The organism is Synechococcus sp. R65.1, from assembly GCF_047461755.1.
GTDB lineage: Bacteria > Cyanobacteriota > Cyanobacteriia > Thermostichales > Thermostichaceae > Thermostichus.
This window is the reverse complement of record NZ_JANSHU010000005.1, coordinates 55,088-109,374: the sequence shown is the minus strand read 5'-3', so window position 1 is coordinate 109,374 and position 54,287 is coordinate 55,088. Positions and strand designations below refer to the sequence as shown.

56 protein-coding genes and 2 tRNA genes (1 of these 58 cut by a window edge) are annotated in these 54,287 nt (G+C 59.3%); 26 read left to right on the top strand and 32 right to left on the bottom strand.

Features of this window, described 5'->3' with window-relative positions; all coding sequences use genetic code 11:
- Nucleotides 1–330, top strand: partial view of a hypothetical protein gene (locus NW814_RS04090; protein WP_414394851.1) — the 3' portion only. Its footprint begins 42 nt before the window's first position; 330 of the gene's 372 nt are visible here — the last part of the coding sequence; its start codon lies off the left edge, out of view; the stop codon is at nt 328–330.
- Between the two features lie 23 nt (nt 331–353).
- Here the strand turns inward: NW814_RS04090 and NW814_RS04085 are convergent, their stop codons facing one another.
- Nucleotides 354–2,276: an ABC1 kinase family protein gene (locus NW814_RS04085; RefSeq protein WP_414405301.1), complete on the bottom strand. Its 1,923-nt coding sequence runs from the start codon at nt 2,274–2,276 to the stop codon at nt 354–356.
- Between the two features lie 297 nt (nt 2,277–2,573).
- Here NW814_RS04085 and NW814_RS04080 point away from each other — a divergent pair, with 297 nt between their 5' ends.
- Entirely contained in the window at nt 2,574–4,571 is a 1,998-nt protein-coding gene (locus NW814_RS04080; protein WP_414405300.1) for a caspase family protein, read from the top strand.
- On the opposite strand, the gene NW814_RS04075 is transcribed toward NW814_RS04080, so the two are convergent.
- From NW814_RS04075 to NW814_RS04065, 3 genes are all read right to left on the bottom strand, one after another.
- The gene (locus NW814_RS04075; protein WP_414394855.1) at nt 4,568–5,239 is read right to left on the bottom strand and encodes a DUF1614 domain-containing protein; all 672 of its coding nucleotides are present in this window, start codon (nt 5,237–5,239) and stop codon (nt 4,568–4,570) included. The genes NW814_RS04080 and NW814_RS04075 overlap by 4 nt on opposite strands.
- A 94-nt stretch (nt 5,240–5,333) precedes the next feature.
- The gene (locus NW814_RS04070) at nt 5,334–6,254 is read right to left on the bottom strand and encodes a hypothetical protein (RefSeq protein WP_414405299.1); all 921 of its coding nucleotides are present in this window, start codon (nt 6,252–6,254) and stop codon (nt 5,334–5,336) included.
- Nucleotides 6,255–6,436: 182 nt separating this feature from the next.
- Nucleotides 6,437–7,831: a malic enzyme-like NAD(P)-binding protein gene (locus NW814_RS04065; RefSeq protein ID WP_414405298.1), complete on the bottom strand. Its 1,395-nt coding sequence runs from the start codon at nt 7,829–7,831 to the stop codon at nt 6,437–6,439.
- Between the two features lie 96 nt (nt 7,832–7,927).
- On the opposite strand from NW814_RS04065, the gene NW814_RS04060 reads away from it, so the two are divergent.
- Complete coding sequence (locus NW814_RS04060) at nt 7,928–8,500, top strand: chromophore lyase CpcT/CpeT (RefSeq protein WP_414405297.1); 573 nt, start codon at nt 7,928–7,930, stop codon at nt 8,498–8,500.
- Nucleotides 8,501–8,523: 23 nt separating this feature from the next.
- On the opposite strand, the gene NW814_RS04055 is transcribed toward NW814_RS04060, so the two are convergent.
- From NW814_RS04055 to argC, 7 genes are all read right to left on the bottom strand, one after another.
- The gene (locus tag NW814_RS04055) at nt 8,524–8,823 is read right to left on the bottom strand and encodes a hypothetical protein (protein ID WP_414405296.1); all 300 of its coding nucleotides are present in this window, start codon (nt 8,821–8,823) and stop codon (nt 8,524–8,526) included.
- A 20-nt stretch (nt 8,824–8,843) separates the two neighbouring features.
- A complete protein-coding gene (locus NW814_RS04050) occupies nt 8,844–9,455 on the bottom strand; it encodes an ATP-dependent Clp protease proteolytic subunit (protein ID WP_414394862.1) in 612 nt (203 codons plus the stop codon).
- 117 nt (nt 9,456–9,572) lie between these two features.
- Nucleotides 9,573–10,208 carry an ATP-dependent Clp protease proteolytic subunit gene (locus tag NW814_RS04045; protein ID WP_414405295.1) on the bottom strand — a complete coding sequence of 212 codons (636 nt, stop codon included), beginning with the start codon at nt 10,206–10,208 and terminating at the stop codon, nt 9,573–9,575.
- A gap of 108 nt (nt 10,209–10,316) precedes the next feature.
- Nucleotides 10,317–12,791, bottom strand: coding sequence for an ATP-dependent Clp protease ATP-binding subunit (locus tag NW814_RS04040; protein ID WP_414394865.1), 2,475 nt, complete (start codon nt 12,789–12,791; stop codon nt 10,317–10,319).
- Nucleotides 12,792–12,910: 119 nt separating this feature from the next.
- Nucleotides 12,911–12,984, bottom strand: a tRNA-Arg gene (locus NW814_RS04035).
- A 145-nt stretch (nt 12,985–13,129) separates the two neighbouring features.
- Entirely contained in the window at nt 13,130–14,593 is a 1,464-nt protein-coding gene (locus tag NW814_RS04030) for a hypothetical protein (protein ID WP_414405294.1), read from the bottom strand.
- A 5-nt stretch (nt 14,594–14,598) separates the two neighbouring features.
- Nucleotides 14,599–15,705, bottom strand: a complete 1,107-nt coding sequence (argC, locus tag NW814_RS04025; protein WP_414394868.1) for an N-acetyl-gamma-glutamyl-phosphate reductase — start codon at nt 15,703–15,705, stop codon at nt 14,599–14,601.
- A 214-nt stretch (nt 15,706–15,919) separates the two neighbouring features.
- Here argC and NW814_RS04020 point away from each other — a divergent pair, with 214 nt between their 5' ends.
- Complete coding sequence (locus NW814_RS04020; RefSeq protein WP_414405293.1) at nt 15,920–16,204, top strand: hypothetical protein; 285 nt, start codon at nt 15,920–15,922, stop codon at nt 16,202–16,204.
- Here the strand turns inward: NW814_RS04020 and NW814_RS04015 are convergent.
- Together NW814_RS04015 and NW814_RS04010 are read right to left on the bottom strand one after the other, a co-directional pair.
- Nucleotides 16,201–16,929, bottom strand: coding sequence for a 2-phosphosulfolactate phosphatase family protein (locus tag NW814_RS04015; protein ID WP_414405292.1), 729 nt, complete (start codon nt 16,927–16,929; stop codon nt 16,201–16,203). The genes NW814_RS04020 and NW814_RS04015 overlap by 4 nt on opposite strands.
- A gap of 25 nt (nt 16,930–16,954) precedes the next feature.
- Nucleotides 16,955–17,728 carry an ABC transporter permease gene (locus NW814_RS04010; RefSeq protein ID WP_414394872.1) on the bottom strand — a complete coding sequence of 258 codons (774 nt, stop codon included), beginning with the start codon at nt 17,726–17,728 and terminating at the stop codon, nt 16,955–16,957.
- 59 nt (nt 17,729–17,787) lie between these two features.
- On the opposite strand from NW814_RS04010, the gene purS reads away from it, so the two are divergent.
- Together purS and purQ are read left to right on the top strand one after the other, a co-directional pair.
- The gene (gene purS / locus NW814_RS04005; protein ID WP_414405291.1) at nt 17,788–18,045 is read left to right on the top strand and encodes a phosphoribosylformylglycinamidine synthase subunit PurS; all 258 of its coding nucleotides are present in this window, start codon (nt 17,788–17,790) and stop codon (nt 18,043–18,045) included.
- Nucleotides 18,046–18,110: 65 nt separating this feature from the next.
- On the top strand, nt 18,111–18,788 hold the full coding sequence (purQ, locus tag NW814_RS04000) for a phosphoribosylformylglycinamidine synthase subunit PurQ (protein ID WP_414405290.1): 678 nt from the start codon (nt 18,111–18,113) through the stop codon (nt 18,786–18,788).
- Here the strand turns inward: purQ and NW814_RS03995 are convergent.
- From NW814_RS03995 to psbB, 3 genes are all read right to left on the bottom strand, one after another.
- The gene (locus NW814_RS03995) at nt 18,785–19,192 is read right to left on the bottom strand and encodes a response regulator (RefSeq protein ID WP_414405289.1); all 408 of its coding nucleotides are present in this window, start codon (nt 19,190–19,192) and stop codon (nt 18,785–18,787) included. The genes purQ and NW814_RS03995 overlap by 4 nt on opposite strands.
- 163 nt (nt 19,193–19,355) lie before the next feature.
- The gene (locus NW814_RS03990; protein ID WP_414405288.1) at nt 19,356–19,454 is read right to left on the bottom strand and encodes a photosystem II reaction center protein T; all 99 of its coding nucleotides are present in this window, start codon (nt 19,452–19,454) and stop codon (nt 19,356–19,358) included.
- A gap of 85 nt (nt 19,455–19,539) precedes the next feature.
- Complete coding sequence (gene psbB, locus NW814_RS03985) at nt 19,540–21,072, bottom strand: photosystem II chlorophyll-binding protein CP47 (protein WP_414394881.1); 1,533 nt, start codon at nt 21,070–21,072, stop codon at nt 19,540–19,542.
- Nucleotides 21,073–21,427: 355 nt separating this feature from the next.
- On the opposite strand from psbB, the gene NW814_RS03980 reads away from it, so the two are divergent.
- From NW814_RS03980 to cobS, 8 genes are all read left to right on the top strand, one after another.
- The gene (locus NW814_RS03980; RefSeq protein WP_414405287.1) at nt 21,428–21,724 is read left to right on the top strand and encodes a 2Fe-2S iron-sulfur cluster-binding protein; all 297 of its coding nucleotides are present in this window, start codon (nt 21,428–21,430) and stop codon (nt 21,722–21,724) included.
- Between the two features lie 78 nt (nt 21,725–21,802).
- Entirely contained in the window at nt 21,803–21,910 is a 108-nt protein-coding gene (gene psbM, locus NW814_RS03975; protein ID WP_414394884.1) for a photosystem II reaction center protein PsbM, read from the top strand.
- A gap of 342 nt (nt 21,911–22,252) precedes the next feature.
- The gene (locus NW814_RS03970; RefSeq protein ID WP_414405286.1) at nt 22,253–24,097 is read left to right on the top strand and encodes an NAD(P)H-quinone oxidoreductase subunit F; all 1,845 of its coding nucleotides are present in this window, start codon (nt 22,253–22,255) and stop codon (nt 24,095–24,097) included.
- A gap of 18 nt (nt 24,098–24,115) precedes the next feature.
- Nucleotides 24,116–25,609, top strand: coding sequence for an NADH-quinone oxidoreductase subunit M (locus NW814_RS03965; protein WP_414405285.1), 1,494 nt, complete (start codon nt 24,116–24,118; stop codon nt 25,607–25,609).
- A gap of 58 nt (nt 25,610–25,667) precedes the next feature.
- Complete coding sequence (locus NW814_RS03960; RefSeq protein ID WP_414405284.1) at nt 25,668–26,978, top strand: CO2 hydration protein; 1,311 nt, start codon at nt 25,668–25,670, stop codon at nt 26,976–26,978.
- A gap of 125 nt (nt 26,979–27,103) precedes the next feature.
- Entirely contained in the window at nt 27,104–27,568 is a 465-nt protein-coding gene (locus tag NW814_RS03955) for a fasciclin domain-containing protein (protein ID WP_414405283.1), read from the top strand.
- Nucleotides 27,569–28,255: 687 nt separating this feature from the next.
- Nucleotides 28,256–29,461, top strand: coding sequence for an RNA polymerase sigma factor RpoD (rpoD, locus tag NW814_RS03950; protein ID WP_414405282.1), 1,206 nt, complete (start codon nt 28,256–28,258; stop codon nt 29,459–29,461).
- Between the two features lie 86 nt (nt 29,462–29,547).
- Complete coding sequence (gene cobS / locus NW814_RS03945) at nt 29,548–30,312, top strand: adenosylcobinamide-GDP ribazoletransferase (protein WP_414394896.1); 765 nt, start codon at nt 29,548–29,550, stop codon at nt 30,310–30,312.
- Here cobS and NW814_RS03940 read toward each other — a convergent pair.
- Nucleotides 30,243–31,256, bottom strand: coding sequence for a bifunctional riboflavin kinase/FAD synthetase (locus tag NW814_RS03940; RefSeq protein ID WP_414405281.1), 1,014 nt, complete (start codon nt 31,254–31,256; stop codon nt 30,243–30,245). The two genes, cobS and NW814_RS03940, sit on opposite strands and share 70 nt — an antisense overlap.
- 24 nt (nt 31,257–31,280) lie before the next feature.
- Nucleotides 31,281–31,766 carry a CGLD27 family protein gene (locus tag NW814_RS03935; protein ID WP_414405280.1) on the bottom strand — a complete coding sequence of 162 codons (486 nt, stop codon included), beginning with the start codon at nt 31,764–31,766 and terminating at the stop codon, nt 31,281–31,283.
- 131 nt (nt 31,767–31,897) lie between these two features.
- On the opposite strand from NW814_RS03935, the gene NW814_RS03930 reads away from it, so the two are divergent.
- Nucleotides 31,898–32,917, top strand: coding sequence for an FHA domain-containing protein (locus NW814_RS03930; RefSeq protein ID WP_414394900.1), 1,020 nt, complete (start codon nt 31,898–31,900; stop codon nt 32,915–32,917).
- 58 nt (nt 32,918–32,975) lie between these two features.
- Here the strand turns inward: NW814_RS03930 and NW814_RS03925 are convergent, their stop codons facing one another.
- Together NW814_RS03925 and NW814_RS03920 are read right to left on the bottom strand one after the other, a co-directional pair.
- Complete coding sequence (locus NW814_RS03925) at nt 32,976–33,197, bottom strand: hypothetical protein (RefSeq protein ID WP_414394901.1); 222 nt, start codon at nt 33,195–33,197, stop codon at nt 32,976–32,978.
- On the bottom strand, nt 33,197–35,053 hold the full coding sequence (locus tag NW814_RS03920; RefSeq protein WP_414405279.1) for a DUF5942 domain-containing protein: 1,857 nt from the start codon (nt 35,051–35,053) through the stop codon (nt 33,197–33,199). Before NW814_RS03920 ends, NW814_RS03925 begins: the two co-directional genes overlap by 1 nt.
- 337 nt (nt 35,054–35,390) lie before the next feature.
- On the opposite strand from NW814_RS03920, the gene NW814_RS03915 reads away from it, so the two are divergent.
- The 3 genes from NW814_RS03915 (at nt 35,391) to NW814_RS03905 (ending at nt 38,032) form a co-directional block, all read left to right on the top strand.
- Nucleotides 35,391–36,086, top strand: coding sequence for a TPM domain-containing protein (locus NW814_RS03915; RefSeq protein ID WP_414395147.1), 696 nt, complete (start codon nt 35,391–35,393; stop codon nt 36,084–36,086).
- 114 nt (nt 36,087–36,200) lie between these two features.
- Nucleotides 36,201–36,273 (top strand) — tRNA-Thr (locus NW814_RS03910).
- A gap of 169 nt (nt 36,274–36,442) precedes the next feature.
- On the top strand, nt 36,443–38,032 hold the full coding sequence (locus NW814_RS03905) for a DUF6930 domain-containing protein (RefSeq protein WP_414405278.1): 1,590 nt from the start codon (nt 36,443–36,445) through the stop codon (nt 38,030–38,032).
- A gap of 5 nt (nt 38,033–38,037) precedes the next feature.
- Here NW814_RS03905 and thiL read toward each other — a convergent pair whose 3' ends face one another.
- Complete coding sequence (thiL, locus tag NW814_RS03900) at nt 38,038–39,036, bottom strand: thiamine-phosphate kinase (protein WP_414405277.1); 999 nt, start codon at nt 39,034–39,036, stop codon at nt 38,038–38,040.
- Between the two features lie 100 nt (nt 39,037–39,136).
- Nucleotides 39,137–39,544 carry an ATP synthase F1 subunit epsilon gene (atpC, locus tag NW814_RS03895; protein WP_414394905.1) on the bottom strand — a complete coding sequence of 136 codons (408 nt, stop codon included), beginning with the start codon at nt 39,542–39,544 and terminating at the stop codon, nt 39,137–39,139.
- 250 nt (nt 39,545–39,794) lie between these two features.
- Here atpC and NW814_RS03890 point away from each other — a divergent pair, with 250 nt between their 5' ends.
- Nucleotides 39,795–40,427 carry a Crp/Fnr family transcriptional regulator gene (locus tag NW814_RS03890; RefSeq protein ID WP_414405276.1) on the top strand — a complete coding sequence of 211 codons (633 nt, stop codon included), beginning with the start codon at nt 39,795–39,797 and terminating at the stop codon, nt 40,425–40,427.
- A gap of 371 nt (nt 40,428–40,798) precedes the next feature.
- Here NW814_RS03890 and NW814_RS03885 read toward each other — a convergent pair whose 3' ends face one another.
- The gene (locus NW814_RS03885) at nt 40,799–41,461 is read right to left on the bottom strand and encodes a Uma2 family endonuclease (RefSeq protein ID WP_414405275.1); all 663 of its coding nucleotides are present in this window, start codon (nt 41,459–41,461) and stop codon (nt 40,799–40,801) included.
- Between the two features lie 94 nt (nt 41,462–41,555).
- On the bottom strand, nt 41,556–42,380 hold the full coding sequence (locus tag NW814_RS03880) for a creatininase family protein (RefSeq protein ID WP_414405308.1): 825 nt from the start codon (nt 42,378–42,380) through the stop codon (nt 41,556–41,558).
- A gap of 133 nt (nt 42,381–42,513) precedes the next feature.
- Between NW814_RS03880 and NW814_RS03875 the strand changes: the two genes are divergently transcribed.
- Nucleotides 42,514–42,933, top strand: a complete 420-nt coding sequence (locus NW814_RS03875) for a hypothetical protein (protein ID WP_414405274.1) — start codon at nt 42,514–42,516, stop codon at nt 42,931–42,933.
- Between the two features lie 5 nt (nt 42,934–42,938).
- Here NW814_RS03875 and NW814_RS03870 read toward each other — a convergent pair whose 3' ends face one another.
- Entirely contained in the window at nt 42,939–44,201 is a 1,263-nt protein-coding gene (locus NW814_RS03870; protein ID WP_414405273.1) for an aspartate aminotransferase family protein, read from the bottom strand.
- 96 nt (nt 44,202–44,297) lie between these two features.
- On the opposite strand from NW814_RS03870, the gene cysC reads away from it, so the two are divergent.
- The 3 genes from cysC to lspA all read left to right on the top strand — a co-directional run bounded on the left by cysC (nt 44,298) and on the right by lspA (nt 45,765).
- The gene (gene cysC / locus NW814_RS03865; protein ID WP_414405272.1) at nt 44,298–44,825 is read left to right on the top strand and encodes an adenylyl-sulfate kinase; all 528 of its coding nucleotides are present in this window, start codon (nt 44,298–44,300) and stop codon (nt 44,823–44,825) included.
- A 90-nt stretch (nt 44,826–44,915) separates the two neighbouring features.
- Nucleotides 44,916–45,140: a hypothetical protein gene (locus tag NW814_RS03860; protein ID WP_414405271.1), complete on the top strand. Its 225-nt coding sequence runs from the start codon at nt 44,916–44,918 to the stop codon at nt 45,138–45,140.
- A 139-nt stretch (nt 45,141–45,279) separates the two neighbouring features.
- Nucleotides 45,280–45,765, top strand: a complete 486-nt coding sequence (lspA, locus tag NW814_RS03855; RefSeq protein WP_414405270.1) for a signal peptidase II — start codon at nt 45,280–45,282, stop codon at nt 45,763–45,765.
- A gap of 10 nt (nt 45,766–45,775) precedes the next feature.
- On the opposite strand, the gene NW814_RS03850 is transcribed toward lspA, so the two are convergent.
- Nucleotides 45,776–46,621: a carotenoid biosynthesis protein gene (locus NW814_RS03850; RefSeq protein WP_414405269.1), complete on the bottom strand. Its 846-nt coding sequence runs from the start codon at nt 46,619–46,621 to the stop codon at nt 45,776–45,778.
- Between the two features lie 328 nt (nt 46,622–46,949).
- Here NW814_RS03850 and NW814_RS03845 point away from each other — a divergent pair, with 328 nt between their 5' ends.
- Nucleotides 46,950–47,810: a M23 family metallopeptidase gene (locus NW814_RS03845; protein ID WP_414405268.1), complete on the top strand. Its 861-nt coding sequence runs from the start codon at nt 46,950–46,952 to the stop codon at nt 47,808–47,810.
- A gap of 8 nt (nt 47,811–47,818) precedes the next feature.
- Here the strand turns inward: NW814_RS03845 and NW814_RS03840 are convergent, their stop codons facing one another.
- From NW814_RS03840 to NW814_RS03830, 3 genes are all read right to left on the bottom strand, one after another.
- Nucleotides 47,819–48,466 carry a hypothetical protein gene (locus NW814_RS03840; RefSeq protein WP_414394924.1) on the bottom strand — a complete coding sequence of 216 codons (648 nt, stop codon included), beginning with the start codon at nt 48,464–48,466 and terminating at the stop codon, nt 47,819–47,821.
- Nucleotides 48,467–48,526: 60 nt separating this feature from the next.
- Nucleotides 48,527–49,615: a polysaccharide deacetylase family protein gene (locus tag NW814_RS03835; RefSeq protein WP_414405267.1), complete on the bottom strand. Its 1,089-nt coding sequence runs from the start codon at nt 49,613–49,615 to the stop codon at nt 48,527–48,529.
- Nucleotides 49,616–49,688: 73 nt separating this feature from the next.
- The gene (locus tag NW814_RS03830) at nt 49,689–50,684 is read right to left on the bottom strand and encodes an NAD(P)/FAD-dependent oxidoreductase (protein ID WP_414405266.1); all 996 of its coding nucleotides are present in this window, start codon (nt 50,682–50,684) and stop codon (nt 49,689–49,691) included.
- A 119-nt stretch (nt 50,685–50,803) separates the two neighbouring features.
- Between NW814_RS03830 and NW814_RS03825 the strand changes: the two genes are divergently transcribed.
- The gene (locus tag NW814_RS03825; RefSeq protein WP_414394927.1) at nt 50,804–51,778 is read left to right on the top strand and encodes an SPFH domain-containing protein; all 975 of its coding nucleotides are present in this window, start codon (nt 50,804–50,806) and stop codon (nt 51,776–51,778) included.
- A gap of 132 nt (nt 51,779–51,910) precedes the next feature.
- On the opposite strand, the gene NW814_RS03820 is transcribed toward NW814_RS03825, so the two are convergent.
- Nucleotides 51,911–52,345, bottom strand: coding sequence for a tetratricopeptide repeat protein (locus tag NW814_RS03820; protein ID WP_414405265.1), 435 nt, complete (start codon nt 52,343–52,345; stop codon nt 51,911–51,913).
- Nucleotides 52,346–52,567: 222 nt separating this feature from the next.
- Between NW814_RS03820 and NW814_RS03815 the strand changes: the two genes are divergently transcribed.
- Nucleotides 52,568–53,197 (top strand): DUF4384 domain-containing protein, encoded by a 630-nt coding sequence (locus NW814_RS03815; RefSeq protein ID WP_414394931.1) that lies wholly within the window; start codon nt 52,568–52,570, stop codon nt 53,195–53,197.
- 152 nt (nt 53,198–53,349) lie between these two features.
- On the opposite strand, the gene NW814_RS03810 is transcribed toward NW814_RS03815, so the two are convergent.
- On the bottom strand, nt 53,350–53,685 hold the full coding sequence (locus NW814_RS03810; protein WP_414394932.1) for a TMEM14 family protein: 336 nt from the start codon (nt 53,683–53,685) through the stop codon (nt 53,350–53,352).
- A gap of 27 nt (nt 53,686–53,712) precedes the next feature.
- Entirely contained in the window at nt 53,713–53,919 is a 207-nt protein-coding gene (locus NW814_RS03805; RefSeq protein ID WP_414405264.1) for a hypothetical protein, read from the bottom strand.
- Nucleotides 53,920–54,287: the final 368 nt, after the last annotated feature.

Below are 54,287 nucleotides of genomic sequence, written 5' to 3'. Positions count from 1 at the left end.
AAATCCCGTTCCCGCAGCCGTCGTCGAGAGTCAACCAAAGCCAGCAATTTGGACGCTAACCTCTCCCTGCCCAAGTTGATCCAAGAGAATGCAGTGCTCCAGTCGCGCAGTCAGTTGTTGCTGATGTACAGTGACTTTCAAACCGAAATGCCCAACGATGGCAAGACAGGCGTTGGCACCTGGCTGCGAGCCCGCCTCAAAGAGCACGGCATGCCTAGCTTACTGCGTTTTGGCCCGCGTTCCTGCCCCCAGGTCTTCCGCCGCGATGAATTCTCCGAGTGGATGATGCTGGCTCTCAACAGTCCCAGTTCCAAAAACGAGAACGGCTAGTAGAAGAAGCCAAGGCAGCAAACCTAGACTGCACTAGCGGGTTGGGCTGGGGAAGCATAGACGGTTTGAATTTCTCCAGCTTGCCCGCTATTCCTGTTGCGCCCATTGAGGGAAGCGGGTGACCTAGGCTCCTTCTCCTCCTCTGCAAGCAGCAGCTCCCGGATCAGACGGGCTGCCAAGCGTTGCAGCCAGCGGGAGGCCAACTGCCGCCCTAGCTGTTGGGCTTCTGGCTTGGTGGCTACCTTGGCTACTAGAGGCAAAAGCTGCAGCGGCTGAAAGGCGGGGTTGCTGCTGAGAATTGACCACAGACGTTGCAGATGGGTTAGACCATCTGTAGAGCCGTTGCCTGAGCTGGAAAAGAGGATATCCACCAGCTGCTCTCGCAGGAAGGCTCCCCGTTCCGAAAAGAGGAAATCAACGGCTTTTTCTAGGGATCCCTGCAAGTCAAAGTCTTCGCTGTTGACGGCATTGCGCAGCAGATTTTCCAAGCGGTTCCAGCGAAATTGTCCCTGGTTAAACAGCAGCTCCCGCAGAGCTTCCCGCAGCTCTGGAGCGGGATCAGTTAGGAGCCGCTGGGCCACATAGGGATAGGCTACGCTCAAGACCTTGAAGTTGGGATCTAGACCGATGGCAATCCCCTCGAGGGTGAGCAGCGAGCGGATGATCAGGGCGTAGTAGGCAGGTACGCGAAAGGGAAAGTTGTACATCACCCCCGAGAGGCGATCGGTAATGCTTTTGAAATTCAGCTCGGCCACGGGCTTGCCTAGGGCCTCGGCGAAGACATCCTCCAAGGCGGGGATGATGGGGGTGAGATCGGTGTCGGGATCTAGGAACTGCAGATCCACGTAGTCCTGGGCCAAGGCGGCAAAATCCCGGTTGACCAAGTGGACGATTGCCTTGATGAGGCCGTAGCGCTGGTGCGGCTGGATGGTGCTCATCATCCCAAAGTCAATGTAGGCCAGCCGCCCGTCGTACATAGCCAAGAGGTTGCCCGGATGGGGATCGGCATGGAAAAAGCCGTGCTCCAAGAGCTGCTTCAGAGAGCAGTTGACCCCGATCTCGATGAGGTGCTGCCCGTTTAGCCCGGCGGCGGCGATTTTGTCAAGCTGGGTCAGCTTGATGCCGTCGATCCACTCCATTGTCAGCACCTTGGTGCGGGTGTACTCCCAATAGATTTTGGGAGCGTAGATGGAGGGGTGGCGGTACAGCTCTAGAAAGCGCTCGGCGTTGCGGCCTTCCTGGGTGTAGTCCATCTCTTCGTACAGCCGCCCCGCAAATTCATCGACAATGCCCACCAGGTCGCTGCGGATGCGGCGGAAGGTGCGCTTGGCCCAGGCGGCTAGGCTGCGGATGATGTACATGTCCAGGGAAATGCGCCCGATCAAATCGGGCCGCTGCACCTTGACGGCAACTCTCTCTCCCGTGTGCAGATACGCCTGGTAAACCTGCCCCAGGCTGGCCGCGGCAACCGGTTCCGGGCCGATCTCGCGAAAGATCTGCTCTATTGGCTGGCCGATTTGCGCCTCGATGAGAGCAAAGGCAGTGGCATTGTCGAAGGGGGGCAGCTCATCCTGCAACTTGGCCAGCTCTTCCAGAAAAAGGGGCGAGACCAGGTCGGGACGGGTGGAGAGGGCCTGGCCAATTTTGATGGCTGTCGGCCCCAATTCCGTGAGGATCTCCCGCAGCCGCGCCGCATGCTTGCGTCGGTTCTTCAGCTCTACCCCCCGCCAGCGATCCCACAAGACCCAGATCAACAGCCCCAAAAAGGGGGCAATCAACTGAAAAAGACGCCCCAGCACCAGATCCCAGCGCCCCCGATATTGCCTAGCCAACTCCTCTGGGTCATAACGCAGAGCCGGCTGCAAGGGCTGCTGCCCCGATCCAGGCAAAGGCTGCTCTGCCACCGCTGGCTGGGCTGCGGCCGCTGTCGACAGTGTTGCGCCCATAGAAGTCCCGACGGATCTCGTAACACATCTTAACTTGCTGGGTTGGCAAGCGGCTTGTGGGCTGGGGGGTTGATCTGGGGCGGACAAAGATATCCTGAAATAGGCCCAGACTGGGCACAAAGTTTAAGCCGATGGGTTAGCCGCTAAGCCCGCGGGGCAGCCCACCAGGTCAGCATGGAAAGGCGGTCTTTTCTCCAAAAACTACTCCTAGCTGCTGCTGGCCTTGGTTTGTCTCCCGGCTGGCTAACCAGGCAGGCTAGGCGCTATCGACAGGCTCTAGCAGCCACCTCCCGCAAGTTGGCTCTTCTCATTGGCATTAACCGCTACCCTGGCGAGGGATCCCCGCTGCAGGGCTGTGTAACCGACGTAGAGCTGCAACGGGAGCTGCTGCTGTACCGCTTTGGCTTTGAACCGGCAGGCATTCTCGCCCTCACCGATGGAGCGGCTACGCCAAGCGCAGTCCAAGCGGCCTTTGCCGAGCACTTGGGGGGCCCAAGTCAGCCGGCGGAAATCGTGGTCGTGCAGTTTAGTGGCTACGGCCAGTGGCGGGCGGGATCGGCCCCGGATCAGTGGCAGCCGGCTTTGCTGTTGTCGGGCTCCGAAAGCTCGGCGGCCATGGAGCTGGAGCGCTTTTTCCAGCTTGTGCAAAACTTGGGCACAGCCCAGGTCACAACCATACTCGATTGCGGCTTTACCCACATCCCACCTGCTCTACGGGGCAACCTCCAACTGCGCTCCCGCCCACCTGTCCCGCCAGCAGCCTCCAAGGTGCTGGATCCCGGTCAGCCATCCTCTGCAGAAGGGCAGCAAGTTTGGCCCCCTCGGCCCAAAGGCTTGTTGATTGCTGCCACCACTCCCCAAGACTTGGCAGCGGAAGCTGCTTGGCCGGGATTTCATGCAGGAGTGCTCACCTACCTGCTGACCCAGTACCTGTGGGAGACCACGCCCCCTGCCCGCCTGCTGATTGCTTTCAACCAGGTGGTCAGTCGGCGGGAGCTGGGCCTCTTTTCTTGTCAGCACCCTACCCTGGAGGGCAAAGAAATAGCTCGACGAGTCCCCCCCTACTTCCTCACTCCCCCCCAGACAGCGGCTAGCGGGGTCATCCAGGAGGTGAGGGGGAGCCGTGCTCAGGTGTGGCTAGGGGGGATCCCAGCGGCAGTCCTGGGTAGTCTACAGCCGGGCACCCTTCTGGCTCCCTTTGTTGCTGATCCTGCTGCTCCAGCAACACCACTCCTGATTCGTTCCCGCAGTGGGCTGTTGGCGCAGGTCCAAGCGGTCGGCGGGGAAGATCAGTTTCCCCCCGTAGGCACGCTGGTGCGAGAGCAGTTGCGCGCTCTCTCGAGCAGCCTCAAGCTCTTGGTGGGGTTAGAAGACAGCCTGGGCCGTGTTGAAAGAGTGGATCTAACCAACGCCATCGCCGGCTATAGCTGGATGGAGACGGCCAACCCACGCGAGCGCCAGGTGGATTGCCTGCTGGGCCGCATCACCCCAGAGATGGCTGCTGCCTTTCAAGGGGACGCTCTGCCCAAGCCCTTGGAGGTCGGCAGCTACAGCCTCTTTTGGCCGGGGCGAGAGCTGCTTCTCAATTCCTGTGGCCCAGCGGGCGAAGCGGCAACTACGGCAGTGCAGCGGCTGGCCTCCCGTCTGGCCCATCTGCTGGCGGCCAAGCGCCTGCGGACCACCCTCAACGCTGCCATCTCGTCCCTGGGGGTGGTGGGGGAACTGTCCACCCGAGGTAAAACCCCCTCGTGGGCAGTGCGGCCTCCTCAAGGGGCCTCTGCTCCTGCTGAGCTGGGCATGCCTCGCTTCCTGCGCGGGGATCCCCTCTATCTCACGCTGCGCAACGAGGGCGAGCAGGATCTGTTCGGCTATCTGTTGATGGTCGATTCCAGCGGGCAACTGCACCTGCTGGCTCCGGTGCCCCAGGACAACCTTGCCCTGCCGCTGCGCCTAGAGGCTAAGGGCAGCCTGACCATACCACCCCCGCCTGAGATGGCCGTCCGTGAGCCGCGCTCCGTCCTCAACCCCGATTTGCTTACCTGCCACGCCCAGGGACTGACCGAGTTACTGTTTGTGGCCAGCACCCGTCCCCTCTCTGCTAGCCTGGAGGCCCTCAAGGCCATGGCCCGCCAGCAGGGGGTAACCCGTTCGCCGATGTTGCTGAGCAAGCCGCTGGAGTGGACGCAAATCCTTTTCGAGGAGTTGACTTACCGCGCTGAGGAGGGGGCCCCTGACTTGCGTTGGCTGGATCCGGCTCAATCGGTCACGCTTTCCCTTACTTATCTCTTGGTTTAGCTCAGCAGTAGAGCAAATAGGCCACAGAGAGCAATACCATCGAAAACCCCAGCCCCGCCAATGCTGAGGATGCCTGAGCAACTGCGCCGCAACACCTCTGGTAGGTGCAGCAGATCCGCTCCAATCACCGTGCCCAAAACCCCTCCGGCAAAAGCCACCGCCGGCGCCTGATCTCCAGCCCAGAACAGAGCGGCCAAAGCCGCTGTAGCCGGAGCCACCAGGGGATTCATCTGAATGCCGATCCCGGGCACTACGTGGGAAGCGTAGTAGCTGACCAAAGTTACCAGCGCCGTTACGGCTAGGATCAACAGCCCACTGGCCCGGCCAAATTGATACAGGGCCAAGAGCAGCGGGATCAGGCCCCCGCCCACGTTTAGGGCAACCACCGTCTCCTGAGAGATCTTGGCCAACGGGATCCCCCAAAATTGCCGCATCCACAGGCTGGCCAGGTCTTCCACCAGAGTTACCTCGCACCTGACGCGGTAGAGGGGAATATTGACCGAGCTGCCCACCAGGATAGCCAGCAGCAGCAACAGTGCCCCATCTCGGGAAAAGCCCAACTTCCCTGCCGCCAGCGCTACCACATCCACTGCTAGCCCCAGCCAGAGGAAGGGCAATAGCAGTAGAAGCATTAAAAACAACAACAGTGAGACTGGCAGGTAGAACATGGCGGAGATTCCCTTTCCCCTATCCTATCAGGGCCCAAGCTGACTTCCCCAACCTTGGCCAGAAAAAAAGATCCCCACCTTTCACAAGTAAGCCTCAAGTAGGCTCTGTTAGACCGAAGATTTTATTGCGAATATTTTGAGCAATCTCGTAACCAGCACGCTGATCGCTGGGAGTCTTAGCTAGGGAAATTTGATAGCGGTTATCCCCGCGAAATCTAATCACAACATAATTTTTCTCTGAAACAACCTCAAAACCAAGCTTATGCAACTCTACTTCATAACTATTATCGCACCATTTGCGGTAGTCTCTGAACAAATGATTTATACCTTCCCTAAGCTTTTGACGATAACTCTTACCTTCGTTTGCATGGTTATTCTGAATTAGGTCTTGGAGTATATGCTGGACTCTACTTCCCTTATGCACCTGATCGGCTGCTCTACTCAAGATCTCTAAGATAAAACTCTTGGCTTCTTCTCGATAAAAATCTCTTTCGCTTCTTGCTAAGACTATAGTATTAGTGTCGGCTTGCGCGAGATCCTCAATTCTCCGCCGAAGCTGTGCCCGCAGATGATCCAGTTCCGCTTGCTGACCTTGTAGCTGCTGCTCTTGTTTCTGAACTTGCTCAGACAAGTTCATGGCATTCTGCCGCCATTCTTGCCGCTCAGTTTCGAGCTGTTCTAGGAGCTTCTGATACTCTGCTAGATCAGCCTCAAGTCTCTGGAGCTTCTCTTCCCGCTGTTGGAGCTGGGCTCGAAGCTCATCCAGTTGATTTTCATAGCTGCGTAGCTGCTGCTCCTTTTCTTCTATTTGCCGGGAGAGCTCCTCAATCTGGCTTCTCAAAGCTCGAGCCCGACTGCCGTGACGTTGGGCAACTTCCGCGGCTACCGCACTCCCAATTCCAGCGGCTAGACCCACTCCCCCGGCCTTACTGAGTCGATCCAGGGGCGCGGCAGCTATACCAGCAGCGGCGAGGGCAGTAACGAGGTGAACATAGAAGGGCTTGCGTAAGTCCATTGAGAACCCCAGCTAGGCAGGAAGCTAGAGCTCAAGATATAAAGAACTCCACTTCCAGAAGAGGCGCTCTGAAGAATTGTTAAATTACGAAAAATTACGAAAAAGAGGCCCGCTGCTGCCTCTCCCCGAGGAGTTGCAAGCCGTGATGCTCGTGTGCTGAATTAGCCTGTTTATTGAACAAGTTATGGGATCCCGGCCACTCCCGTTTGGCGGGCCGCTTGGATCACGGCGGCAGCTACCTGAGGAACCACCCGCCCATCGAAGACTGAGGGGATGATCCACTGGGGATCCAAGTCTTCAGGTGAAATCAAATTGGCGATGGCGTGGGCGGCAGCCAGGCACATCTCGGTGTTGATCTGCTTGGCGCGGCAGTCAAGAGCGCCGCGAAACACGCCCGGAAAGGCCAGCACGTTGTTGATCTGGTTGGGGTAGTCGCTCCGACCCGTAGCCATCACGGCGACTCGATCCGCCACCAGCTCCGGCTGGATCTCGGGCACCGGGTTGGCCAGGGCAAAGACGATGGGATCTGGCGCCATTGTCTCCACCATCTCCGGCGTCAGGGCATTGGCCACGCTTACCCCAATGAACACATCCGCTCCCACCAAAGCCTCTGCCAGGGATCCGCTCTCCTCAACGGCGATAGCTGCCTTTTCCGGGGTGAGGTCAGAGCGGGAGCGGCTGAGGATCCCTTGGCGGTCGCAGACCAGGATGTGGGCTGCCCCGGCCCGCCGCAGCAGTTGCGTCACGGCAATGCCGGCTGCCCCGGCCCCGTTGAGGACAATGCGCACCTCGTCTAGGCTCTTTTTCACCACTTTCAGGGCATTCAGCAGCGCCGCCAGCACCACAATGGCGGTGCCGTGCTGATCGTCGTGAAACACGGGCAGGTTGAGGCGGGCTTTGAGCTGGGATTCAATAGCAAAGCAGCGGGGGGCGCTGATGTCTTCCAGGTTGAAGCCGCCAAACCCCGGCGCCAGGCGCACCACGGTCTCCACGATTTCTGCCACCTCCTGCGTGGCCAGGCAGAGCGGGAAAGCATCGATATCGGCAAAGCGCTTAAACAGGGCTGCTTTCCCCTCCATCACGGGCAAAGCGGCCTCCGGGCCGATGTTTCCCAGGCCCAGCACGGCACTGCCGTCGGTAACGATGCCCACACAGTTCCCCTTGATGGTGTACTCATAGACAGCGCTGGGATCGGCGGCAATCTCCAGCGCCACCCGGCCCACGCCCGGGGTATAGGCCATGGCCAGGTCAGCGGTGCTCTCCAGGGGGCTTTTGGCCACCACCTGCAACTTTCCCCCTCGATGCAGCTCAAAGGTGCGATCCACCACCCGCTCCACCTTCACATTGGCCAAGGAGGCAACGGCGGCCTGAATTTGCTGGGCGTGCTCGCTGCTAACGGCATCGACACAGATCTCCCGCACGGTTTCAGCAGCCGATTGGTGGATGAGGTCGATCCGGCTGAGGCTGCCGCCCACCTCGGCAATGGCTTGAGTGACGCGGGCCAGGGCTCCGGGCCGGTTGGGCAGACGTAGGCGTAGGGCAATACTGTAGCTGGCGCTGGGAGTGAGCTGGGTCATAGTCAAACTGCCCTTAGCAGAGTCAAGAGGCTACCCCGCCGCAGCACCCGCGGGGGAGTAGAATTGAGAAGCGCAAGAGACTCTTTCGCGTTAGCCTTGACAACTTTCGATCCCGACCTCAACACCTTAGCCAATTGGTTGGAAGGCTACTACAGCAACCGCGCTCAGGCAATGGCGGAGCCGGTGTGGTTTGTGCCAGTAAGCCTTTGGTACGTGCGTCTGCCTCACCTGTTTCCCGAGGGAATTGGCTTTTTTACCGAGCAGTTCAATGAACACACACCGGGCCGATTCTACCGCAGCCGAGTGCTACAGTTGCTGGCGGATCCCTTGCGGATAGAAAACTACAAGTTGCGAGATCAAGCGGCTTGTGCAGGCGCCTCGCAGGATCCGCAGCGTTTAGCGCAGCTGTCACTCTCAGACCTCGAGCATTTGCCAGGCTGCCGTATTTTGGTCGAAAAACGCCCAGGCCGTTTTCACGGCGAGATGCTGCCAGGGGGAGCTTGCCGCCTCAACCCCGGCGACAGTACCTATATCCACATTGAGTTCGACCTCACAGCCCAAGAATTCATCACCTGGGATCGCGGCTTCGACGCCACCACTGGTCAGCAAACTTGGGGATCCCGCGCTGGCCCCTACCGCTACCAGAAAGGGATCCCTCCCCGCCCTTAGAAATAGATAGAGGGTAGGCTGGATTAGGGGAGCAAGAAAGGAAACAGGTCGCGAACTCCTTTGCGCAGCTTGAGTAGAAAGATCAGCCGTTCCACCTTTGGCGAAACTGATCCCGTGGCAGGACGGGCTGCTAGCTCTGCCTGCAGCTTCTGCGCTTCGCTAGCAGTGAGGAGCTGGTTATCAACCGGCGAACGGGCACGCAGCTCAGGTTGAGCCCGCAACACCTCCTCGGGAATCTCGGAAGCTGGCGGCAATGACCAGGCTTGGCTACCCCAAAGCAGCAACAAGCCGCTGCAGCCACCCAGTCCCAGCCTCCAGAACATCCGACCGCTTCTCCTCGCGTTTAGCTGGCCATAGCTTCCGAGCGCTCCTGGATTACCCGGTCGACAATTCCATAGGCCTGGGCTTCTGTAGCCGAGAGGTAAAAGTCTCGCTCCACGTCCCGCTCAATTTTCTCCAGCGGCTGGCCGGTCATTTGCGACAGCAGCTCGTTCATGCGCCGTTTAACCCGCAGCGTTTCGCGGGCTCGAATTTCAATGTCACTGGCTTGGCCTTGGATCATTCCCAGCGAAGGTTGGTGCAGCATGATGCGAGCGTGGGGCAGGGCAAAGCGTTTTCCCTTGGTGCCGGCAGCCAGCAAAAAGGCTGCCATTGAGGCCGCTTGGCCCACGCAAACCGTAACGATGTCCGGCTTGACGTGGTTCATGGTGTCATAAATGGCCATCCCTGCCGTCACAGAGCCGCCGGGGGAATTGATGTACATCACGATATCTTTTTGGGGGTCCTGGGAATTGAGGTAGAGCATTACCCCCACAATGGTATTGGCCAAGTTGTCGTCAATCGGCTCGCCAATAAACAAAATCCGCTCTTGGTAGAGGCGGTCATCGAGGCTAATCCATTGGGTGTAAGGATCGCCGGGCAAACGGTAGGGGACGCGAGGCACTCCAATTGGCATAAGTTTCTCCTGGCAAAGTTTGAACCAGAATAGGGCGCTTGCCAAATTGCTCCCGCACTCAGGCTCAGCCAAGACAAAACCCGCCACAGCCCAGTGCGGGTGTTTCAAGGTTGACCCTTAGGTTTTGGCTGCTGCCAACTTTGGCAAGCCTTTGGAGCTGGTCAGCACCTGGTCAATAAGGCCATAGGCCTTAGCCTCTTCCGGGGTCATGAAAAACAGCCGCTCCGTGTCCTTCTTGATGCGCTCCACGGGCTGACCCGTGCTGCGGGAGAGTTCCTCCAGCATCATGTTGCGCAAAGTCAGAATCTCGCGGGTGCGAATTTCAATGTCGCTGGCCTGTCCTCGGGCACCCCCATAGGGCTGATGCAGCACAATCGTGGCATTGGGCAGACTGGCCCGAAATCCTTTGGCTCCTGCTGCCAATAACATGGCCGCCATGCCGATGGCACTGCCAATGCAGATAGTGTGCACTGGCGGCTTGATGTAGTTCATGGTGTCCAGAATGGCAAAGGCTGCCGTGTCGTAGTTATAGGTGCCCGTCGAGTTGATGTACATCTTGATCGGCTTTTCCCGATCCTCGTACTGCAAATACAGCAGTTGCTCGATGATCAGCTTGGTGACGTTGGCATTTGACTCTTCCGCCAGAGGTAAACCCAGGTAAACAATGCGCTCCTGGAGCAGCAGGGAAGCTAAATCCGGGGGAGGCGTCCGAACCGGAGCACCACCGTAGTAGTAATAGGTAGATTGCACCATGCCAGAGTTCTCCTACAGCCAATCCCTTGTTAGTCAAGAACAAGGGATCCGGAAATAGCAGCGGATCCCTTGTCCAGTAACCAGCAACAGAAGAGCGTCCTGGCGACCTTACTCAGCTCCCTGCGGCAAGAGCACCCGATCTGACTGCGTGACTAGGACTTTGGGCTTGCGCTCCTCGTCCACGTCGATGAGCACCTCAGATCCCTCTTTGACGCGGCCAGTCAAGATCTCCTCTGCCAGCAGGTCTTCCAACAGGCGCTGGATGGCCCGGCGCAGGGGACGTGCCCCGTAGCTGGGGTTGTAGCCCTCCTCCACCAGCAGGTCTTTGAAGCGATCGCTGACCGTGAGGTGAATTTTCTTCTCCTTCATGCGGTCGAAGACTTCCTTGAGCAGGATGTCGGCGATCTGCTTCACCTCGTCCTTGGTCAGTTGCCGGAAGACGATGATCTCGTCCACCCGGTTGAGGAACTCGGGCCGGAAATACTGCTTCAGCTCTTCGTGCACCAGGTTGCGGATGCGGTTGTAGTTGGCCTCTTCCTCATTGGTGTTGAACTCAAAGCCAAGGCTGCCGCCGCCCTTCTCGATGACCTTGGAGCCAATGTTAGAGGTCATCACGATCAACGTGTTCTTGAAGTCCACCGTGCGACCTTTGGCATCGGTCAGGCGGCCATCTTCGAGAATCTGCAGCAGCAGGTTAAACACATCCGGGTGGGCTTTCTCAACCTCGTCAAAAAGCACCACCGTGTAGGGGCGGCGCCGCACCGCTTCGGTCAGCTGACCCCCCTCGTTGTAGCCGACGTAGCCGGGCGGGGATCCAATAAGCTTGCTGACCGTGTGCCGCTCCATGTACTCCGACATGTCAAGGCGGATCATGGCTGACTCGGAGCCGAAGAAGTAGGCGGCTAAGGCCTTGGTCAGCTCCGTTTTGCCCACCCCAGTTGGGCCGCAGAAGATGAAGCTGGCGATGGGGCGATTGGGATTTTTCAATCCCACGCGCGCGCGACGAATGGCGCGAGAGATAGCCCGCACAGCCTCATCTTGACCGACAATGCGCTGGTGCAGGGTCTCCTCCATGTGGAGCAGCTTCTCCGACTCACTTTCGGTGAGCTTGGCTACCGGCACCCCTGTCCAAGCGCTCACCACCTGGGCCACATCTTCCTCCGTTACCTCTGGCAGCTCCGTGCGGCTGCTGTCCTCGGCTTTCTTGGCCGCTGCAATGGCGCGGATCTGCTGCCTAATCTCCATCTCCCGGTCCCGCAGCTCACCAGCCCTGTCGAAGTCCTGGGCTCGCACTGCGGCATCCTTCTCCCTGAGAACCCGCCGCAGCTCCTGATCCAGCTCCCGCGCCGCTGGCGGCAGTTGGGAGTTGATCAAGCGCACTCGCGAAGCCGCTTCGTCGATGAGGTCAATGGCCTTGTCGGGCAAGAAGCGGTCGGAGATGTACTGGTCGGCCAGCTTGGCTGCCGCCTCCAGAGCCGCATCGGAGATCCTCAGCTTGTGGTGCTGCTCATAGCGCTCCCGCAGGCCATAGAGAATCTCAATGGTCTCAGCCACGCTCGGCTCGCCCACCATGATGGGCTGGAAGCGGCGCTCCAGAGCCGGATCTCGCTCAATGTGCTTGCGGTACTCATCCAGAGTGGTGGCCCCGATGCACTGTAGCTCGCCGCGAGCCAAAGCCGGCTTGAGGATGTTGGCAGCATCGATAGCACCCTCCGCCGCCCCCGCCCCAATCAGGGTATGCACCTCGTCGATGACCAGGATGATGTTGCCGGCGTTGCGGATCTCATCCATGATTTTCTTGAGGCGCTCTTCAAACTCGCCGCGGTACTTGGTGCCAGCCACCAACAGGCCGATGTCCAAGCTGATCACTCGCTTGTCGGCCAAGATGTCGGGCACATCGCCTTGCACAATGCGCTGGGCCAAACCTTCGGCAATGGCGGTTTTGCCAACCCCCGGCTCGCCGATGAGGACGGGGTTGTTCTTGGTGCGGCGGCCCAAGATTTGGATCACCCGCTCGATCTCCCGCGTCCGGCCTACCACTGGATCCAGCTTGCCTTCCTGAGCCAGTTGAGTCAGGTTGGTGCCAAATTCATCCAGCGTGGGCGTCTTGGTACGGCTAGAGGAGCCACCGCCTGCCGTTACTTCGGCGGTTTCGCCCAGCATGCGGATGACTTGGGTACGCACCTTGGAGAGATCCACCCCCAGGTTTTCCAGAACGCGGGCGGCTACTCCCTCCCCTTCTCGGATCAGGCCCAGGAGTAGGTGCTCCGTGCCAATGTAGTTGTGGCCAAGCTGGCGCGCCTCTTCCAAGGAGAGCTCCAGCACTCGCTTGGCGCGAGGAGTAAAGGGGATCTCAACCGCCACAAAGCCGGATCCCCGACCGATAATTTTCTCAACCTCAATTCTGGCGTCTTTTAAGTTGACCCCCATAGATTTGAGGACTTTGGCGGCGATCCCCGTGCCCTCGCCAATGAGCCCCAGCAAAATTTGCTCAGTGCCAACGAAATTGTGACCTAACCGCCTGGCCTCCTCCTGGGCCAGCATGATCACCTTGATGGCCTTTTCTGTAAAGCGTTCAAACATGATCCTCGAGCTCCCTACGCCTGCATCAAGGCGGACCTGATAGGCCTGATCCTAACACAGGATTCAGGCCAGCTAAGGGACAGCAGACACCCCAGACGAAAAATCATCTGGGACTGGAACGCGCCTGGAGAGATTTGAACTCCCGACCGCGTGGTCCGTAGCCACGTGCTCTAGTCCACTGAGCTACAGGCGCAAGAGGGGTAGACTAGACTATCTGGCTGTCATCTACTGATGGACATCCCTAAACATGGCTTACACATTGTAGCACAAGAGCATCTCTTGATATCCGCCACCATTCAAGAAGGCCCTGCCCAGGAGGGGGGGTACCCTTGAATGGCTCAGTCGTCCGAGGGTTCTATCTCGGGATCCAAGCTCTTGGCGGTAAGGCGCAGGGCCTCTGCCTGCTCCATCACCCGAGGGGCTTGCACTGCTGTCTCAACCCCTTGCCGATAGCTCTCCCACAGGGGCATTTCCGGGTAGGTCTGCTGCAATTCCTTGATCTGATCCAGCAGAGCCTCTAGCCAGCCAGACGTACCCCAGGTGAGCAAAAACTGCAGGGGATTCCAGAGGTTGAGCTGCCGCCCCAACTCGTTGAGGCTTTCGTTGCGAAGGGGCGGGTCGAAGATGTCGGCCACCGTCATCAACTGGCGCCCCAGTAGTGGCCTGAGGGTTGTCTCAGCAGCCTCCACAACGGCGGGAAGGGCGGCTTGGATGCGCTCGGGACTGGGAATGTGCCGGGCCTGGGGCAAAGCTTGCAGCAGCAGCTCCAGGCGTCGTTCAGCTTCTGCCGACTCTAAAGCCGCTTCTAGGGTTGTGCCCACACTGAGAAACACTTCCCCCGTCAACAGCCGCACAGCGTCGATAACCAGGTGATACAGGGGAGGGATCACCAGCTTGATCCATTCGCTTTGGAAAAACTCCCGCAGCCGCCGCGCCAGATAGTCCCCCACCTGCGTGGTTTGGATCCCCAGTTGGGTGAGGGAGAGGTACCAGTCGGGGGGGGATCCTTTGGGATCGAGCCACTGGCGCAGGGTTTGCCACTCCTCTTCGGTGAGGGCAGTTCGCCCCTGCTTTAAGACGCTGCGCCGCAGCTTGCCCTCGGCATTCAAGAGCTTGCGCAGCTCCGGCGTGCCCAGCAGAGAGAGGGCCCCTGCCGATCCCACGCTGCCGATCTCGACGGCAATGAGGGCGGCCAAGAGGGCGGCTGAGGCTTTCACCTGGATCTCGCCGCTTTTGTCCACCACCAGAGGTAGGCGGCTATTGCCATAGGCCCGCAGGCTCATCGCCTCCAAGGTGGAGCGTTGCTCAGCGGTTAAGGCCCCTGCCCAAGAAGGGATGCCGTTGGTTTCTGCCCCAGAATAGGCCTGGTCCTGCAGGCTGTGATACAGCAGGCTGGCCACCCAGGCGCGATCGGCGGCCCGTTCCAGAGAGCCAATGACCACCTCCCATTGGCGGGGGCTGAGCAGAGGCAAAAGCGCTTGCAGGTCTTGCTGGAGCGGCTCTGGAGAGCTGGTGGCTCTAGCTTTGTCTAAAGTTGCCTGCAGCCGATCCCTCGCCTCGCGGCACAGGCCGCCCCACTCCAGTTGCAAACGAGCTAGGGTTTGCTGCAGGGTTTCTTCAGAGCGCCGGGGCAGCTCCTGCCAGCCCGCTTCCAGTTGCCGCCACAGCCCCTCCCAGTTCAGGTCCCCCGCCCTACCGGATGAAGGTGGAGAGTTCGCCGGCGCGGCGGGCCTGTTGGGATCAAGATTGGGGGAGAAGAGGTTAGGCATGGGCAAACTGGGCTGCAGGGGAATTACCGGCATTATAGCTAGGGGTAAAAGGCAAGCTGCGGTAAGCCCAAGGTTTCCGGCCACCCCATCATTAGGTTGAGGCATTGCACCGCCTGCCCGGCCTGTCCCTTCATGAGGTTGTCGATTACCGACAGGACAATGACTCGGTTGGTGCGGGTATCCACTTCCACCCCGATCATGCAGGTGTTGGTGCCGGCAACCCACTTGGTTTGCGGGTAAACGCCGCGGGGCAGCACCTTGACCCAGGGGGATTGGCGATAGAAGGCGTTGTAAATGGTGATGAGATCTTCGCCCACGAGGCCGGGATCCCGCAGGTTGGCGTACAAGGTGACGTGGATACCCCGCACCATCGGCACGAGGTGGGGCGTAAATTGTACAGTGATGGGAGTGTGGGTGAGGTCACTGCAGGCCTGCTCGATCTCGGGCGTGTGCCGGTGTTGGGCCACGCCATAGGCCCCCAGAGAGCCATCTACCTCGGCAAATAGGGATCCCAGCTTGGGGGTGCGGCCCGCGCCAGAGACGCCGGATTTGGCATCGAAAATAAGGCTGTCCAGCTCCACCAACCCCTGCCGCAGCAGGGGGGCAACCGCCAACAGGGAGGCGGTGGGGTAGCAGCCGGGGCAGGCTACCAGTTGGGCTTGGGCAATGGCCTCCCGGTAGAGTTCTGGCAGCCCGTAGACCGCTTGCTCGTTGGCCTGGCGATAGGCAGGGCTGGGCCAGTTGGGATCCGTCTGCCCCAGGCGATACCAGGATTGGTAGGTGGCCAGGTTGCGAAAGCGATAGTCTGCCGAGAGATCTAGAACTTTGCACCCTTTGGCTAGCAAAGGCGGCGCCAAGTCTGCTGCCAGGCCATTGGGCAGAGAGAGGAAGACAACGTCGCTGCTGGCGGCAATGGCCTCCACATCTACCGGCTGGATGGTCAAATCCACCGCTTGGGCCAGGTGAGGGTAGAGATCCCCGTAGCGTTTGCCGGCGCTGTCTTGACCGGCCAGGTAGGTGATCTGCACGCCGGGATGCTCGCTGAGCAGCCGCACCAACTGCACCCCTCCATAGCCGGAGGCCCCGACGATGGCGACGCGGACAGGATTGGTGGGAGGAAGAGAGTGAGGCGCCGTAGTGGCCATGGGGGCTGCCTGTGCAGAATTGCAAAACTGACGGTTTGCCTTACTATTTATCGCATTTGCCGCTGCCTTGGTTGAACTCACCTGCTCTGTTGGGCTCAGTGTTGCCTGAGCCGGGAGTTATACTGGGCTCACGCGAGCCGCCCAAGCCTCGGCAGCCGCCTTGGCTGTTGAGGTCGTGCCCAGGGATGTTCCCTACCTCGTCGGGAAGGGTTGTATGTACTACGAACAATTGATCAACATGATCCTGCGAGCCCGCGGCCAAAGCAGCCGCCACGGCCTGGATCAGGAAACGTTGACCCTCTACTCCGAAGGCCCCTACACCCTCTACAAGCTCACCTCCCATTTCGACCGCCGCTCCATTTTTGTTTTGGCCCAAAACCAGCAGGAGGTGTTTGTCTCCGGAGATGCGTTTCACAGCAAGTTGATCCCGGGAGAATGGCAGGAGTGGCTGCACCAGAAGGCTTTGGCTGTTGCCGCCGAGACACCCCAGGCCAGCTAGCCGGCGAGGGCCAAAACGCCGGGCTGAACCTGCCGGGGCACCACTGAGAGCCGATCCAACTCCGCACAATAGGCCAGGTCGCTGTCGCTTTCAGGGCTAATGGCCAGTAGCCGCTGCCCATGGCTGGAGCGCCGCAACAGGCTCAGGAGATTGTCTTGCCAAGTTTGGTAGAGGGCCAGGGCGGCCACTGCCTCGTCGTTGCCCAACTGCTCCTCCGAACAGCCCAGGCGATGCAGAATGGCTCCGGCACAGGCGGTGTCTTCCAAAGCAAAAGCCCCCTCCCAGCCAGCTCCCACCAGCCACACCTCGGCAAAAGCTCCTTGCCTGAGAAACTCCACCACTGCTCCCAAGTTCACCAGGGCTGCTGTGATCAACACTGGGATCCCTTCTAAGCGCTGAAGGGTGCGGGTGCCGTTGGTGGTGCTCATGAAGATGCGCTTGTCCCGCACACGCTCCGGCGTATACTCGCGGGGGGAGTTGCCTAGGTCAAAGCCCGCCACTGTTTTGCCGCCTCGCTCCCCAGCTAAGAGCCGTTTGGAGGCCGGCCAGCTCTGGCTGGTCGTTTGCAAGGGTTGTAAATCGGCAAACACCTGCACGGCCTCTGCCCCTGCGGCCAGGGCTGTGGCAATGGTGGTGGTGGCCCGCAGCACATCAATGGCCACCGCGCAGGCCGGGATCCCTGACGAGGGGACTTGCTCAGGGGTGTGGAAGTGGAAAAATCGCATGAGAGAAGGATCCACCGAGAGCTTATTAGAACTCGCGCCGGGCAAACACCAGCGCCGTCAAAATGAGCAGCAAAACGGTGTAGATCAGGCCGTAAAGCGCATCGCCAAGAAGCTGGGTGGGCGGGGGAATTTGTCCGTAAACGGCAGCATCTCTTAGGTTAAAGCGCTCCAGATCTGGCAGGACTAAGTAGATTACCTCGAACACCTTGCCGAAGCCTGTGTCTTCCACTAGCTTGCTTAACTGCAGCAGGGCACGGCTCGTGTGGCCCATAATGAACAGGGCAATGGTGTAGAGGGTAGCCAAAATCGGGGAGGTAAAAACCCCAAACAGCAGCGCTGCTGCCACAATCAGCACCAGTTCCAAAAAGGTAAAAACTGTTGCCCAGAGAACGGCCCAGGGGGAAATGGGGGCCTGCACCACCCGCAGGCTGAGCAAAAAGACAGCCGTCATCATTGCTAGCAGCACCGACAGCAAAGCCGACAGGCCCAGATGCTTGCCGACAATAAACTCCGCCCGGCTCATGGGTTTGGCAATCAGCACGTAGACCGTGCGCCTCTCGATCTCTTTATTGACCAGCCCCGTGCCGACGAAAATGGCCACCACCAGCAACAGGAAGTGGATGGCGGCCAGACCCAAATCGGCAATGATCTTGTTGTGGGCCTGGTTGGCTACCTGGGGAATCAAAACGATGGCCCCCAGCATGGCCACCGCAAACACCATCACCAGATAAAGAACGCGATCCCGAATGGTTTCCCGAAAAACATTCTGGGCAATGGCCACGACGCGCCCTGCATCCATAGGCTGGCCTCAAGCGAGCGACAACCGGCTATACACTTGTAGAAGCCCAGCTTCATTCTATGCAGTTCCAGGCCCAAATTCAGATCCACCTGCGCCCCTCGGTACTGGATCCTGCCGGGGCTGCTCTCCAGGCTAGCTTGCATCAGCTAGGGCATACCCAGGTGCAGGGAGTGCGCATTGGCAAACACATCCAGCTGCAGCTAGAGGCCCCTGACGCCGAAACTGCCCGAGAGCAGGTGAGCAAGCTGTGCGAGCAACTGCTGGCCAATCCAGTAATCGAGACCTATCAAATCCAAGTGGAGCCTCAAGAGGGCTGATCTCTCACCAAGAAGCTCTCTCGCTCCAGCCCTCACCGCTTTTGCCTTCGCCCCAAGGGATCCCCATGGCCAAGGTAAGGTTTGGCATTGTCGTTTTTCCTGGCTCCAATTGTGACCGCGACGTAGCCTGGGTAACCCGCGGCCTCTTAGGCTGTCCGACGCGACTCATCTGGCACCGGGAAACCGATTTGTCAGGGCTGGATGTGGTGGTGCTGCCGGGGGGATTCAGCTACGGAGATTACCTGCGGGCGGGCGCGTTGGCCCGTTTTGCGCCGGTAATGGGGTCTCTAGCCGAGCACGTAGCCCGGGGGGGCTATGTCTTGGGCATTTGCAATGGCTTCCAGATCCTGACAGAGGCGGGCTTGCTGCCAGGGGCGCTGCTGCGCAACGCTAATCTGCACTTTATCTGCGACCGAGTGAGGATCCGCGTGGAGCGGCCAGATCTGCCCTGGACAAGCGCCTACCCCCCGTCCGCCCTTGTAACCCTGCCGATTGCCCATGGAGAAGGACGCTACGTCTGCGAGGCCGACACCCTGAAGCAGCTGCAAGATGGGGGTCAGATTGTCTTCCGCTACGATCCCGTTGCCCCCAACGGCTCGGTGGATAACATCGCCGGCATTTGCGATCCCAGCGGTCGCATCCTCGGCTTGATGCCTCACCCAGAACGCGCTGCCGACCCCGATTTGCCAGGCCAGGATGGGATCCCTTTTTGGCAGTCGATTGTGCAAAGCCTGTCCAGTTAGCCCTGCTGAGCCTGAGCCAACACCTGGCGCACTTGGTTCACCATCTCCTCGTGATCCACGACTGGCTTGGCAATGTAGCCATCGGCCCCACTCTGGGCCAAAAAAGTCTCCCGGTCGCCCCGCATGGCGTGGGCCGTTACCAAGAGGATAGGAATGGAGCTGGTGCGGGGATCCCCCTTAAGCAGCTGGGCAATGCGGATCCCGTCCACTGCCTCGCCGCGAAAGGTGCTCTGGGAGAGGGAGACATCTAGCAAAATGACGTCTACTTCACGGGCTTGGGCCAGCTGTAGAATCTGCTCCACATCCTGGCTGTGAAGAACCTCAAACCCACCCCGTCGCTGCAGCACCTTCTCGAATACGCGGGCATTGGCCGGATCATCCTCTACCAGTAGCACCTTTGCCATCGTTCCCCTGGGCTCTAGAGCCCAGCTAGCACCAACCCAAGGCAATTGTAGCGATCCCCAGGCTAGTCTCGGGGCAACTGCCCTTGCCCAGGGATCCAGGCAATTGTTTGCGCGGCCTCCTAGCCTCAGACCCTACTAGCGTGGCGGACCCAACTGGTGGGGCTTACTTCTTAGGGATCTTGGGAGTTTCGCGAAAAGCAACAGCAAAAAACAGAAGGCCCAACGTCAAAAACAGGATAAAGGTGTAGGTGATGGTTTCCATAGCAACCTCCCATGGACTCTCTAGAGCCGCCAGCACCCCATTCCCAAAGAGAACCGAGTGCCGACGGCTAGGAACCAAGAAAGCTCTAGGCTTCTTGCACCTTGCGAGTGGTGGGATCCCCCACTTTTTGGAAGACGCCGAATTCCACCATCTCCTCACTCATGTTCGGGTCAATGCCAGCGAACACGTCGCGGAAGAGGGTACGGGCGCCGTGCCAAATGTGGCCGAAGAAAAATAGCAGGGCAAAGACAGCGTGGGCAAAGGTAAACCACCCGCGGGGGCTGGTGTGGAAGGTGCCGTCAGCCTTGGGCGTTTCACGGTCAAACTCGAAGAGCCGACCCAACTGGGCCATGCGGGCATACTTCTTAACCGTTGGCGGGTCCGTGAACACCTGCCCGTCCAACTTGCCGCCGTAAAACTCCACCGTCACGCCCACTTGCTCAAAGCTGTAGCGCGACTCGGCCTGGCGGAAGGGAATGTCAGCCCGCACTACGCCATCGGCATCTCGCAGGATGACGGGAAACGTCTCAAAGAAGGTGGGCATGCGCTGCACCGTCAGCTCCCGCCCCTCGCGATCCCGGAACACTGGGTGGCCCAGCCACGCGATGGCAATGCCATCCCCTTTGTTCATGGGGCCAGCCCGGAACAGGCCACCCTTGGCTGGGTTGTTGCCCACGTAATCGTAGAAGAGTAAGGACTTAGGCAGAGAGTTGTAGGCTTCGCTGAGGGTCATCCCAGCTTCCACGGCAGCATTGACGCGCCGGTTAATTTCCTGGTTGAAGTAACCGGAATCCCATTGGTAGCGGGTGGGGCCAAACAGCTCGACAGGTGTGGTGGCGCTGCCATACCACATTGTCCCGGCTACCACAAAGCCAGCAAAGAACACTGCTGCCAGCGAGCTGGAGAGCACGCTCTCTATGTTCCCCATGCGCAGAGCCTTGTAGAGGCGTTGGGGCGGACGAACCGTAATGTGGAACAAGCCGGCAATGATGCCGACGATGCCCGCGGCAATGTGGTGGGCCACCACCCCGCCAGCATTGTAGGGGTTAAACCCGGCTGGCCCCCACTCCGGCGCCACCGGCTGCACATGCCCTGTTGTGGCATAGGGATCGCTCACCCACATCCCTGGGCCAAAGACGCCCGTCAGGTGAAACGCGCCAAAGCCAAAGCAGAGAATCCCCGCCAGGAGCAGGTGGATCCCAAAGATTTTCGGCAAGTCCAAGGCTGGCTCACCGGTACGGGGGTCCCGGAACAGCTCCAGATCCCAGTACACCCAGTGCCAGCAGGCAGCCAAAAAGAGCAACCCCGATAGAACGATGTGGGCAGCGGCTACCCCCTCAAACGTCCAGAAGCCTGGGTTGGCAACGCTCTCGCCATAGATGTTCCATCCACCCCATGAGTTGACCACTCCCAGGCGCACCATAAACGGCATGACAAACATGCCCTGGCGCCACATTGGATTCAAGACCGGATCCGATGGGTCGAAGATGGCTGCTTCGTACAGGGCCATCGATCCGGCCCAACCCGCCACCAGGGCAGTGTGCATTAGGTGTACCGCAATGAGGCGGCCTGGATCGTTGAGTACAACAGTGTGGACCCGATACCACGGTAGTCCCATAAAGCTCGATCCTCCACGTTTTCAACACTTGGGCAATATCCAGTCAAAAAGCGAAGTCGACATCCCCCTAGGTTCTGACCTGAGCAGTCCCTTCTAGCTTGAGGGGTGCCGTGCCTACCTAACCTAAGGGCACACCCACTGACTGAAAGTATTGCCGGCAGAATTTCCCTCCCAGAGATCAGACAGTATAACGAAGCGCAACCGACCTGAGTGGCTTCAGGCGGGATGCCCCTCATATTTGGCACCATCTTCCCCGATCTCTGGCCAAAGATTAAAAACATGACTTAAAATGTAACAATACTTAGCAACATCGCTCTTTCTTGGCTCAGTTCGAGCGAGGTTCTTTGGCAGAGCTATGGCAACGATTCGGTTTGTGAACGAGAACCGGGAGGTCGTCGTCGCAGAGGGGTCGAACCTGCGCCTGAAGGCGCTGGAGAACCAGATTGACCTCTATAAGATGGTGGCCAAGCTGCTAAACTGCGGCGGCAACGGCCAGTGTGGCACCTGTGTGGTGGAGATTGTCGAGGGGGCTGAAAACCTCTCGCCACGCACAGAGGCAGAAAACCGCAAACTCAGGCGCAAGCCTGAGACCTATCGCCTCGCCTGCCAGACTAAGGTGCTGGGGGATGTTGCGGTGAGAACCAAGCCCTAGGGCTGGCTGGGTCGTTTGGGCAAGGCGCACCTGAGAATGGTATGCTAGCTGCCAGTTGGATTTGCCGCGTGCGGAGCGATGGAGACAAACTACCTGGGCATCTTGGCCACTCTTTTGCTTATCTTGGTACCTTCCATCTTTCTAGTAATCCTATACGTGCAGACTTCTAGCAAGTCGGAAAGCTAGTCGAGCAAGCTCTGGTTGCTCAGGGCAGGCAAAGGCCCTAGTAGGGCTGGCGGAAACCTAACTGGCAGTAGCCCCCAAAACTCGGCAGGGACTTCTGCAGGGGGCTCTTTACTTTTTGCAACAGAATGCAGCTGCGGCTGAAGTGGCCTGCAGGCGGGATCCCTTAGGTGGGTCTTCCTGACTTCCCAGTGTTTTTTTGGCGGATAGACTTAAGTCTACGGTCTTCATCGGAAAACTTGACTTCTGTCTATCCTAGTTTGCCACTAGGATGCCTCTTAAGATTTTTTACAGAATCTCAGCCAGCGATGGGGTCAGGCGAGATCCCGGGTCGGAAGGAGGACTATGAGCTTGAACGGGCTGGTTACAACCGCATGGTTAATTCCCCTCTATGCGCTGGTGGGGTGGGGGGGAGCGCTGATCTGGTCCCCAGGAATCACCCGCCGCACTGGCCCTCGACCGGCGGGCTACCTAAATGCGCTGCTGACTTTGGTAGCGTTTCTGCACAGTGTGGGGGCGCTGGTGGCGATTTGGGATCAGCCGGCGCAGGTGATTCGGCTGCCCTGGCTGCAGGTGGGGGATCTGGTGTTGGAGCTGCCGCTAGAGGTCTCTTCGGTAACGCTGGGGGCCTGCGCTGTGGTGACGGGGCTGAACCTGGTGGCCCAGATCTACAGCTTTGGCTACATGGAAATGGACTGGGGCTGGGCGCGCTTCTTCTCCCTGCTGGGCCTGTTTGAGGGGGGAATGTGCGCCCTGGCCATGTGTGGCTCTCTGTTTTTTAGCTACGTCATCTTGGAGATTTTGACCCTGGGCACCTACCTATTGGTGGGCTTTTGGTATAACCAGCCGCTGGTGGTCACCGGGGCGCGAGATGCTTTCTTAACCAAGCGCATCGGCGACCTCTTGCTCTTGATGGGGGTTATTGCCATTTATCCCCTGACGGGATCTTGGGAGTTTGAGGACTTGGCGGCCTGGGCAAAGGCGGTGCAGGCAGGAGCCATCTCTGTGGACCCAACTTTGCTCGCGCTGGCAGGGCTGGGCTTGCTGGCTGGACCTGTGGGCAAGTGTGCTCAGTTCCCCCTGCACCTGTGGCTGGATGAGGCGATGGAGGGGCCGATCCCTGCCACAATCTTGCGCAACGCCGTGGTGGTGGGCACAGGGGCCTGGGTGTTGATCCGCCTGCAGCCGCTCTATGCTCTTTCCCCAACGGTGTTGCGGGTGATGCTGGTAATTGGGGGGCTGACGGCAGTGGGGGGAGCCTTTGTGGCCCTGGCTCAAATTGACGCCAAGCGGGCCTTGTCCTACCTGGTGAGCGCCTACATGGGCTTGATCTTTGTAGCAGTGGGCACCGGCCATGTCCAGCAAGCGTATCAGTTGCTGCTTACCTATGCGCCGGCGATGGCTTTGCTGGTGATGGCGCTGGGCATGGTGATCTGGAACAGCATTACCCAGGATCTGCGTTATCTAGGGGGCTTGTGGTCGCGGCGACCCATCTCAGGTCTGTGCTTTTTGACGGGGATGGCCGGAATCCTTGCTTTGCCTCCCTTTGGCTCCTTCTGGGTGCTGACGGATCTGTGGCAGCAGTTGGTGCAGTCAGGGCAGGGGCTGGCGGCAACAGTTGTGCTGGTTACCAACGCGGTGACGGCACTGGGCCTAACCCGGGTATTCGGCCTTGTTTGGGGGGGTAAGCCACAGCAGATGAGCGAGCGCTCGCCAGAAGTGCATTGGCCGATGATGCTGCCCAGCACGGTCATGATGGGGGTGACGCTGCATGTGCCGATGATTCTGGCGGCCTTGGATCTCTTGCCGGCTCTGCAGGGGATCCCGATTGCGGTGATGGCCGGATCCAGCTTGGCGGGCATCGCGTTGGGAGCCTGGCTGTACCTGCCGCGGGGGCGGCGGCCAGTGGACTGGGCTTTCTTGGCCGACTGGCAGGACCTACTGGCCAACGACTTCTACACTCCTAAGCTCTACCGAGCCAGTGTGGTGTTTGTGGTGCGCATCATCTCTGAGGTCACGGCGCTCTTTGACCGCTACGTGGTGGATGGCCTGGTGAATTTGACCAGTTTGGCGGTGCTGGCAGGCGGCCAAGTCCTGAAGTACACCACCTCCGGCCAGTTGCAGGCCTATGTGCTGACAATTGTGGTGGGGGTGGCCCTGCTGGGTTGGTGGTTCTCTAGGCTTGGGTAGGTCGAGGGGGTAAAGACCATGCTGAGTGCCTTGATTGGGTTGCCGATTTTGGGATCCCTGCTCCTGTTCCTGGGCTTGGGAGGGCGAAAGCTGGCGGTGGTCCTGGCCGGGATCCCGTTGGCCATCTCGCTGTTTCTATTTACCCGCTTTGACGTGCAGGCAACTGGCTTTCAGTGGGAGCAGCGGTGGGATTGGATCCCAGAGATTGGCTTGAGCTACTCCCTGGGCTTGGACGGGCTGTCTCTGTTGATGGTGGCCCTGAACGGGCTGCTTACCCTCATCGCCATCCTGACGGCTGAGCCGGAGGTGCAGCGTCCCAATCTCTTTTACGGCTGCATTCTGCTGATGAGCGGCTCGGTCAACGGGGCTTTTGCTGCTCAGAACCTGCTCTTGTTTTTCCTCTTCTACGAGCTGGTGTTGATCCCGATCTACCTGCTCATTTCCATCTGGGGCAGCCCCAAGCGGGATTACGCCGCCATCAAGTTTTTGATTTACACCGCTGTCTCCGCCATCTTCCTGCTGGGGGCCTTTTTGGCTATCTACTGGCTTGGGGATCCCCACACCTTTGAGCTGGCTGAGATTCGCATCAGCTCTCTGAGCCCTGCTGCCCGAACCCTGGCGCTCTTGGCGTTGATGGTGGCCTTTGGCATCAAGATGCCGCTGGTGCCCCTCCACACCTGGCTGCCCGATGCCTACGGCGAGTCTTCCCCGCCGGTGGCGATACTGCTGGGAGGGGTGCTCTCCAAATTGGGCACCTATGGTCTATTTCGCTTTGGGCTGCAGTTGTTTCCCCAAACTTGGGCCGACCTGGCCGGGCTTCTGGCCTGGTGGGGGGCCATTGCCGTGCTCTCGGGAGCTTTGGCGGCTATTGCCCAAAAAGACATCAAGCGCATGGTGGCCTACAGTTCCATCGGCCACATGGGCTACATCCTGCTGGGCATGGCGGCGGCCACGCCGATTAGCTTGACGGGAGCAATGGTGCAGATGGTTTCCCACGGCCTGATTTTGGCGCTGCTGTTTGATCTGGTGGGCCTGGTGGAGCGCAAGGTAGGAACGCGGGATCTCAACGTGCTCAACGGCCTGCTCAATCCCCTGCGTGGCCTGCCCACGGTGAGTGCCCTGCTGATTTTAGGCGGCATGGCCAGTGCCGGGATCCCAGGCTTGGTGGGCTTTGTGGCTGAGTTCTTGATCTTCCAGGGCAGCTACCAAGATTTTCCCTTGCCCACTTTGATCAGCATCTGCGGCACCGGCTTGACAGCGGTGTATTTTGTGATTTTGCTCAACCGCACCTGCTTTGGCAAATTGGACAACCGCACCGCCTACTACCCACGGGTGCAGGGCTGGGAGCGGATCCCGGGCTTTGTTTTAACTGCCTTGATCGTCTGGTTTGGGATCCAGCCCATGAACTTGGTGAAATGGCCGCAACCCTTGGCGTTTACCCTCTCCACCCAGGTGGCTCAGGCCCAAACGGTTATCTTGGCCTCAGCCGGTAACCCGGATCATTCTCCCTAGCAACGAGCTCACCAGGTAGTTGGGAGACTCCCAGGAATTGAAGAGTTGGAGACTTGCCATGGCAACAACCCTAGTTGCACCTAAGCTACCTCCTTCCACTCATCCTTTTGCCGAGATAGTCCATCGCCTCGAGGCAGGGGGATCGATGCTGCCGGATACGCCGGAAAACTTGATGCAAATTATCGGCATCTACAAAGCCTATGCCATTCCGATGGACTTTTATTGGCGCGATCTGCTCTACATTGCCGAGCAGGTGTTTGTGGATCCCTTGCCCTTTTTTAAGTACATCATTCCCGAAGAGTATCTGAAGCTGGCCAACCACTACGCTGGAGATGATGCGGATCTGCGCATTTGGCGTGGCCCCGCCACGGCCCACCCAGAGCTCCTGGAGTTCATGGAAAAAGGGGAGCTCAAGCGCAAGCTGCCGCGGATCTTGCATCACCTTTGGCATGACCGCATCAACATGGAATTTGCGGAAGAGTGTATGCGGGCCATGCTCTGGCACCGAGATATGGGGGGCCTGCTGGATCCCTATATGGACTCGGAAGAATACAAGCAAAATGCCGACCGCGCCATCCGCGCCTACTGCCAAGGCAACCCCCTGTTGATGGGGCTATACAAGCTCTTCCCAGACATGTTTTTAGAGCTATGCCGCCAGGCCACCATGTACTCGGTGCTGGGCCTGTTTTGGGAGGTGATGGCCCCTGTCTTTCTTGAGATGAGCGATCTCTACGACGAGGGCAAAATTACCAGCGTGCCGGAGGCGATGAACTTCTTGGTCAGGGGGATCTTCGCCATTGCCGGACGGCCCATTTATCACCGGGTGCGCATCCGCGGAGAATGGTACGATATTGTGCCCAAATCCAAGGGATTTACCTGGCTATACGAGGCGGCTTTCCCCTACGTAGAGGCCGTGTTTTATCGCACCTCTCCCTTCCGCGGCACCAAGTCCTACAACGCCCAGGCCAACCAAGTGCCCGTTAACCAGTTGGACTTCCACTACGGGGTTCTCTACGCCGACAAGTTTCCCGTGGCCAGTGCCGGGATCCCGCCGACGCTTTTGCACCAGGATATGTACCACTTTTTGCCCCAGTATTTAGTGGAGTATTACCGCAAGCATTGCCGCGGCGAAGATGACATGCTGATCCAGCTTGGGATCAGCTTTCAGCGCTCCATGTACAACGTCACCTCAGCCGTGATCCAGGCAGGTAGAGCAGCTTTTCTCTATCCTTTGGACGATCCCAATCCGCGACATTTGATGATGAACCGTCGTTACTTTGAGGGGCAACTCAATCGCTTCACCCGGCCGGAATACGGGATTCGAGAAGCAGCTCGCCTGGCCTATATTCAGGATCAGAACTATCGCTAGCCGACTTCAAGTCTAGGCATTGACTCTGCCCATTTTCAGTTGTATTCAGGCCAGGTAGCTCTGAAACTGCCCACCACTTTGACTTTCCTGTCATCTCAACTTCTAGCAAAATAGGGATTTTGGCCATGCCTGATATTGTCGATATTGCAGTTGCTACGGAGGGTTTCTCCACCCTAGTTACAGCCGTGAAAGCGGCAAACTTGGTGGATACTCTGAAAGGCCCTGGCCCCTTTACTGTTTTTGCGCCTACCGATGCCGCTTTCGCCAAGTTGCCTCCCGGCACCATTACCACCCTGGTGCAAAACATCCCTCAACTGACTCGCATCTTGTGTTATCATGTGGTGCCCGGTCGCCTGAAAAAGGCGGACTTGGCCAAGTATCGAAGTGTAGGCTCGGTGGAGGGATCCCCCATCGATTTGTTTATCGAAGGGGACGTGTTTGAGGTAAACAATGCTACCGTTATCCAGGCCGATATTGAAGCCGACAACGGCATCATTCATGTCATCGACACGGTGATCCTCATGCGGCCCCACTGGTTCTGGCCAATCCTGCGCTCTGCGGAAAAAGAGGGCCTAGCCAGCGCCCCCTGAAGCGACACCACCGGCAGGCAGATCCCCCACTGGGCAGGTTCCTGCTGCAAGGTATGGGTCTTGATGACCTAGAAAGCCTCGGTGGAATTGCTCCACCGTCTCCGGCCCACCCAAATCGGCTCCTGGAGGATCCTCCAGCGCCCCGTCAAGTCGTAGGGATCCCTGACATCGGGATTGGAGCGTTGTGAGGCGGCGGGACAAAGTTTAGATTTTCTTCACCTGCCCCGTTGCTGTTTCCCCAAGGGCGGGCTAATTTAGGGAAGGCGTTTGGTGTGAACGGCTACAGCTGCCTGCAGGGATCCCTTGCCGGCGGCTGTGGTCTGCCCCTTCCTCCAAGCGTGGGGAGGGGTCGAGGTAGCCAGCCCTTCCAGGAGGCGCCTTGCCCTGCGCCAGGGAAGAGCAAAAGGTGGGCTTCCTCAATTTCGAGGGGGCTTGCCTGTCCAACAAGTTTTGCACCAGTTTCATTGAGCCCCATGAGCCACCGTTGCTTCGAGAGTAACCCCAGCTCTTGGCTGTCTAGAAGCGGGCCAGCTTGCCTAGCGCGAGCGGGGTCTAGTTCTGCAGCTCTTGGCGCCCTAGAGCTGGCGTTCTGGGTTGCAGTGGACTTGGGACTTGCTGCTTTTGCCTTGGCGTCTAGAAGCTCTTAGTTGCCTCCAGTTTTGTGATTAGCGTCACGAGGAAATCAGCATGGTGCAAGCAAAGGAGTTGGTGACATCTGGTCAGACGGCTCTTCTCGACTCGGATCTGGAAAGCTCCTCTTCCATCCTCCTGGATGCAGACAATGGAGCGGATCCCCTCGAGTTTGAACTGGATGCCAGTGACACTGAGGCTTTTGACGAGGAGGAGGGCGACGAAGAGTTCCTCGAGGAGGAGGATGAGGCTACTGCTGCCAAAGGGCATGCGAAACGCAAATCGGCTAGCAAGAAAAAGGTCTACACCGACGACTCTATTCGCGTCTATTTGCAAGAAATTGGGCGCATTCGCCTCCTGCGGCCTGACGAAGAAATTGAGCTAGCGCGAAAAATTGCCGATCTGCTGGAGCTAGAGCGCGCCCGTGAGGCCGTTTTCGAGCGAATGGGCCTCTGGTCCAGCCCGGAGGAGGTGCCGGAGGAGCTATGGGCAGAGGAAGTCAAAATGCCCTTGCCGGAATTCCGGCGGCGCCTACACCAGGGGCGGCGGGCTAAAGAAAAGATGGTGCAGTCCAACCTGCGGCTGGTAGTCTCTATTGCCAAGAAATACATGAACAGGGGTCTCTCCTTTCAGGATCTGATCCAGGAGGGCTCCCTGGGCCTCATTCGGGCAGCCGAGAAGTTTGATCACGAAAAGGGCTACAAGTTTTCCACCTACGCCACCTGGTGGATCCGCCAAGCCATCACCCGCGCCATTGCCGATCAATCGCGCACCATTCGCCTGCCGGTTCACCTCTACGAAACCATCTCGCGCATTAAGAAAGTCACCAAGCAGCTTTCCCAGGAGTTGGGCCGCAAGCCCACGGAAGAGGAGATCGCCACCCGCATGGAAATCACCATCGAGAAGCTGCGCTTCATTGCCAAGTCGGCTCAGCTTCCTATTTCCTTGGAGACGCCTATTGGCAAAGAGGAGGACTCGCGGCTGGGAGACTTTATTGAGTCGGAGGGAGAAACTCCCGAGGAGCGGGTGGCCAAGATGTTATTGCGGGAAGATCTGGAAAGCGTTTTGGCAACCCTCACCCCTCGCGAGCGGGATGTGTTGAGGCTGCGCTATGGGCTGGATGACGGCCGCATGAAAACCCTGGAGGAGATTGGCCAAATCTTTAACGTTACCCGAGAGCGCATCCGGCAGATCGAGGCCAAAGCGCTGCGCAAGCTGCGCCATCCCAATCGCAACAGCGTGTTGAAAGAGTACATCCGCTAGCCGGGCCTAGTTAGACCTGGCTGCTACCTTCCCAGATCCTGGGAGGCTGGATACCAGCTCCTCGAAGAGAAGAGGATCAAAAACCAGTGCGGCGTTTCTGGGCAGCTCTAACTTTCTACACCGCCTTGCCCCTAGGACGGGCAGCAGATCTGCAGTTTGAGGGCATCGCCGCCTGGCTGCCGGCGGTGGGTCTATGCCTAGGCGGGATCCTCTTTTTGGCCTCCCTCTTGCTTCAGGTTTTTCCAGCGGGAGTACGGGCAGCTTTACTGGTAGCGCTGTGGGTGGTGTTAACCGGGGGGCTGCACCTGGATGGGGTGGCCGATACCGCCGATGGCCTGGCGGCCAATCTCCACACCAGCTCAGAGCAGTCAGCCAGCAATTCCCACCGCCTCCAAGTGATGAGCGACAGCCACACGGGAGCCTACGGGGTGCTGGCCCTGGGACTGGTGCTGCTGTTGAAGTTTGCTGCCCTGAGTAGCCTACAAGTCTGGCCCCTCCTGCTCTTGGTGCCAGCCTGGGGTCGCTGGGGCCAACTGCTGGCCATTGCTCTCTACCCCTACTTGCGGGAGCAGGGATCCGCCCGCTTCCTCAAAGACTCCACCTCCCTGCCGGGATCCCTGTGGCCGGGCACCCTGCTCCTAGGGGTTACCACAGCCGGTTTGGGGGGAAGCGGGATCCTGGCCTGGGGGCCTCTGCTACTTTGGACGCTGGGCGCTGCTCTGGGAGCCTTGGCCGTGGGCCACTGGATCTACCGCCAACTGGGAGGACACACGGGGGATACTTACGGGGCCACGGTGGAGTGGTCTGAGGCGATAGCCCTGCTGTGGGGATCCCTGATTAAGCTCTCCTGAGGTCTCTCTTGCGCTGGGAGAGGAACCGGCTCCGCCAAGCCCAATTGTTGCCGAGCCTTCTGGCAATCCTGCTGGATTTGGTGGATCAAGTCCGCCACTTTGGGGAAGCGCCGCTCTGGGCGGATAAACCCCTGCAACGCCACCCGCACCTCCTGCCCGTAGAGATCGCCCGTCCAATCCAGCAGATGCACCTCAACCGTGTGCCGCAGCCCAGCAAACGTAGGACGGTAGCCGATGTTCATCACTCCTGGCAGAGCTCCCGCGGCAGCGGGCACCTCCACCCAGGCGCTGTACACTCCGTTGCGGGGCAAGAACTTCTCGGGCGGCAGGCGCAGATTGGCAGTGGGAAAGCCCAGCTCCCGTCCCCGGCGATCCCCTGGCACCACCTCTCCAATGAGCCGATAGGGACGACCCAAGAGCTCTGCGGCTGCTGCCACCTCCCCTGTAGCTAGGGCAGCGCGAATGCGGGAGCTGCTGACTCGCTTCCCGTTTAGTTGCACCTCCGGGATGACCTCTACTGGAATACGGCACTGGGATCCCCAGGCCTTCAGAGTTTGGGCGTTGCCGGAGCGGCGATGGCCAAAGCAAAAGTCCCAGCCAACGCTGAGGTGGCGAACGCACAACCCTTGTTCAAGAACTGTCTGGATGAAGTCGTGGGGAGGCTGGCAAGCCAGGGCAGGGGTAAAGGGGAGCAGCACCACCTGTTCAAAGCCCATTTCAGCCAACAGCGCCAGCTTCTCCGCCGGCGGAGTCAGCAGCCATTGCTTTTGCCCCGTCAACACCTCCTGCGGGTGGGGATGAAACGTGAGAACCGTGCGCACCCCCTCTGGGGAGTCTCGAATTGGCTGCAGCACTTTCTGATGGCCCAGGTGCAAGCCATCGAAGTTACCAATGGCAACGGCAGTGGGCCGCAAGGCTTGAGCCAGATCAGAAGTTACATGCACCGCTTGGGATCCCCTTGGTTCTCCCTACCAGAGTGGCCAAAGCAAGGCCGTCAGGGCACTCAGCCCAACCACCCCCCACAAGCTGCGTCGCAGGCGCTGCAACACCGGCTCAACCTGATAACGGACAATGAGCCGATGCTGAGCCAGCTCCTCTTCCGATTTGACGTACATTGCCCCGTCGTACCAGCCGCTTTCTTCGTAAGGGATCCGCGGCTGCACCAAGCGCCGCCGCACGTGGGCCCAGCCCAAGTAGAGGTGGAGCAGCACTAGGCCCAGCAAGGCATTGGCTCCCAGGATCCATGCCAAGGTGAAGTGGCCCCAATCCCCGACAAAGCTGCCCCACACCAGTGGCAAAATTCCCACCGCAACCGCTCCCCACACGCCCAGGAGCCGCCGTAAGTAGGGGAGCCAGGCCAGTGTTGGCCAGCGAAAAAGAAAAGCTTCCCTTAGCTCCGCATATTGCCGCAGAGGCTGCTGCTCAGCAGGAATGGGATGGGAAGGATTCGTCATAGGGCCTTAACATATCTACACAACATGATATTAGTTGGCCTGACGCCCGCCAAGCCCAGCCTAGCTGCGGTTCAAATGCAGGGGAGAGGGGTATCGTATTAGAGTGGGGTTGCCTTATCTCCTCTCCTACCATGAGCGTCCCAGGCGAACCTGCCGCTGCTCCCTACCTGATTCTCAGAGAGCCGGACGGCAGCCAGAGGAAGTACGTTCTTGCTGGAGCCACAGCTTGGACGCTGGGCCGCGATGAGGGCAACGCCATTGTCCTCAACGATCCCAGTGTCTCCCGCCAGCACGCCCTGCTGCAGTACTTGGATGACAACAGCATCTATCTCATCGATCTGGGCAGCCGCAACGGCTCGTTTGTTAACAATCGCCGCATCAGCATTCCCACGCTGCTGCAAGACGGGGATCGCCTTACTCTTGGCCAATCCCAGCTTGAGTTTCACAGCGGATCCCTGACTAGCCCAGAGCCCGGCTCTGCCGGCAGGCCCTCGGACACCCTGGTGCTGCAGACCCGCTGGCTCATCTCAGTGGCCGTGGTTGACGTACGCGGTTACGGACAACTGACCCAACAACTGGACGAGCGGCTGCTTTCCCAGGTGATGGGCGACTGGTTCCGGCGCGGCGGCGACATCATCCAGCAACAGGGAGGCAGCGTTGATAAGTACATTGGCGACGCCATCATGGCCGTCTGGTTCCATACACCCCATGCGGATCCCTTGCCAGCCGACCAGGCGGAGATCGAGCTTGACGTGAAGTCAGTTCTGCAGGCCCTGGTGAAGCTGTTCCAGATGACCGAACAACTGAATAGCGAGTTTCCCCTGCCCTCTCCCCTGCGCCTGGGAGCAGGCGTCAACACTGGCCCAGCCATCGTGCGCCAGGTAGGCAACACCACTCGCCAGGAGTACACGGCTCTGGGCGACACCGTCAACCTGGCCTTTCGCCTCGAAAGCGCCACCCGCACCCTCAACACTGACCTGGCCATCAGCCAGAGCACCTACGCCTACTTGACCCGACAACTAGGTCAGTCAGCCACTTGCTTCTCCCAGCAGGTGGTGGAGCTCAAAGGGTATGCCCGCCCGCACCAGGTGTACTGCTGCGATGTCCGCTCTCTGCAAGCAGTTCTCAGTCAAATCCCAAGCTCGGAGTAACTGCCGGCCTGGGGATGGCTGGCAGGGGGTACTAGGGTCCTCCCAGAGGTTCAGTTGGCTAGGGCTGCTTCCGGAAGCTTTTTACCTCCAAGACTGGGCCCACCTGCGCTGTTGTTACCCAATCTTCCCTCACCTGCCCCTGAATGGTAACCTGCAATCCCTCCTGCAGGAGCTCTTTGGGGGCGCGGAAGAGGGCGTAGTGCTGACCTGAAGGGAGCGTCAGCACCCACACCCCCCCCTCAATGTCGAGAAACTCAATGGTACCCCTGAATTCTTGCATCACTTCCTCAGAGCTAGGACGGTGCTGCTGGGCTGCAAATCCAAGATGGCTTGTGCTCCCAAGTAGGCCAGGCCCAGGCAGAGCAAGCCATTGAGGAGCAAGAAGGAGCGCCCCAACCAAGCAGAGGATCCAAGCCATAGTACCCCCTCATAGAACAGGGATCCCGACAGGAGCAGATGGGAAGCCACCCCCAGGCAGAGGCCGATGGCCGCCCAGCGCCAGCGCCGATGGCCCAGGAGGAGCACCATCAACAGGCCAGGGATCAACACGCTGGCAAACAAGGGATCTAGGGCAGTGGTTGGGGCTAAGGCGGTGCCTAGCTCTGGCAGGGAGCTGCCCAGCAGTTGCAAGGGCCAGCGGGGGAAACCCACAATGGCCAACCCTTGCAGGGGGAAGAGGCCAGCGCTGCCCAGGAGGATTCCGGCCAACAGGGGCACTGTCACCGGTACGGGCTTGGGAGCCAGCCACCAGCGAATGAGCACCAGGAGGATGTAGCCACCTACCACCATCAGCAGCTTGGGCACCAGGGCAATTGCGCCCCCATCAAACCAGAAGCGAGGGTTGAGGTAGCCGTTGTCGTTTAGGTACTTCAGGAAGTCCTTCAGCCACAGCACCAAGGGGTTTTCCTCCTGCTGACCCCTGGCTCGGGCCAAGGCTCTGGCTGCGTCCAGCAGACCGGCGCCATAGAAGTTCTGTTTGTCGCCAGGTACTGGGGCAGCTGACATCTTGAGGATGGCCTCCACCTTGTCCGGATCCTTGATGCCCTGAGCCTGGATCAGCGCCGCCACGCCAGCCACGTGGGGGGCAGCCATGCTGGTGCCTTGGAAGTAGGCGAAGACCGGCTCGTCGGGGTTGCGGCGGTTGATGGTCTGCTGCAGGATGCCGTACTCCGGGTGCTCGGGCGTCTTGGCCCCACCAGGAGCAGCAATATCCACGCCCACCCCATAGTTGGAGTAGGGAGCTTTGGTGCCATCAGGCCCCGTGGCTGAGACGGCGATGACATGGGGATAGCGGGCTGGGTAGCTTACCTGGCTGGAGTTTTCGTTGCCAGCAGCTGCAACTACGGTCACTCCCTTGCTGTGGGCGTAAGCTACCGCCTCTTCCATCAGGCGAGCTGAGGCGCGACTGCCCAAGCTGAGGTTGATGACGGTAGCGCCATGGTCGACGGCATAGCGGATCCCTTCCACCACGTCCGACAGGGATCCAAAGCCGTTGGCATCCAGCACCCGCACGGGCATGATCTTGGCCTTGAAGGCAACACCTGCCACGCCCAGGGCGTTGTTGGTGGACTGGGCAAGGGTGCCAGCCACATGGGTGCCGTGGCCGTTGAGGTCGGTGGGATCCTCATCGTCATCTACGAAGTCGTAGCCCTTCACAAATTCGGTCTGGGCCAGATCCGGCACCCGCGTCACCCCCGTGTCCACGACTGCCACCGTCACCCCTTCCCCTTGAGAAATCTCCCAGGCTTCGGGCATGCGGATGGCCCGTAGGTTCCACTGCTGGGAGTAAAGGGGATCGTTGGGCACGAAAGCGGCCTGGAATTGGTAGTTGGGGTGGGCATACTCAACGAGGGCTTCCCGCTGAAGCCGCTGGAGCAGCCGCCGGGTGGCCCTGGGATGAGTCGCCTCCCCAGTGGCTAGGTAAATAACCTCTTGGCGGGCAAAGGCACTGTTGCTGCTGGGTCGCAGCGTCAAGTTGTACTCTTTGGCAAGGGCAGCGATCTCACTGGGAGTAGCCGTGTTAACAAAGTTGATCACAATGCTGTCGTAGGGAGTGGATCCCTGGCCGCAGGCCGTGAGGAGTAGCGCCATCAGGCCGGCCCAGCAGAGACCCAACCAGCGTCTGAACTTCATCATGCACGCCCCCGGCATCCAAAATTGTTGCCACCAGTATGCCCTCTCGATGGGCAATTGACCAGAAAAGACTCTGCTGCCAACCCTTCCCGCAGCTACCTGGAAAACCCAGAAAGAACTCCCTCTGGCCAAATGTTGGCTTCCAGGGCATGATGGATCTGTAAGAACTTGAAACACTTCTTAACATCAGTTTTCAGGATTGGGTCTTTAAAGAGGGAGTAGCATGAGCATCCAGTGGCAAAGGGTACTTTGCTTTGGAGTGAGTCTTTGCCTAGGGCTGTGGATTTGGGTAGGCGGGGGATCTCCCCTGTGGGCGCAGCCTGCCCTGCCAGTAGTGCCGATGGAGTTGCCTCAGCCGCCTGTTCCGGTTTTGGACTTGGCGGATCAGTTGAGCAGCAAGGAGGAAGCCGAACTGGCCGAGCACCTGAGCCGGCTGGAGGAAGAAACTGGCTGGAAGCTGCGGGTGTTGACCCAGTTTGACCAAACCCCGGGCCGCCAGGTGAAGGAGTACTGGGGCCTAAACGAGCGCAGCGTTTTGATGGTGGCGGATCCCCGGGGGGGCAACCTGCTGGCCTTCAACGTGGGGGATGCGGTGCGGGAGATCTTGCCGCGCACCTTTTGGATCGAGCTGCAGTCTCGCTTTGGCAACCAGTTCTATGTGCAGGAACATGGCGCCCACCGCGCCATTCTAGAGGCCGTTGAGGTTCTGGATCGCTGTTTTCGCCAAGGCGGTTGCCGGGTAGTGCCCGGGCTGCCGCAGGAGCAGTGGATCCTGACGTTGATTACCTCTATCTTGGGTGGGATTGTCTTTGGGTTTGCCGGCAAACCCCGCCAGGGAGAGGAGGTGTTTAACTGGCGCTGGGCTTTGCTCATCTCTCCCTTGTGGTTCATTTTGTTTGGGGCCTTCGGCCTTGGCCCAGTGGTTGCTCGCACCCGAGATTGGCTGCCAGTGGTGCGCAATATCTTGGGCTTTCTGGCCGGAGCTTTGGCTATTTACCTAGCTCCCATTCCCCAGCCGGCAGAGGATCGGCAGTAGCTCCCTTGCCCCTCTCGGCTGTCAGCTCAATCCCCTGCCTGCTGCCCCCTAGCAACAAACTGGCAGGCGGGGACAACTTGCAAGGGAGGTGCTAGTATAATCCAGGTAGAACGGGCTGATGTAGCTCAGTTGGTAGAGCACTCGACTTGTAATCGAGCGGTCGTCAGTTCGAATCTGACCATCAGCTCTTTACTCGGGTTTGCTTGGCCATTGTCCCTAGCGGGGATCCAGCTTCTCCGGGCTCGGTTAGAGTGGCTGGAGGGGGATCCCCACTCTCAACTTGGCTGAGGAGAGAGGGATCCCTACCCAAGGCATCTGCTAGGCCTTTGGGTGGTTTTTGTGGTCTCGGGATGTCTATGTCGCGTCTGCCAGCCGCTACGGTTCGTCGACTGCAAAAGCTGCCCCAGATTCCTTCCGTGTGGGAAGGGGATCGCCACAGCCTGCCAAGCTCGCCAGTTGCTAGCTCCCAGCCTTTCCCCGGCGAAGGGGAATGCATTCTCTGGGTGGACGGCGTTCAGGGTGTGGTGCGAGCTATGGAGGTGGTGCCTGCTGGCTCTGGCATGGAGCCAATGGTGCGGGCCTTGATCGCGGCCATGGAGCGGCCCAATGCGGGCTTGCCAGCCCGTCCCCAGAAAATCGTCGTGCGCAACCGGGAGGTGCAGTTTTTCCTGCGCGGCATTCTGCACGAGCTGGACATCAAAGTGGAATACCAGCCGGAACTGCCGCTCATCGATGAGATCCTACAAAGCTTTGCCGAGGCTCAGGAGCAGATCCCCCCACCTTTGCCAGAAAACTACGCAGAACTCTTGGCTAGCAAAGCCTTTACCCTCTGGCAGGATGCCCCCTGGGAGTACCTTGAGGATCACCACATTCTAGCCATCGAGCTGCATCAGTGGGACGTCGAAACTCTCTACGTCTCAATCATGGGACGGGCAGGAATGGAGTATGGGGTGATTTTTTACCGCTCCCTGCCCTCCCTCAAACAGTTTCGCCAGCAGGCCAGGCAAGCGGACCCTGATGAGATGGAGGAAGTCTTCCTGAGGCAGGACTGTCTCTACCTGACTTTTCAACCCCGCCATCCCGAACTGGAAGACTGGCCAAACTTGGACTTGGCAGAGTTGGATCCCGAGGACATCGAGCCGAACTTCGGCACCATCCACCCGCTGGAGGGCTTGCGCGGTGTTTTACAGGAAGAGGAGGCAGCAACCTTGGCCGTGGCCTTGGAGGCCTTGCATTGCTTCTTGAAGCAGTACCGCCGCAAGCTGGAAAAGGGCTTTCAACCTTGTCAGGGGCAGTATTGCGTTCCCAATCCCCAAGGGGAAGCCCTGTCGGTGCAGGTGCGCACCCTGCCTGAGTTGGCGGCAGAGCTGCTGGCATTAGAGGAAGAGAAACCCACCCAAGCTCTGCTCCGAGAGGATCTGTTGCCTGAGGGAGCGCAGCTTGGCCTGGGACTGCTGCCTTGGGCCACAGTGGAGGTGTTGCGCCGTGCAGGGCAAGTGCATCCTCTCCCTCAGAGCAAACTGGTGCAGAAGGGGGAGGGGCTGCCGGTGGTGATTGTGCGCACCTCTCGCTCTAAGGCCAAGCAACTGATTGAAAACCTGCGCGGCGAGGGGGGCCCCCAAGGGGTTTGTTTCAATACGGGAGTGGATCCCTTCGATGGCCATCGCTACGAGCTAGAAATTGTCCAGACGGGTAACCGCGACCTGCACTTGTTTGGCGAATTTCCCAAAGACGACCCCGTGCACTCAAGGGCTCGCAGGCGCTGGGAGCGGCGTTGCCGCGATACGGGGGGCTGCTGCGGGTTGGTCATCGCGATGGGGGCAAATTCCCACCAGCTAGAGCTGCCGGTGCACCATATTTTGGCCCTGTTTGAGATGCAGGCCCTCAGTCCCAAGCGGCTAGGGCTGGGTCCCTTGGTGCGCGTCAGCCGACACTTGCACTTTTGAGCCGCTCAAAAATGCTGGAAGGCCTGCTGGCGGCTGAGGATCTGGCCGTTGTCTAGCCGCACCGTCCCCTGCGGATCCCAGCCGGTGACTTCGCCAATCCAGGCTGCCCCTGGCAGCTTTTCCAAGAGGTACTGGGCTACAGAGGGCTCAGCGCTAAGGAGCAGCTGAAAGTCTTCCCCGCCGTAGAGGGCCCACTCTAGGGCCTGGGCCGGAAAGACCTGCTGCAAAGCCTCTGAAATCGGGATCCGCTCCGCCTCGATCCTCGCTGCCACCCCGCTAGCCTGACACACCTGCACTAGGGCATCGGCTAGGCCATCGCTGGTGTCCATGCCGGCAAGGCGCATGGGGTCAGGGATCGCTGCCAACAGCGGCAACAGATCCAGCCGCGGTTGTGGGTATTGGTGGGCCCTAATTAACTGCTGCTGGGCTGCCGGGACTATAGATCCCTGCTCAGGGTGAAGCAAGAGCTCCAGGCCAGCCCGCGCATCCCCATGGGGCCCAGTTACGATGAGCCAATCGCCCGGCTGCGCCCGCTTGCGCTCAATGGCCCGCCCTGGCTGCACCGATCCCAGCGCCGTAATGGCCACAAACCGCTGGGGCGAGCGGCACAGATCCCCTCCCACCACTTGGCATCCCCAGGGGGCGCAGCATGCCTGGATTCCCTGGTAGAGCTCCTCCACCCAGGCCACTGGTGTGGAGGGCGGCAGGCCCAGGCCTACGAGCAACGAGTGGGGACGGGATCCCATTGCCGCCAAGTCCGACAAATTGGCAGTTGCCGCGCGCCAGCCCACGGCATGGGGTGGGGTGGTCAAGTTGCTAAAGTGAACTCCCTCCACCAAGACATCGGTGGTTACCACCAACTGTCCTTGGGGAACAGCCAACACTGCGGCATCATCCCCCACCACCTGCTCAGGACAGTAGCGTTGCACCACCTGCAGTAGACCTGCCTCGCCAATGGCTGAGATCGGGAGAAGCTGGTGAGAATCCTCGGGAGGATCAGACAACAGAGGAGGCTTCTGGGGATGCACGTGGGCGGAAGGGTCTTGAGGATCCTACTCTGCTAACCTACGGGTAGCTAGCCTCACCTTAACCAAGAGGTATCCCCTAGCTTTTGGAACCCATTTCGGCAGCTTGGAGTAAAGCCCTGGCCCGTTGCTGATCCAACTGAGCCTGCAGGCGCTCCTGCTTGTCACTGCTAGTGTTCAAAACTTGGTTGGCCTTCTCCAAAAGAGCTTGAGCTGCAGCCTTGTCGACTTGTTCTCCTCGCTCGGCCCGGTTGACTAGAACCGTTACCTCGTTGTTTTCCACTTCTGCAAAGCCACCCATCACGGCAATGGCCGACCACTTGCCACCGGCCTTGACCCGCATCACGCCGTTGCCGATGGCTGTCAACAGGGGAGCGTGATTGGTCAGGATACCCAGCTGGCCTGAGGTGGCAGGGAGGATCACTTCCTCGGCAGGGGCATCCCAAACAACGCGGTCAGGAGTAATCACGCGAACCACCAGCGTCACGGCAAGTCTCCTGAAGCTTGAGCTTGGCTGTTTTTATCCTACCGGATGGCGGTTGCACCCAGCTCTGCCCGTTTCCAAGCCGAGGGCAAGACTTAACCCAAGCATAACCTCCTCTTTACTTCAGCGGGAAAGGCAAGCGATATGGTGTAGTCGAGAACACGGATCCTTGGTTCCAAGGCCGACTCTTGTTCTCCCTTAGCAGGGGAAAGGCCGCCCGCTGAACCCAAGTTTGCTCCAGCAGAGCTAGCTCATGACGCCTGAAACGACGCCCAGCCAGTATGTCAAACGGGAGCGTCAGCTCCTAGAAGACCTCTACCGAGGCCGCAGCCTATCTTCCTACAGCCCTCGCCAAATCATTCCTCTGCCGCCCGAAGAGTGGGTGATTGTCTGCCGAGGCATAGTGCAGTTGAGTACTGTCCATGCCAACGGGAGCGAGGCCATTTTGGGCTTTGCCGTTCCCTCCATGCCGCTGGGATCCCCGCTGACAAAGTTGGATCCCTACCAAGCTAAGGCGTTGACGGCAGTTGACGTGCTGCGGCTGTCGGCAGCCGAGGTGGAAGCCTCAGAAACCCTGAGCCAGGGGCTGCTCAAGCAGTTGGTGCGGCGACTACGCCAAACCGAAGCGCTGCTGGCTCTGGCCGGGCGGCGGCGAGTGGAGGATCGGCTGCGTCAGTTGCTCTCCCTGTTGGCCGTGGAGTTGGGATCCCCCATTGCGACAGGAGTACGCCTGCAGGTGCGCCTTACGCACCAAGACTTGGCCAATGCCATCGGCACTACCCGCGTCACCATCACTCGTCTTTTGAACCGTTTCCGCCAGCAGGGCTGGATCACAGTGGACAAAAACCACCATCTCATCATCAAGCTGGCCCAAACGCCGCTCTGAAAGACTCATACAACCTCGGGCAAAAGCGGACTTTTGCTCGCGGTTGATGCTTTCTTCCTACTTCCACGACCCATAGCTAGTAGCAGGCTCAACACCTACTACCCCGCCAGAGGGATCTCCACAGGCGTCACTTCCCCTCGAGCTGACGGTAGTTGCTCCTTACCCTTAGAGGGCACACCGGCTAAAGACGGAGCCAACTTTAGCCTAGGCCAAGTGCCTACCAGAAAAGATGTACTTGCAAGCCTACTAGCTCAGCCCATCTACGTCAAGGCAGGCAGGAGGTTGGTTATGCCGCAAAGTGGCCGATTGTACGGACTCCGTCCCGCTTACGCGAACGGTGAATCAAGGACTAGAGGAGAGCCCTGATGGCTTTAAGCCTGGCGTTGGAGCTGTTGGAGAAGCCAGTTGGCGGCCGCCGTGTTGGTTTCGTTGGCCAAGCGTTCCAGAGTCTGCTCAAGCAGGGCTATCGGCAGGCCCGCTAGCACCTGCGACTGGGCAATGGCCCGGTAGCGTCCATCCTCGGCCAAGGCAAAGGCAAAAACACGCCGCCCTTTGACATCGATGACCCAGTACTCAGGAATGCCCAGGCTGGCGTAGAGCTGCTTTTGCTCGTCTAGGTCAAGGCTGAGGGTGGTGTCGGCAATTTCGCCCACCAGGTCGGGAGGCCTTTGGAAACGCAAGTCAATCCGCCGCGGCTCGCCGGCTTGGTATCTGGGGATGTTTTCTCCCTTGTAGAGCACTAGGTCGGGGGCGCAGGCGTGGGTTTCTGGGTACTCAATCAGGCAGCGACCGTAGGACTGCAGCGGCACGTCCGGGTGCAGAAAGGCCCAGGCGAAAAAGATTGCCGTCATCAAATCGCTGACGGAGGCGTGCTCTGGCCCTTCCTTGCCCATGCTGACCCACAACCAGCCCTGGTAAAAAGAAATCTTCTGCCAGTCCAGGGTGGGATGGTTGCAAATGGTCAAGTAGTCCTGCCAGGTGGCGTCGTGCCGCTCAAGGATGGAAGGGGTAGCCGGCTTTGAGGCAAGAACCATTGCTCTTCCCTCAGGGGGTGGGGGAACTTTCCCTCAAGCCTATCACCCGTCCTCGCGAAGAGGCAGGCTAGGGACGGCCAGAAGCCTCAGAAGTCTAGGCCGGCAGCGGGGCTTTGCGCCAAGCCTGGGGCTGTCGGAACTTGTACAGATCCCGGATTAGCTGCACCCAGCCATCGGCCATGGACTCCACCAAAAGTTTGCCTTTCTCGGGCGTGGCAGCGGTGGCATCCCCCAGGACGCCGCTCTGGCTGAGATCGCGAGTTGTCCAAGCAAAAGAGATTCGCCCTTCCAGGCTGAGCAGACTGTCTGCCGGCAAATCTTGGGGGTACTCGCAGACTAGGCGGTCGGTGCGCACCGTCTCGGGCAACAGGTACATCAGCATGCTGGTCTCGCCGTCGCCAGCGTGGATGCCCAATTCCCGTTCTTTTTCTGTCATCAGCTCCTGCCCTTGGTGGGGAACGCGCCAGACGGAGATGGGGAAAAGAAGGAAATCTTCGTACTTCTGGTGTAGGTCGCGGGCCACAATCTGCAGCACCTCAGGTTGGCCGCCGTGGGAGTTGAGGAAGACCAGCTTGCGAAATCCAGCCCGGTAGATGCTTTCGGCTACTTCGGTGAGCAAGGCCATCAGGGTCTGGGCCGAGAGGGTGATGGTGCCTGGGAAATGCCAGTGCTCGTTGGCCTTGCCATAGCACTGGGTGGGCAGAACGTAAGCCGGGATCTCCGGCTCCAGTTTTTCCATGGCTCGCCCGATGATTGCCGTGCCGATGCAGGCATCCACCACCAGGGGCAAATGGGGCCCATGCTGCTCGATCGAGGCTACTGGCTGGATGATCACCACATTCTCTTTGTTGGGCATGGCCTGGATCTCTGTCCAGGTCAGGTAGGGGAAAAAGCGGTGGGGCGGGATAAAGGTGTGCATCATGGCGGGATCCGGTTGCAAGGAGTTTAAGCCTTGCCTGCAAGGCTAGCACCGTGGGCAATCCCTGGATCTGAGAAGGCATCTCTTAAGAACAGGTGGTGGTTGTTCTTATTAGGCAAAAGCCAGCCATCCCATGACCCTGTGGCCCTGTTTGCCTGCCCGCTGTGGCTTTGGTGGGGATCCCTCCCTTGGGGGACGTCCTCTGCCTGCTGGAAGGGGGGAAGAAGGGAGTGTCCCCACCTTGCCCCGCCCCATCCTAGCCCTGCCAGGGCCGCAGGCCACTCTCTATGGGGAGCTGATTCAGGCTTCTCTCCACCGTCTTGAGGCGGGATCTCGAGCCCTGCTCTGGGTGCGACCCCTGCTGCTTAGGGAGGGATCCCAAGTTTGGAAGCTGCGGGCCACGCCGGACTTGCTCTGGCCTGCTGCCGGTTTTGTTCCAGCCTACGCCGAGGAGATCCTGCCCCTGCTGGAGCAGGCTAGAGATCCTGGCCCCCATGAGCCCTCTGCGCGCCAGCGGCTCCAGGGGTTTCTGCGGCAGCTCTGGCAAGGCTAGGCTTTTTAGGAATCGCCAACGGACTGGCCACCAGCCAGCTCCTGCAGAGCCGATTCCAACCGCGCCAGCGCCTCGTCAATTTCCGCAGGAGTGACGATCAAAGGGGGCACAAAGCGCACCACCTGGGATCCTGCTGGCACCAGCAACAGCCCTTGCTCCATGGCAGCCCTGACCACCTCAGCCGCCGGGATCCGCATCACCAGCCCCTGGATCAGGCCCCAGCCGCGTACCTCTTGAACAAGCTGTGGGAACTGCTCTGCCAAGCAAGACAAACCCTGGCGCAGATAGCTGCCCGTCTGCTGAGCATTCCAAACCAGGCTCTCCGCCATCAGGGTGCGGCAGACCGCTAGGCCAACCGCACAGGCCAAGGGGTTGCCGCCAAAGGTGCTGGCGTGATCCCCTGGCTGGAACACCGCGCAAAAGTCCTTCGCCAACAGGGCACCAATGGGGATCCCGCCGGCCAGGCCTTTGGCCAGAGTAAACACGTCCGGCTCCACCCCCAGGTTGCAGTAGCCCCAGAGCCGGCCGGTGCGGCCCATCCCTACCTGCACCTCGTCCAACATCAGCAGGATGCCCCGCTCGCTGCAAACCCGGCGCAGCCACTGAAAGTAGGCGGGATCCCCAGGGACAACCCCCCCCTCCCCCTGCAGCGGCTCCAGCAGCACGGCACACACCCGCTCGCCCCAGCGCTCCAGCACTGCCGCTGTGCCCTCGATATCGTTGTAGGGGACGTAGTCGAAGCCAGGCACTAGCGGCGCAAAGTCTTTTTGGTATTTCGGCTGGCCGGTGGCCGTGAGGGCAGCCAGGGTGCGGCCGTGGAAACTGCCGTGGGCGGTGAGGAGGATGGGATCCTCGATCCCGCGCACCGTGTGGGCATACTTGCGGGCCAACTTGATGGCACCTTCAACGGCTTCTGCCCCCGAGTTACAGAAAAACACCTTGTCAGCACAGGAGTGCTGGGTCAGCCACTGGGCCAGTTGCGCCTGGGGGCGGTTGTAGTAGAGGTTGGAGACATGGTGCAACTGCTGCGCCTGCTGCGTCAGCGCCTGGATCCAGGCAGGATGGGCATGGCCCAGCGTGCAGGTGGCAATGCCTGCCACAAAATCCAGGTACTCCCGCCCCTCTTCGTCCCAGACCCGGCAGCCTTCCCCGCGCACTAGGGTCAGGGGATAGCGAGCATAGGTGGACATCACATGCCGCTCAAACAGCTCGGCAGCGGTTGCAGGGCTTGGGAGAGTGTCAGGGGGAGAGAAGCCTGGCGGGGACATGCTCGGCAGGGGAAAAATGGAGACAGCGTCTCGAGTGTATCACTCTGCCCTGGGGATGCTATTCTAGCGAAGCCCGAGGACGAGGAATGCCTACCCATGGGGCGGCGGGGGGTAACAGTCTGGTTTACAGGGCTAAGTGGGGCGGGCAAAACCACCCTTAGCTGCGGCGTGGCCCAACAGTTGCAAGCTCTGGGTTTGCCGGTGGAAGTGCTTGACGGCGACCTAATGCGGCAACACCTCACCAAAGGGCTGGGCTTCAGCAAAGAAGACCGGGACAAGAACGTCCGCCGCATTGGCTTTGTGGCTAAGATGCTGACTCGCCACGGCGTGATCGTGCTGGTCTCGGCCATTTCTCCCTATCGGGCAACGCGGCAGGAGGTGCGGCAGCAGATCGGCAACTTTATCGAAGTCTTTGTGGATGCCCCCCTAGAGGTGTGCGAACAGCGCGATGTCAAGGGTCTCTATCGCCAGGCGCGAGCAGGCCTCATTCGGAACTTTACCGGCATTGACGATCCCTACGAGCCGCCGGAATGCCCAGAGGTGGTCTGCAAAACTGCCGAACAGAGCATCCCCGAATGCATTGAGCTGGTTATGCAAAGTCTCAGAAGCCGTGGCTATCTCTAACGAGGCTCAGAGAGCACCGGGCCTGGCCGACTGGGGATCCCTTGTGGGAAGATGTGAACGAGTATTTCTTTTCTGAGAGTCAAGGTAGCCATGGCAGTAACTCGTGCTGGACAAACCTTTGTGATGCGGGGCAGCAGCGAGGGAAACCCCGCCAAGTTCCTGGAGATGGCCAGCTCTCTGCTCAGCACCCACACCCGCCAGGGCAGTGGCAAGAAGGTTCAAGATCGCGCCTCCTACGGCAAGGCGGGTAGCCCCCGGGAGTTTCTGCAGATGGCTAGCGAACTGCGCCGATCTCTAGAGCAACGGGGGCGGTAGCCATTGGGATCCCTGTCCGGCTGGCCCAGCCAGGCGCTTTTGTTTTCGCCGCTTGGATCTCCCAGCAGGCTCTGCAACTCTTCAGCCGAGGGGAAAGGTACCTATCTGGGCCAGCAAACCGCCGGGGAGCGCAAGCAGCATGAAGAACAAAGGCTTTTGGCTGGTCGGGATCCTGGGGACGACCTTGGATCAGCTGAGCAAGCGCTGGGCGGTGGAGCGGCTGCTGCCGGGCCCGGAGATCCAGCTATGGCCAGGGGTGTTCCACCTCACCTACGTGGAAAACACCGGTGCTGCCTGGAGTCTGTTTGCCGATTCGGCGGAGTTTCTCAAGTGGGTCTCGCTAGGGGTGGCAATAGCCCTGGCGCTCCTGGCCCTGCGCAGCAGCAGCCTCAACCTTTGGGAGCAGGTGGGCTATGGCCTCATCTGGGCGGGAGCGGTGGGGAACGGCGTCGACCGCTTTCTCAACGGCTACGTGGTGGATTTTTTCAATTTCGTCTGGATTGGCTTCCCCGTGTTTAACGTGGCCGATGTGGCCATCAACCTGGGGGTGGTCTGCCTGGTGATTGGCCTGTGGCAGGGCAGCCCGAAGAAGACGGGGCCGGGATCCCTGCGAAAATTCGACTAAGCTGCCTACTTCACCCCCGCCCACCGGCAATCCTCCCGCTTGCTCCCTCGGAAGGAGAGGGAAGAGCTGGCGGCGCGCTCCACCACAACCCCAGGACTGGCCCCAGTCCCAGGAGCAGGCCCAACCCTGCTGGCGCGACAATGCCAGATCCCAGGCTTACCAGTAGGGCAAAGGCAAAATTGGCCCCATAGAGCAGCAGCGGCCCCAGCAACTGGCGGCGGTTAAGGACAGGCTGATCTTTCCCCCAGAGGAGGTTGGCCACGGTCATAAAGGCAGTCCCTGTCAGCATCCAGCCGCCGAAGTTTTGCAGCGGCATGCCAAAGAACGGCCCTGGCTGAAACCAGGTCCAGAAGGGGATCAGGCCGCGGGTCATGGCCGGATCCAGCACAAAGTCCCAGGCAGTGAGCAAGAGCGCTCCCAACAGAATGGCTTCAAAGTGGATTAGCCAGTGGCGCCCCGCTTGCAGAGCCACCCGCGCCAACAGGTAGGCCGATAACCCCACATAGAACCAGGACAGAGGGATTGTAAAGGGAACCAAGCCGGCAATCTTGTAGCCCAAGCCGCTGAGGTAGCCGTAGTCACCAAAGGGGATCCCAGTGCTGGTGCCCAGCAGCTCGCTGGCTAGGGAGATGCCCACCGCTGGGATCAAGAACATCAGCAGGCGTCGCACCCCCAGGAGGCGGGATCCCATTAGAACTGCCGCCAGCGCCCCAGACACCATGTAGGCAACGCCGCCGTTGCCCATGCTCCAAGAGAAGGCCTGTAGGCCAATGGGAGGCAAACTGGCCACCCACTCGGGATGCGGTACTACCCAAAGTAGGCCCACTAGGCCGAAGAGCAAGGAGAGAATGTGCAAGCCTAGCGCCAAAGCTTCCAACCACTGCCAGATTGACCCAGACCAAAGGAGAACACCTCGCCTGTTAAAAAACTGGAAAGGCAAGCTAACCAGAACACCAGAGGATAACAGCCAACGCATGAGAAGCTCCCGCGGGGTGGTTGGTCAGAGCCACTGCGCTTTCCCACAGCTTGGGCAGGGGCTGAGGAGAAAAGCGGGTGGCAAAAAGGAAAGTGGCACCCGAGCCAAACCGCCTAGTCTGCTCAAGGTATGCCTACTGATACTTTGCTGCCTATTGTATCAATTCGTAAACATTCTGCCTGGCTTTCCCCAGAGGCCCCCTTCCTCCGTGTCCCAGGAAGTCCTGAGGGGAGTCTACGCCCAGTTGAGCCGGGCTGTGGAGCGCCGGGACTGGGCTCAGGCCCTGCGCTTGGTGGATCTTTTGCGGCAGCAGTTGCAGGATCCCGCTCAGCTTCAGAAGCTGGAAGGCTACCGGCGGCAACTAGAGAGCTATCGTCAAGTCCAAGGGGACCCGCCGCCGCCCCAGTGGCCGCTTTTGCACAAACCCTTTATCGGTGACTTCCCGGTCACCAACCTCTTCGACCACGACCTGCCTTTGGGGAAGGAAGACGGCAATGGCCGGTTTGTCAGCGGCCAGGGCCAGGTTTGGACTCCCAGTCCCCAGCACCCCTGTGGCAAAAGCGATGGCCATGCCGGCTACGACTGGGCCATGCCGGTAGGCACCCCCATCCTGGCCGCCGCCCCTGGACGAGTTACTGTAGCGCGTCCGGAGCCAGAGTTTTTCTGCCCCAGCCTGAGCCGTCCAGTCAGAGGGCTGCGGGTGCGCATCCTGCACGAAGGGGAATCCCCGGGCGGGATCCGCCTAGAAACCCTCTACGCCCACCTCAGCCAAATCCGGGTACACGAGGGGCAGAGGGTGGCAGCTGGGGAGGTGATTGGCCTGTCAGGGGAAAGCGGCTGTGCCAGCGGGCCCCATCTCCACTTTGAGGTGCGCCGCTTTGACCAAACCAATTCCGGCCAGCCCGCCCCTGTCGATCCCTACGGCTGGTTTGGGGCTGGCCTGGATCCCTGGAGCATCCATCCCCTGGGAGCAGAGAGCCTGTTTCTTTGGCAGGTGGGCCAAGCCCCCAGCCTAGGGGCCTGTTGGCGGGCTCAACAGCTTCCTGGTCATAGACACCTACGACCCTAGAGCGGTGGCTAGAGATCGCGGCGGACAAAGCCATCTCCCTCCCACTGGTAGAGCGTAGCCCGCAAGTCGCGGCTAGCTCCCGGGGCACTGGAGAGGATTAGGATCCCCTGGGGACTGACCCGCAGGCTGGCGTTGTTCAAATCTGTTACGCTCAGCAGCGGCACAAGCCCCTCTGCTCGGTGTTCTAAGATCAGAACCGACCGCAGCAGGCTGATTCCCCCTCGCTCAGTGAGGAGCACCAACTTGGGCTGGGGAGTGGGTGTGATGTCAGTGCGCAGCTGAGCCTCGATTAGCCGACCTGGGATGGGCTCAGCCATGTGGAGCAGACGAAAATCGTACCCTCCTTGATGGTCAAAGCTGAGCACGCGCACCACGGGCTCCACCGTCGGCTGCCGCTGGATCTCAAACACGGCCACCACTCCCTGCTGCGAGGAGGAGAGCAACTGAGCAGGGAACAAGCGCAGGTTTTCCCCACGATTGCCGCGGATAAAATCCCACCAGATGGACTGACGAAACAGGGCTACAACTCCCTCGCGAGCAGTACTGCCTGCAGAGGCAGCAGGCAATAGCGGCAGCAGCGGCTGGGAATAGGCGGAAGCTGAGGCGACTGGCAGGGCCAAAGCCAAGGCCGCTCCCCCTACTATAAGCTTGCGCATGCTTCCCCCTCCTCCCCCAAAAACTGACTGCTCCTTTGGATTCAATCGTCATCCAGAATATCAGGCAGCATTCTTAGAAGTCGGCCAGGGCAAAAAGCGATAGCCTGCCTCCTCAACGGCAGCCACGATACCTGGCAGGGCCTCAGCGGTATGGGGCCAGCGGTCATGAAGCAGCAAAACTAGCGGTTGTTCCGAGTTCCTGAGCGCCTGCAACTGAGCGCGAACCCGCTCCACCAGCTGGGCCGGTATTTGGTCGGCATAGGCATCTTCAGGGCTAATGTTCCAGTAAACAACCTGATACCTCGCCTGTTCCAAAGAGTGGCGTAAAGCTGGATCTAGGGGAAAGCCCCCCGGTGGCCGAACAATCAGCTGAGGATCCAAGCCCAGCCTCTTCATCAGCTCGGTTGTCTGCTCCACCTCGGCATAAAATATCTCGTTGCTGCTGTAGAGACGTCGATAATCATGGGTAAAGGTATGGTTGGCTATCGTGTGGTGGTGAGCTTGAATGGACTGGGCCAACTCTGGAAATTGGGAAACATGAGTGCCGATAAGAAAGAAGGTGGCCGGAATCTGTAGCTGATCCAAAACCTCTAAAAGGCGAGGGGTGGACTGAGGCCAAGGCCCATCGTCAATCGTGAGGAAGGCAGAACGGGCCGGCACCTCCAACAAAGGCCCCAGCACTGCTTCCAAAGGCAGTTGCAAGGGCTGGCTATTTTCCGCTGGGTCGAGAAAGCTAGGATCTGGAACCCAGCCATGCTGTAGAAACACCTGTACATAAGCAGGCGCGGGTGTAATCAACAGACGCCCAGTGTGCTGGTCTTGGTTGCCCCAGTTGAGTTGATAGGGCAGTTCCTTGGCAACCTCAACCCTTGTGGAATGAGTGATTACAGCATAGGGAATGTCGATTAGATAATGCCCGTTCAGCCGCTCTTGATAGACCCAAGCAGCAGAGGGAGCCGATAGATAAATGAGTAGTTCTTGCGGATGGCTGCCTTGCAGAACGCGAACACTCTCAATTGGGAGAACGGGACTGTATCCTAGAGTCGAGGTGAGGTTGAGGTTGAAAAGAGGGCGGGCCCCCGCAGCACCGTAATATAGACCCACCAAGAGGAAAGCCAAAAAAAAGATCACCGCCTTCAGAAAATGCATGGAGTTGCCAAGGTTTTCACAACAACTACAGAGCAAAAGACTATCACCACTCCCTGCAGCAAGTAGGGTAAGCCTAAATTGAGTGCAGGCGCTCTTCCCACTTACGGGGAGGTGAGGATCGGCGGATGTCCCGCCAGATGGCCGTGGCGGCCAGCGCTCCATCAGCCACGGCAATCGCCACCTGGTTGAGGCCCTGCTTCAAATCTCCTACTGCAAACAGGCGCGGGTGGGAAGTGCGGCACCATTCATCGGTGAGCAGGTTCTCCCCTTGCCATGTCAAGCCGGGGATCCCTTTCAAATAGCCGTTGTGGTACTTGGCGCCCATGGCTACCAGGCCAGTAGTAGCCTCGATGTAGGTGCCGTCCTCCAGCTCTACTCCTTGCAGCTGGTGGTTTTCTCCAAGAAAGCGACGAATGGGAGCTTCGTAGAGAGGGTAACCATGATCTGCCAGCTTTTTGCGTATCTCGGGGCCAACCGAGCACAAGCCATGGGTTAACACCGAGATATAAGGCGTAAACCAGTTGAGGACAAAAGCTGTATTAATCCGATCTTCTGAATTGACAATCAATACTGCTTTCTGATCCCGCATTTCATAGCCATCGCAGATCATGCAGACATGGAGCGAGTAGCCTGCATATTCGTAAACATTCTGCATATCAGCCAATTGAGGCAGATAATCAATAATACCTGTTGCCGCAATCAAATACTTGCTGCGAAAAATAGGGTAGACACTGTTGACTTTCCCCACCTTGACCTTGACAGCAAAAAGCTCCCCCTCATCTGTAACATCTTCCACATAGCCCCCTAGATAGTCCACCCCCAAGCTAAGGGCGTGCTCCCTTCCTTGTCGCAACAGCTCTCGTCCTGGCGTGTTTGGCGGCAGGCCCAAATAGTTGCGCAAGTCCTGCATCCAAAAAGAGCGGCCTCTGCCCTTTTCCACCACCAAGCAGCTCAAGCCGTAGCGGGCCAAGTAAATGGCTGCCGACAACCCCCCCGCGCCACCGCCAGCAATAATGACATCGTAAATTTTGTTTAAGCCAACTTCTAGGTTCTTGCTGTTTAGTTTCATAAGAAGGGATCCTCCCGCAGGCTTTCTACTAGATAGCCTTCAGGCGTATCGAGGTGAAGGGATCAGTTCCAGCAACCGTCTAGAATAGGGGCTGAACTCTCTGTCAGGAGAAGAGTCGTATGCCGGTCATCCCAGCCGCCGTTGCCCTCATCTTTATCGGCTACCTGTTCAGCTCTGTCAAGATCATTAGCCAGGGCTATGAGGCACTGGTAGAACGTCTGGGTAGGTTTCACCGCAAGCTAACACCCGGCTTGCACGTCATCTTTCCCCCCATCGACAGGATTGTGTTCCAGGAAACTATCCGCGAGAAGGTACTGGACGTGCCGCCGCAGCAGTGCATCACCAGCGATAATGTTTCACTAATGGCCGACGCAGTGGTTTACTGGCGCATCACGGATATGATCAAGGCTCGCTATGCGGTAGAAGATGTGCAGCGAGCTTTGGTGAACTTGGTGCTGACGGCGCTGCGGGCTGAGATTGGCCGCATGGACCTGGATCAGACCTTTTCCTCGCGCGCCGAGATCAACGCCCGCCTTCTGGCCGAACTGGACGAGGCCACGGATCCCTGGGGGATCAAGATCACGCGCGTGGAAGTCAGGGATATTCAACCCTCCAAAACCGTGCAGGACTCGATGGAAAAGCAAATGGCTGCCGAGCGGGAGAAGCGGGCCGCCATCCTCAGGTCAGAGGGGGAACAGCAGGCCAGCATCAACCAGGCGGCAGGGGCTGCCAAGGCCCAACTCCTGCGGGCAGAAGCCGAAAAGCGACAGCGGCTGCTATTGGCCGAGGGTACAGCAGAGGCCATCAAAACCATTGCCGCTGCCTTGCAAGAACACCCCGAGGCAGCCAACGCCTTGCAATACCTGATGGCCCAAAGCTACATCGATATGGGCCTCAAAGTGGGCAGCAGCCCCAGCTCGAAGGTCATTTTTATGGATCCCCGCTCCATCCCTGCCACCCTGCAAGGGCTGGTCTCGATGGTGGATATCTCCAAGGTTAGCCAGGGATCAAGCTCCCAAGCTTCCGAGGCCCCGCAATTGCGTACCTCGGCGGCATTCTCGTCTGACCTTGAGATTCCTCCACTCAATTCTTAGGATCTCCCCCGGGCCGAAGCCGCTTACGCCCTTCGAGCCGTAGGCTTGGGCCTGCGGTGACCTGGTTTTCCACATTGGCGTCCGTCGCTAGTTGGTAGAGAAGCTGCAACCGGGGTGCGGGCGACAGCCAAGCTAGGGGATCCTGGCCTCCTCATCCCTGCGGCTATGGTAGTTGCGGATCGCCCGCCTGACCAAGGTGAGAAAGGCGTAGGCCCGTTGATCTGTAGGATCCAAGCGCATCACCGTTTGAAAAGCCTCTTCTGCCCGCCGCAGCACCTCAAGATCGATCTGGCCCTCGACCTCTGCTTCCAGTTGGGCCTTTTGCAACAGCAGGGCCCCCCGGTTGTAGTGGGCTGCAACATGGCCGGGATCCGCCGCCACCACCGCCTCCAGTTCGGCCAGGGCTGGATCCAGATAGCCGCTCATACCCAGCACCCAGGCCAGCTTGTAGCGAGCCTCTGTATGGGTGGGATCCTCGGCAACTGCCCGGCGAAATGCTTGAATGGCAGCCGGAAAATCGCCCGCCTGAACCGCTGCGATGCCTTCTTGGTAACTGTCGCTGGCCATAGGCAAGGTTGATCCCTGATCTGCAGCTTAGCCCTTTCTAGCTGGGATCTCCCAGTTTTCCCACCCAAATGTGAGAAGCGGTTCAGCGCTTTTCCCCCTGAGCCTGCCATCTGCAGCAAGGGAAACTGCCTCAGCAGGAGATCTGAGATTGCGCGAAGCTCGCTCCAGTAAAACTCTGCCCCTTCCTAGGCTGAACATAGCCACTGAATGTCAGGTCGAACCATGGACGCCAAACTGCTCTTCCTGCCGCTGGCTTTGGGGCTGTCGGTGGCGCCCACCGCCGCTGTTTTTCCCAAAACGCTAGGCATCTACCCCTCGCTGCCAAGGCTACAACTAGCTGACACTCGCCTAGAAACCGGGGCCCGCTCCATCCTCGTCAACCCTGTGCCTTCCGACTTGCAGGTGACCTTGGAGCTGGATCGGCGCGGCTCTAACCCCATCTACCGGCCTGGCGAGCCGATTCGCCTGACTCTCAGTACCAACCGTGACGCCTACGTCTACCTGTTTAGCATCCAAGCCGATGGACGCACTCACCTTATTTTGCCCAATCCCTTCTCGGGTGGAGAGGAGTTTCTGCGGGCCGGCGAAGTGCGCACCTTCCCACCCCCTGGCGCCAGCTACCGCCTGACCATTGCCCCGCCCTTTGGCCAAGCCCAAGTGTTGGCGGTGGCCTCCCCCCGGCCGCTCAACTTCCAGGAGATCGTTGCTTTTGAAGAGAGTGGCTCCTTTGCCCGGGTGCAGGTGGAGGGATCCAGACTAGGCGACGCCATCGCCCGCGCCATCCTCGTCGAGAAGATCCCTGCCCGCGAATGGGCGACCACCACTCGCTTCTATCGCGTCGCTCCCCGCTGAGCTCTCAGCCTAGAGCAAGGACGCCCAGCAGCCCAAACCTGCCCAAAAAAGGCAGCGCAGGCTCCCTGGCAGACACTCCGCGCCGCTGCCGCGACAGGGATAGACCGCCTTGTGGTAGGAAGCTCCTCTAGTTACAAGCTGTGGAAGAATCCTCACCCCCTAGGACTGGGGAGAACCTCAACGAAACTTAAGCCCAAGAGAAGAACAGCCGTCAAGCTCACGGCCAACATCAGGCCAGCGGGCAGAAATTTGCCAGTTTTGCGGTAGCGCAAGGCAAAAAGAAGGGATCCCAGCGCCGCCGTCCCTAAGCCCAAGCCTAGGCCCCAACGGGGATCCGCTCCCAGGAGGCCATAGCTAGCTCCGCTGAGAACAGCTCCCACCAAACCTCCAACTAAAGACTTGAGACTTTTGCCTCTTCTATAACCGACCACTCCGCCTACCAAAAGCAGTACCCCGTAGACGAGCAAAGTAATCCGTGCAATCGCCATGACAAGAAAAAAGTTTCCTACCTTGCTTTAGTCCACAACAATTTCGCGGATTAGAGGCAGGCGGAGAGTAATGTAACGGTTGAGAACTGAGGTATCGACCGTGCTGAGGGCATATCTTTTCTGACAGGCATTCAGGAGGAGATTGACCAAGTCATCGTCACGCTGATTCAGCCAATCCGGTCTGCCGATCTCGCTGACCAAAGACCAAAATTGACGTATCATCTCAGGAGTCATGGCATCGTCCATCGCCTAGGGTAAGGGCTAAACTGCAAGAGTGAACCAGGCTAGCGATCCCATTCTAACCAGGCTGGCGATCCCATTCTAGGGAAAACAAGCGCTCCCCAGAACCGACATTTCAGCTCCGTCACAACTTAGGATAAGATGTTACGCTTCCCCACAAAGCTCAGCAAACAGCGACTACCTGCTTCAGAAGGCTTCAAGCTAAAACCTCCAGATCGTTAGCTCCAATAGCTACGAAACCATAGCTGGTACAATGACTCCCCTGGCAACTTTTTTTCTCTGTTTTACCTTACTTACCCAATCCTCAGCGCAGCCACCTTCCTTGTTCTGTCAGTCTAGAGCTTCCCCTTGGGGTTTACCCC

Excerpts from the sequence above, each read along its gene's own strand:
- NW814_RS03995 (WP_414405289.1), bottom strand. The coding sequence starts at position 19,192 with ATGGCAAAGGTGCTACTGGTAGAGGATGATCCGGCCAATGCCCGCGTA.
- NW814_RS03815 (WP_414394931.1), top strand. The coding sequence starts at position 52,568 with ATGGACGCCAAACTGCTCTTCCTGCCGCTGGCTTTGGGGCTGTCGGTG.
- NW814_RS03820 (WP_414405265.1), bottom strand. The coding sequence starts at position 52,345 with ATGGCCAGCGACAGTTACCAAGAAGGCATCGCAGCGGTTCAGGCGGGC.
- NW814_RS04045 (WP_414405295.1), bottom strand. The coding sequence starts at position 10,208 with ATGGTGCAATCTACCTATTACTACTACGGTGGTGCTCCGGTTCGGACG.
- NW814_RS03890 (WP_414405276.1), top strand. The coding sequence starts at position 39,795 with ATGACGCCTGAAACGACGCCCAGCCAGTATGTCAAACGGGAGCGTCAG.
- NW814_RS03965 (WP_414405285.1), top strand. The coding sequence starts at position 24,116 with ATGCTGAGTGCCTTGATTGGGTTGCCGATTTTGGGATCCCTGCTCCTG.
- NW814_RS04010 (WP_414394872.1), bottom strand. The coding sequence starts at position 17,728 with ATGGATGCAGGGCGCGTCGTGGCCATTGCCCAGAATGTTTTTCGGGAA.
- psbB (WP_414394881.1), bottom strand. The coding sequence starts at position 21,072 with ATGGGACTACCGTGGTATCGGGTCCACACTGTTGTACTCAACGATCCA.
- NW814_RS04020 (WP_414405293.1), top strand. The coding sequence starts at position 15,920 with ATGTACTACGAACAATTGATCAACATGATCCTGCGAGCCCGCGGCCAA.
- NW814_RS03955 (WP_414405283.1), top strand. The coding sequence starts at position 27,104 with ATGCCTGATATTGTCGATATTGCAGTTGCTACGGAGGGTTTCTCCACC.
- NW814_RS03885 (WP_414405275.1), bottom strand. The coding sequence starts at position 41,461 with ATGGTTCTTGCCTCAAAGCCGGCTACCCCTTCCATCCTTGAGCGGCAC.
- argC (WP_414394868.1), bottom strand. The coding sequence starts at position 15,705 with ATGGCCACTACGGCGCCTCACTCTCTTCCTCCCACCAATCCTGTCCGC.
- NW814_RS04075 (WP_414394855.1), bottom strand. The coding sequence starts at position 5,239 with ATGTTCTACCTGCCAGTCTCACTGTTGTTGTTTTTAATGCTTCTACTG.
- NW814_RS03920 (WP_414405279.1), bottom strand. The coding sequence starts at position 35,053 with ATGATGAAGTTCAGACGCTGGTTGGGTCTCTGCTGGGCCGGCCTGATG.
- NW814_RS04070 (WP_414405299.1), bottom strand. The coding sequence starts at position 6,254 with ATGGACTTACGCAAGCCCTTCTATGTTCACCTCGTTACTGCCCTCGCC.
- NW814_RS03905 (WP_414405278.1), top strand. The coding sequence starts at position 36,443 with ATGTCGCGTCTGCCAGCCGCTACGGTTCGTCGACTGCAAAAGCTGCCC.
- NW814_RS04050 (WP_414394862.1), bottom strand. The coding sequence starts at position 9,455 with ATGCCAATTGGAGTGCCTCGCGTCCCCTACCGTTTGCCCGGCGATCCT.
- NW814_RS03880 (WP_414405308.1), bottom strand. The coding sequence starts at position 42,380 with ATGCACACCTTTATCCCGCCCCACCGCTTTTTCCCCTACCTGACCTGG.
- rpoD (WP_414405282.1), top strand. The coding sequence starts at position 28,256 with ATGGTGCAAGCAAAGGAGTTGGTGACATCTGGTCAGACGGCTCTTCTC.
- NW814_RS04065 (WP_414405298.1), bottom strand. The coding sequence starts at position 7,831 with ATGACCCAGCTCACTCCCAGCGCCAGCTACAGTATTGCCCTACGCCTA.
- NW814_RS03805 (WP_414405264.1), bottom strand. The coding sequence starts at position 53,919 with ATGACTCCTGAGATGATACGTCAATTTTGGTCTTTGGTCAGCGAGATC.
- NW814_RS03835 (WP_414405267.1), bottom strand. The coding sequence starts at position 49,615 with ATGCATTTTCTGAAGGCGGTGATCTTTTTTTTGGCTTTCCTCTTGGTG.
- NW814_RS03960 (WP_414405284.1), top strand. The coding sequence starts at position 25,668 with ATGGCAACAACCCTAGTTGCACCTAAGCTACCTCCTTCCACTCATCCT.
- NW814_RS03980 (WP_414405287.1), top strand. The coding sequence starts at position 21,428 with ATGGCAACGATTCGGTTTGTGAACGAGAACCGGGAGGTCGTCGTCGCA.
- NW814_RS03830 (WP_414405266.1), bottom strand. The coding sequence starts at position 50,684 with ATGAAACTAAACAGCAAGAACCTAGAAGTTGGCTTAAACAAAATTTAC.
- NW814_RS03810 (WP_414394932.1), bottom strand. The coding sequence starts at position 53,685 with ATGGCGATTGCACGGATTACTTTGCTCGTCTACGGGGTACTGCTTTTG.
- NW814_RS03860 (WP_414405271.1), top strand. The coding sequence starts at position 44,916 with ATGGCAGTAACTCGTGCTGGACAAACCTTTGTGATGCGGGGCAGCAGC.
- purS (WP_414405291.1), top strand. The coding sequence starts at position 17,788 with ATGCAGTTCCAGGCCCAAATTCAGATCCACCTGCGCCCCTCGGTACTG.
- NW814_RS03935 (WP_414405280.1), bottom strand. The coding sequence starts at position 31,766 with ATGACGAATCCTTCCCATCCCATTCCTGCTGAGCAGCAGCCTCTGCGG.
- psbM (WP_414394884.1), top strand. The coding sequence starts at position 21,803 with ATGGAGACAAACTACCTGGGCATCTTGGCCACTCTTTTGCTTATCTTG.
- NW814_RS03930 (WP_414394900.1), top strand. The coding sequence starts at position 31,898 with ATGAGCGTCCCAGGCGAACCTGCCGCTGCTCCCTACCTGATTCTCAGA.
- NW814_RS04085 (WP_414405301.1), bottom strand. The coding sequence starts at position 2,276 with ATGGGCGCAACACTGTCGACAGCGGCCGCAGCCCAGCCAGCGGTGGCA.
- NW814_RS03915 (WP_414395147.1), top strand. The coding sequence starts at position 35,391 with ATGGAGTTGCCTCAGCCGCCTGTTCCGGTTTTGGACTTGGCGGATCAG.
- NW814_RS04055 (WP_414405296.1), bottom strand. The coding sequence starts at position 8,823 with ATGTTCTGGAGGCTGGGACTGGGTGGCTGCAGCGGCTTGTTGCTGCTT.
- NW814_RS03925 (WP_414394901.1), bottom strand. The coding sequence starts at position 33,197 with ATGCAAGAATTCAGGGGTACCATTGAGTTTCTCGACATTGAGGGGGGG.
- NW814_RS03825 (WP_414394927.1), top strand. The coding sequence starts at position 50,804 with ATGCCGGTCATCCCAGCCGCCGTTGCCCTCATCTTTATCGGCTACCTG.
- NW814_RS03870 (WP_414405273.1), bottom strand. The coding sequence starts at position 44,201 with ATGTCCCCGCCAGGCTTCTCTCCCCCTGACACTCTCCCAAGCCCTGCA.
- NW814_RS03990 (WP_414405288.1), bottom strand. The coding sequence starts at position 19,454 with ATGGAAACCATCACCTACACCTTTATCCTGTTTTTGACGTTGGGCCTT.
- NW814_RS03840 (WP_414394924.1), bottom strand. The coding sequence starts at position 48,466 with ATGCGCAAGCTTATAGTAGGGGGAGCGGCCTTGGCTTTGGCCCTGCCA.
- lspA (WP_414405270.1), top strand. The coding sequence starts at position 45,280 with ATGAAGAACAAAGGCTTTTGGCTGGTCGGGATCCTGGGGACGACCTTG.
- purQ (WP_414405290.1), top strand. The coding sequence starts at position 18,111 with ATGGCCAAGGTAAGGTTTGGCATTGTCGTTTTTCCTGGCTCCAATTGT.
- NW814_RS04015 (WP_414405292.1), bottom strand. The coding sequence starts at position 16,929 with ATGCGATTTTTCCACTTCCACACCCCTGAGCAAGTCCCCTCGTCAGGG.
- NW814_RS03970 (WP_414405286.1), top strand. The coding sequence starts at position 22,253 with ATGAGCTTGAACGGGCTGGTTACAACCGCATGGTTAATTCCCCTCTAT.
- cysC (WP_414405272.1), top strand. The coding sequence starts at position 44,298 with ATGGGGCGGCGGGGGGTAACAGTCTGGTTTACAGGGCTAAGTGGGGCG.
- NW814_RS03875 (WP_414405274.1), top strand. The coding sequence starts at position 42,514 with ATGACCCTGTGGCCCTGTTTGCCTGCCCGCTGTGGCTTTGGTGGGGAT.
- NW814_RS04030 (WP_414405294.1), bottom strand. The coding sequence starts at position 14,593 with ATGCCGGTAATTCCCCTGCAGCCCAGTTTGCCCATGCCTAACCTCTTC.
- NW814_RS04040 (WP_414394865.1), bottom strand. The coding sequence starts at position 12,791 with ATGTTTGAACGCTTTACAGAAAAGGCCATCAAGGTGATCATGCTGGCC.